A 54830-nucleotide genomic window follows, 5' to 3' on the forward strand; every position below is an offset into this window, starting at 1 on the left:
TTTTATAACACCCCCCCACCCCCCGGCGCGGCCGGGGGCGGGGGGGGCGGACGCCCCGGCTCACCGCGACGGGTGAGCCGGGGCTTCCGCCCGTCCAGGCAGCTCAGCGCTCGCAGGCCACCCCGTCGCCGTCGCGGTCCAGTTCGCTCCGGTACCCCGGATCCCCCCGGTGCAACGGTGCCTTGCCGGCGGCCTTCGCCTCGGCGCAGTTCTTGAAGTACGCGCTGCCGCCACCCGAGGTGCCACCGGAGGCGCTGCCGGAGGAAGCACCGGACGACCCGCCAGTCGTGCCGCCGGTCGTGCCGCCTGAGGCGCCGCCGGACGTGCTGCCCGAGGTGCCTCCAGTCGTCCCACCGGAGCCGCTGCCCGAAGAACTACTGCCCGAAGAACCGCTGCTCCCGGAAGCATCCTGGTGGCTCGGGTTCGACGGGTTGTTCCGCTCGTCCGCGTACAGCGCCTGCTGTCCGTCCGCAGGGCAGGACGCCCCCGGCCGGACCAGCCGCAGCGTCGCTTCGGCGCCCGGAGTCAGCGTGCTGCCCGGCGGAAGCTCGTTCGCGCAGGCCACCCAGGCCTCGTGCGCGGCCGGCAGCGGAAGGTCCTGGTACCGGCTGACCTCGTGGATCCGGTCGGCCGCGATGCCCGCCGTGACCAGCAGGGCGCGTGCCTCGACCGCCGTGTGCCGCGCGACGTCGGGCATGAGAGCCGGCTTCGGCGCTTCCGTCGCCACCGGTGTCGGAGCTGGGGCCGGCGTCTCGCTCGCGGTCGGCGTCGCCGTGGGAGTCGCCGAAGGCGTCGGGGAGCCCGTCTGGCTCGCCGTCACCGGGGCGGCGACCGGCTGCGGCTTCTTCTGTGGCCCGGCGATGACGCCGATCCAGAAGAAGGTGCCGAAAACACAACAGATGGTCAACACCACCTTGACGGCGACGTGGAGGCGGCGGGAGCGCCAGAGCCAGACCGCGGCGAGTGGCGGTAGGAACAGGAGAGCGGCGGCGCGGATGAGCCGGTTGGCCGGTGTGCGAGGCGAAAAGGCCTTCGGCACGGGCGCCTGGAACGGATGGTGCGTCAAGAGCGGCATCCTTCAGAAGGGTGGGAGGCCCCGGGGAACGGCAGCACCACGGGGCGCCGCCGAGTGTAAAGGATGTGTAAGGAGCCGGTATGCGGCGGGTAGTGAAACCGGTTCTCGCCGTTACCCCAGTCCCATCCGCCGCAGTGCCGCTCCGAAGCCGTCCTGCCAGGCCGCCGGTGTGGCGCCGGCGGACGGCGCGGGTTCGGGGCGGCCGAGTGCGGCGAGGGCGTTGCGGACGACCTCGGCCGGGTGGGCGGTGGCGACGTCGGCGTGGCCGAGTTCCAGCTCGTGCTGGAGGTTGTCGCGCCCGTGTCCCTGCACCACGTCGAGGAGCAGCAGTCGTCGGCCCAGCGCCCGGGCCTCGCTGCAGGTGTCGCCCGAGCTGGTCACCACCAGGTCGGCGGCGGCCATCAGCGCGGGGACGCCGTCGGTGTAGCCGAAGGGGTGCAGTCGGGGCTCCCGGCGCGCGGCGGCCCGCAGGCGGCGCTCCAGTTCCGGGTTGCGCCCGGCCACGGCGAGGACGTGCGGCCCCGCGGCGGCCAGCGAGGCGGCGGTGCGGGCGAGCGGGCCGAGCCCCCAGGAGCCCGACATCAGCAGCACGCACGCGGCGTCCGCCGGCACGCCCAGCTCCGCCCGCGCCGCGGCCCGGTCCGGCGGCCGGTAGAACGGCTGCCGCAGCGGTGCCGGCACGACGGCGATGTCGGCGTCCGGCCGGTAGCGCCGCACCGCGCACGCGGCGACCTCCGAGGTGACCAGGAACAGGTCCGTCCCCTCCTGCACCCAGAGCCGGTGCGGCGTCACGTCGGTGCAGAACACGAAGTGCCGGAACTCCCGTTCCGGCGCCTGCCGCAGCAGCCGGTTGACCGCCGAGGTGGCGGTGGCGAACACCGAGACCACCAGCTGCGGCCGCTGTGCCGCGATCAGCCCCCGCAGTGCCGGGACCAGCCTGCTGCGGGCCGCGGCGTCGGCGAGCAGGGCGATCCGGGCGCCGGGCCGCAGCGCCGAGAAGTGGAAGGCGTCGTACACCCCGGGCAGGTCGAGCAGCCGGCGGAACACCGCCTCCCCGGCCGCGCCCGAGCGCTGCCCGAGCAGGGCCATGGCGTCGACGGTGCGGGTGCTCCAGCCGTGTTCCCGCAGGGTGTCGGCGCAGGCCTGCGCCATCACGTCGTGGCCCTGCCCGAGGGAGCCGGAGACCAGCAGGGCGTGCGGCATCGGGCGGCCCCTTCAGGCGCCGCGGGCCGAGCCGACGGTGGCCCGGTACCAGTCCGCGTACCGCCGCACGCCGTCGGTGAAGTTGGTGCTGGGCGACCAGCCCAGCAGCCGCTTGGCCTGCGCCGAGGAGATCCGCCGCCCCGTGTAGTCGGCCTTCCGCCCGTCGATGTGCTCGATGGTGACGGGGCCCAGCAGGCCGTCCACCGTGTCGGCGATGTCCCGCACCGAGACGGCCGTCGAGCCCTCCAGCGCGAAGGTCTGGTCCTCGGCGTCGGGGGACAGGGCCCGGACGTGGGCGTCGGCGAGGTCCTCGACGTAGACGAAGTTGCGGCTCTGCCGGCCGTCCCCGGCGATGGTGATCGGCCGGCCGGCCAGTGCGGCCTGGACGAACCGGGCGACGACCAGCTCGTCCCGCATCCGGGGGCCGTACGGGATGCCGTAGCGCAGGATGGTGAAGTGCTGCCCGTAGAGCTCGCGGTAGCTGTGCACCAGCATCTCGGCGGCGAGTTTGGTGGCCACGTACAGATGTCCGCTGTGCTCCAGCTCGATCGGCACGTGCTCGTCCAACTCCTGCTCCCCGCCGTCGAGTTGCTCGTCGGTGAGGGCGGCGCCGTAGACCCAGACGGTGCTGGCCAGCACCGTGCGGCTCAGGCCGCTGCGCCGGGCGGCCTCCAGGACCGCCTCGGTGCCGTCGATGTTGGTCCGCACCGCGCGGACCGGGTCGGCACTGACCTGCTCGACGTCGGCCATGGCGGCCAGGTGGTAGACCACCTCGCTGCCGGCCAGTGCGGCGGTGAGGGCCTTGAGGTCGAGGACGTCGAGCCGCGCGTGCTCGGCGTCCGGGTTGAGGTACTTGTCGGTGGTGTCCACCGCGAGGACGTCGTGGCCGGCCGCGATCAGGTGGTCCACGACGTGTGAGCCGATGAACCCGCAGCCCCCGGTGACGGCTATCCGCACGATCTTGCTCCCTTCGCTCCGGCTACCCGGCCAGTCGCCGGTACACCGCGGAGACGGCGTCGATCACCTGCTCCGTCTCGTCCTCGGTCATGTCGGAGTGCACCGGCAGGCAGACCTGGCGGGCGCAGACGTCCTCGGCCACGTGCAGCGCCCCGCGCCGGTACGGGGCGAACACCGGCTGGAGGTGCAGCGGCAGGTCGTAGACCTCGCCGGACAGCCGCACCCCGTGCTCCTCGGCCACCGCCCGCTTGAACTCCGCGCGGTCGACCCCGGGCGGCAGCAGCGCCACGTACTTGTAGTAGTTGCCGCGGCAGCCGGGCGGTTCGGTCACCGGGTCGAGGCCGTCCAGCCCGGCCAGCGCCGCGTCGTAGTGGCGGGCGACGGCCCGGCGGGTCTCGATGAACTCCTTCAGCCGGCGCAGGTGCACCGCGCCGATCGCGGCGTGCGGCTCGCTCATCCGCCAGGAGTAGCCGAGCTTCACGTGGTGGTTGGTGGTGAAGGAGCCCTTGCCCTGGTCCCGGTAGATCCGGGCCTCGTCGCGCAGCTCCGGTGACTCGGTGAGGATCATTCCGCCCTCGCCGCTGGTGGTGACCTTGGTCGGGTAGAAGGAGAAGGCCCCGGCCAGGCCGAAGGTGCCGGCCGCGCGCCCGTCGAAGCTGCTGCCGTGGGCGTGCGCGGCGTCCTCGACCAGCGGGATGCCGCGCCGGTCGCACAGCGCGCGCAGTGCGTCGACCTGCGGGCCGACCAGTCCGCCGATGTGCACCAGGACGACGGCGGCGGTGTCCGGGGTGAGCGCGGCCTCCAGGGACTCGGGGGAGAGCGCGAGGGTGGCCGGGTCGACGTCGGCGAAGACCGGCCGCCCGCCCGCGTGCACCACCGCGCCGGCGGTCGCGTAGAACGTGACGGCGGGGACGACCACGTCGCGGCCCCGGACGTCGACGCTGCGCAGGATCACCTCCAGCGCCGCCGTGCCGCTGCTCACCGCGACGGCGTGCGAGGCGCCGTGCTCGGCGGCGAAGGCCTGCTCGAAGCGCTCGGTCCACGGACCGAGGGTCAGCGCGCCGGTGGTGAGCATCTCGGTCACCGCCTCGGCGACCGCCGCGCGGTCGCTCTCGTCGAACACGATGCGGGCGGCTGGAACGCCCATGGGGCACCTCCGGCGGCGGGCTGCGAAAGCAGCACCGATCAGGTCGGATCCTCCCGAACCGCACGTCAGCGGACGGGTCAGGCCACATCACGCTACTTCGCCCGCCGGTTCGCGGCCCGCCGTCGCCGCCCGCGCGGGTGACCTGATCGGGCTCCGCCGCAGGTCCGGGGGCTACTTCCGGTGGAGGGCGCGCGCTCCTCCGTGCGGGGGAGGGCACTACTGCGTCCGCAGTACGCAAACGGCCTGCACAGGGATGACGACGGAGCAGGGGGCGGCCATCAAGGATGGGTCATGCTGCGGCGGACCGCGTCCACCAGGACGTCCGGCCCGCCGTGGCGCGTCCCGTCCCCGAACGTTCCGACTGTTTCCGAGAACCGCATCCGAAGGAGTCCGCTCTCCCGTGGCCACGTTCCTCTACCGTCTGGGCCGATGGGCCTTCGTCCGGCGCCGGCTGGTGACCTTCCTCTGGGTCGCCGTGCTGGCAGCCGTCGGAGTCCTGGCGGCCAAGGCGCCCGCCGCACCCGACGACGGCTTCGCGATGCCCGGCACGGAAGCGCAGAAGGCGTTCGACCTGATGAACGAGCGCTTCCCCGGCGGCCACGCCGACGGGGCCTCGGCGCGCCTGGTGTTCGTCGCCCCCTCCGGCCAGAAGATCACCGCCGAGCCCAACCGGCAGGCGGTCGAGCGGACGGTCGGCGAGCTCACCGGCACCGAGCAGGTCACCGGCGCGGTCGACCCGTTCAAGATGCAGGGCGCCGTCTCCCAGGACGGCACCACCGCCTACGCCACGGTGAGCTACTCCGCCAAGGCCGGCGAGGTGTCCGAGCCCGCCACCGAGACCCTGGAGCGGGCCGCCCAGCACGCCCGGGACGCCGGGCTCAAGGTCGAGATCGGCGGCACCGCGCTGATGGCCAAGCCCGACGCGGGCGGCAGCAGCGAGGCGATCGGCATGGCGCTGTCCGCCGTCGTCCTGGTGATCACCTTCGGCTCGCTGGTCGCGGCCGGCCTGCCGCTGCTCACGGCGCTGGTCGGTGTCGGCCTCGGCATGGCGCTGATCGCCGCGCTCGGCAGCACGCTGGGGCTCTCGACCACCACGGGCACGCTCGCGATGATGCTCGGCCTCGCGGTCGGCATCGACTACGCGCTGTTCATCGTCTCCCGCTACCGCGCCGAGCTCGCCGAGGGCCGCACCCCCCAGGAGGCGGCGGGCCGGGCCGTCGGTACCGCCGGGTCCGCGGTGGTCTTCGCCGGCCTCACCGTGGTGATCGCGCTCGCCGGCCTCTCCGTGGTCGGCATCCCGATCCTGGCCAAGATGGGCATGGCCGCCGCCGGGACGGTCGTCATCGCCGTGCTGGTCGCGCTCACCCTGGTCCCCGCCCTGCTCGGCTTCATCGGCCGCAAGGTGCTGCCCCGCAAGGCCCGCAAGGCCGGCGGCGAGGCCGCCCCGGCCGCGAAGGAGAACGGCGGCGCCCGCTGGGCCCGCTTCATCCTGCGCCGCCCGCTCGCGGTGCTGCTCGGCGGTGTGATCGGCCTCGGGGTGCTCGCCGCCCCGGCGCTCGACCTGAGGCTCGGCCTGCCGGGTGACGAGGCCAAGCCCACCTCCACCACCCAGCGCCGCGCCTACGACCTGCTCTCCGAGGGCTTCGGCCCCGGTTTCAACGGCCCGCTGACGGTCATGGTGGACGCCAAGGGCGCCGCCGACCCGAAGGCCGCCGCGAACGAGGTCGCCAAGAAGGTCTCCGGCCTGCCCGGGGTCGTCGCGGTGACGCCGCCGATGTTCAACCAGGCGGGCGACACGGCGCTGCTCAACGCCGTCCCGGCGACCGGCCCGAGCGAGGCCGAGACCAAGGACATCGTGCACGCCATCCGCCACGACGCGGCCGGCCTGAAGACGGCCACCGGCGCGACGGTCCTGGTCAGTGGCACGACGGCGATGAACATCGACGTCTCGCAGAAGATGTCCGACGCGCTGCTGCCCTACCTCGCCGTGGTCGTCGGCCTCGCCGTCCTGCTGCTGATGGTGGTCTTCCGCTCGGTCCTCGTCCCGCTGAAGGCGGCCCTCGGCTTCCTGCTGTCCGTGGTCGCCGCGCTCGGCGCCGTGGTCGCGGTCTTCCAGTGGGGCTGGCTGGCCGACCTGATCGGTGTGGAGCAGACCGGCCCGGTGATGAGCATGATGCCGATCTTCATGATCGGTGTGGTCTTCGGCCTCGCCATGGACTACGAGGTGTTCCTGGTCACCCGGATCCGCGAGGGCTTCGTCCACGGTGAGGAGCCCGGCGAGGCGATCGTCACCGGCTTCCGCCACAACGCCCGGGTGGTCACCGCGGCCGCGTTCATCATGATCGCCGTCTTCGCGGGCTTCATCGGGATGAGCGAGCCGATGATCAAGATGATGGGTCTGGGCCTCGCCGCGGCGGTCGCCTTCGACGCCTTCATCGTCCGGATGACCATCGTCCCGGCCGTCCTCGCCCTGCTCGGCCGTCGCGCCTGGTGGCTGCCGCGCTGGCTCGACCGGCTGATACCGGACGTGGACGTCGAGGGCAGCAAGCTGGAGACCGGCGCGCCCGAGTCGGCCCCGGCCCGGGAGTCGGTCACGGTCTAGACCGGCGCTGCCCGGCCTGGCCCTGCCACCGCCCGGCCTGGCCCCGGCACCGCCGGAGCCAGGCCGGCACCGAACGGCTCGGACACCGGTTCGAGCCCCAACCGTTACCGTTGCTGTCGGGGGCCGCCGCGCAAGCGCAGGCCCCCGACGCGGCCCGCCGCGCCCCCGACCGGGGCTCGGCGCGGCACGAACCGAAGCTGCCCGGTTGCGGGCGTGGCCAGCGTCCCCGACCGGAGAGCACGACCATGAGCGACACCTGGCAGCGCCTGCGCCGCGACCACCCCCGGCTGCTCGACGCCGCCGGCGGGGCGGTCATGATCACCATCACCGCCCTCGGCGCCACCATCGACCAGACCGGTGGCCACCTCACCTGGTTCGACCCGATCACCTTCGGCCTCGCGATGGTCTCCGCCGTCACCGTGCTCGCCCACCGCCGCCACCCGCGCGCGGTGGTCGCCGTCACGCTGCTCTGCACGATGGTGCTCGCCATCGTCAGTCCCCGGTTGACTCCGACGCTTGCGTCCCCGCTGCTGCTCGCGCTCTACTTCCTCGCCATCCGTACGGACCGCGCCACCGCGCTGCGCGCCTCGGTCGTCACCGCCGTCCTGCTCACCGGGATCGCCCTGCTGCTCGGCCACGGCGGTCCGATCAGCGAACGGCTCGGCGTCCTCGCCTGGGCCCTGCTGCCCGGCGCCCTCGGAGACTCGATCCGCAACCGCCGCGCCCACCTCGCGGCCATCGAGGAACGCGCCGAACGGGCCGAACGCACCCGGGAGGAGGAGGCCCTCAGGCGGGTCGCCGACGAGCGGATCAGGATCGCCCGTGATCTCCACGACGTCGTCGCCCACCACATAGCCCTCGCCAACGCCCAGGCCGGCATCGCCGTCCACCTCATGGACAGCCATCCCGTCCAGGCCCGTGAGGTGCTCAGCCACATCACCGACGCCACCGGCTCGGCCCTCCAGGAGCTGCGCGCCACCGTCGGCCTGCTGCGCCGCGCCGAGGAGCCCGCCCCGCTCGAACCCGCCCCCGGTCTCGACCGGCTGCCCGAGCTGATCACCACTTTCGAACGGGCCGGCCTGCCGGTCCGGCTCACCGTCGAGGGCGAGGCCCGCCCGCTGTCGCCCGGCGTGGACCTCACCGCCTTCCGGATCGTCCAGGAGTCACTGACCAACGTGGCCAAGCACGCCCACGGCGCCGACGCCGAGATCACTCTCGCCTACAGCGGCAGCCGGGTCGCGGTCAGCGTCGCCAACGGCCGTCCGACCGCGACCGGCCGCCGTCGCGCGGTGGCCCCGCCGCAGCATCCGCCGAGCGAGGGCGGCTTCGGACTGATCGGCATGCGCGAGCGGGCCGGCGCGGTCGGCGGCCGGCTCAGCGCCGACCGGCGGTCCGACGGCGGCTTCCTGGTCACCGCCGAACTGCCGCTGCGCACCGGCGCCCGCGACGACGGCCCCGAGTCCGCGGGCGGCTTCACCGCCGCCGACGTGGCCCGGGCCGCCCGGGCCGTGCGCACCGCCCGTACCGATCGCCCGACACCAGCCGAAGGACGAGACGGCGCCACCGGTGCGGTCGACGCCGCCCGAGAGGAGAGGGACCACGCATGACCATCCGGGTACTGCTCGCCGACGACCAGGCCCTGCTGCGCGGGGCATTCCGCCTGCTGATCGACGCGGAGGAGGACATGGAGGTGGTCGGCGAGGCCGCCGACGGCCGGGAGGCCGTCGCGCTCGCCCGGGCCACCAGGCCCGACATCGTGCTGATGGACATCCGGATGCCCGGCGTCGACGGCCTCGGCGCCACCGCCGAGATCTGCGGAGACGAGGAGCTGTCCGGCACCCGGGTGCTCATCCTCACCACCTTCGAGATCGACGAGTACGTGGCCCAGGCGCTGCGCGCGGGCGCCGGCGGATTCCTCGGCAAGGGCGCCGACCCGAAGGAACTGCTCGCCGCCGTCCGCACCGTCGCGGCGGGCGAGGCGCTGCTCTCGCCGGCCGCCACCCGGGCCGTGATCGACCAGTTCCTGGCCCAGCCCGAACCGGCGCCCGGCGCCGCCACGAGCGAGCGGCTGGCCGTCCTCACCGCCCGTGAGCGGGAGGTGATGTCGATGGCCGCCACCGGCCTCACCAACGAGGAGATCGCCGAGCGGATGTTCGTCAGCCCGTTCACGGTCCGCACCCACGTCCACCGGGCGATGTCCAAGCTCGATGCCCGCGACCGCGCCCAGCTCGTCGCCATCGCCTACCAGACCGGTCTCGTCCCGCCCGGCCGCCAGGTCTGAGTGCTCCGGGGCACGGCGTCCGGCCGGCGCGCCTCACCCGTGTCGTCACCGTCAGGCGTGTCGTCACCGTCAGGCGCGTCGTTGCCGTCGGGCGCGTCGTCGCCGTCAGGGCTTGCGGGCCACCCCGCCGTACATGCTGACCCGGTCGGCGCCGGGGCCCGGCTCGGTGTCGGGGCGCCAGAGGGGGACGGTGGTCACGCCCGGGTCGAGCAGGTCGAGGCCGTCGAAGAAGGCCCGGACCTCCTCGCGGGAGCGGCCGACGAGGGGTGCGGTGGCCTTGTCGTAGACGCCGGTGACCCGGTCGCGGATCTCGGACGGGATGAAGTCGGCGGTGCCGTGCGACAGGACCAGGTGGCTGCCGGCGGGCAGGGCGTCCAGGAGTGCGGCGAGGGCCTGGTGGGGGCGGTCCTCGTCCCGCAGGAAGTGCAGGACGGCGGCGAGTACGAGTCCGACCGGGCGGGAGAAGTCGAGCAGCTCCACCGCCCGGACGGCGTCCAGCAGGGCGGCGGGCTCACGCAGGTCGGCCTGGATGACGGTGGTCCGGCCGGGGCCCGTGCCGGCCATCAGGGCGCGGGCGTGGGTGAGCACGATCGGGTCGTTGTCCACGTAGACGACCCGCGCGCCCGGCCTGGCCGCCTGGGCGATCTCGTGGGTGTTGCCGGCCGTCGGGATGCCGGTGCCGATGTCGAGGAACTGGTCGATGCCGAGGTCGGAGACGCACCGCACCGCGCGGGTGAGGAAGCCGCGGTTGGCGAGGGCGGTGGAGCGGAACTCCGGGTTGGCGGCGAGCGCCTTCTCGGCGGCGGCGCGGTCGGCGGGGAAGTTGTCCTTCCCACCGAGGTAGTAGTCGTACATCCGGGCCGGGTGCGGCACGTCGGGCCGCAGGTCGGCCGGGATCCCGGCCTCGCCGGACTCCCACATGTTCTCGTATCCCACGACTGCCGTCTCCTTCGTCCGGGCGCCACTGACGATCCACTCGCGGCCCTGCTGGCGGACAGCCTAAAGCCCAGGTCACGGCCCCCGTGCCGGTTGGTCGGGTCACCCCCGTATGTCCCTTTCGTCGGGCGGGCAGGGCTCGTCGGCCCGCCGCGCGCCCCGGCCGCCCGCGGCGCAGGATGGGAGACCGGGGCAGCGGAACAACCGGGGACGGGAGGTCGGGCCATGGTCATCGCGATGGCGGACGTCCGGGAGTGGCGCGGCCACGCCGTGGTCGACGAGAAGGGGCACCGCATCGGTCCGCTGGAGTCGGTCTACGTGGAGACGGCCAGCGACGAGCCGTTCTTCGCCACCGTCACGGTCGGTTTCGCGGGTCGGCGCCGCCTGGTGTTCGTCCCGCTGGAGGGGGCGGTGGCCGGGCCGGACTATCTCCGGGTGGCGTTCCCGCGCAACCAGGTCAAGCAGGCTCCGGCGATCGGCACCGACGACGTCCTGCCCGCCGAGGACGAGCCCGCCGTGTTCGCGCACTACGGACTCCCGTACGCGACCGGCGCGGGCGGGGAGCGGCGCCTGGCCCGCCGCTGAGCCGTGCCCGGCCCGCCGTCGACCGGCACCTGTCCCCGCCGCCGACCGGCACCCGTTCCCGCTGTCGGTCCGCACCGGGGGCGGGTGGGTCGGGCACGATGTTCGCCACCCGGGAATGAATACCCCGCCGGGTACACTTGTCCATCGACAGTCGATGTGAAAGGCGGCCCCGACATGCAGGTGGACGAGGAGGCGGTCGGCGCGGTCCTGAACCGGCTGCGTCGCGCGCAGGGCCAGTTGGCCGGAGTGATCGCGATGATCGAGGCGGGCCGGGACTGCAAGGACGTGGTCACCCAGCTCGCCGCCGTCTCGCGCGCGCTCGACCGGGCGGGTTTCAAGATCGTCGCGAGCGGCATGCGTCAGTGCATGGCCGCCGCGGACGCGGACGCCCCGCCGATGAGCGAGGCCGAGCTGGAGAAGCTCTTCCTCGCCCTGGCCTGACCGGCGGCACGCGCCTCAGGAGCACGGCCCGACGAGGGCCGCGGTGGACCGGTCCGCCGCGGCCCTCGCGCATGCCCGCGGAAACGCGCGCGCCGCGCGCCCCACACATGCCCGCACCGCATCCCTGCCACCGCCCGCGGAAGCTCCCGCGCCGGCCCGCAGAAGTGCCCGCGGAGGCGCCCGCGGAGGCACCCGCGCCGCCAGCCCGCAGACGCACCCACCGAAGTTCCCGCGCCGCCCGACACTCCGTCATGCGTCGTTCATGCGCTGGTCGCCGGCCTTCGGGTGAATGAGGCTGCCCGCAGTTGTACAGCCAACTGTGCGCACCCTCTCTTCTCCCAGCCTCCGTGACCAGCCGTACCCGGCCCCGGCGATCCGTCCCCCGGCGGACCCGGTCCCGGGCGGCGGACAGGACAACCGTGGCCGCAGGCAGCGCCCTGAAGCTCAGCTCCTCCACCAACCCCACCGAAGGCGACCGGCTCACCTTCCACTGGACCACCGACGCCCCCGACGCCAAGAACTGGGTCGGCATCTACGACGGCGGCCGCCAGCCCGGCAACGGCAGCTCGCTGCTGTGGAAGTACACCCCGGGCACCTCGGGCGACGTCCAGCTCGACACCTCCGCGCTGACCGACGGCCCGTACACCGCCTACCTGCTCGCCAAGGACGGCTACGGCATCCTCGCCCGGACCGAGCCGTTCACCTTCCGTCCCAAGCCCGCTGTCGTGCGCCCGCACGCCGCCGTCGACTCGTTCACCGCCACGCCCGTCGCCCCGGGCGCCGCCGTGACGGTCCGGCTCGGCGGCCTCTGGTCCCGCCCGGCCGGCAACCCGGCCGGCTCCGCGACCCACCGCAAGGTCGCCGGCCCGGCCTGGGCCTCCGTCAGCGCCGACGGCACGCTCACCGGCACCGCCCCCGCCACCCCCGGCAGGAACCCCGAGCCGGTGGTCGTCGGCGTCAAGGACAGCGCGGGCGCCACCGACACCGTCACCGTCCTCGTCCCGGTGGTGGACCCGGCCGCGCCGCTGCGCCTCAAGACCGCCAGCTGGAACCTGCACGACGCGGGCGCGGCCCACGCCGACGCGCTGGAGAAGCAGCTGCGGGTGGTCCTCGCCCAGGGCCTGGACGTGCTCGCCCTGCAGGAGACCGCGGGGGAGCGGGCCAGGACCCTGGCCGACGCCCTCGGCTGGTACGCCTACCAGAGCCCGGGCAGCGTCGGCATCCTCAGCCGCCACCCGCTGGCCGACATCACCGCGCCGACCGCCGAACTGCCCGCCGCCGCGGCCACCCTGCGACTGCCCGGCGGCCGCAGCGTCCGCTTCTGGGCCGCCCACCTGGACGAGGCCGGCTACGGCCCGTACGCCGTCCAGGACGGCCGGACCGCCGCCGAGGTGGAGGCCGCCGAGAACGGCTCGCTGCGGCTCAAGCAGGCCAGGGCGCTGGCCGCCGCCGTCCGCGCGGACATCGCCCGGCGCATCCCGGTGGTGCTGGCCGGCGCGCTCTCCTCGCCCTCGCACCGCGACTGGACCGCCGCCACCGCCGCCGCCCACCAGGGCGTCGGCCCGCTCGCCTGGCCGGTCACCGTGGCCCTCCAGGGCGCCGGACTGACCGACACCTTCCGCGAGGAGTGCCCCGACCCGGTCAAGGCCCCGGGTGCCACCTGGTCGCCCACCCGCAAGCGGCGCGGCGAGCGCCCCGAGCCGCAGGACCGCATCGACTACGTCCAGTACGCGGGCCCGCTGAAGCTGGTCGAGGCACACACCCTGGTCGCCGACTGGCCGCAGCCCGAGCCCGGATCCGCCGCCAACGAGTGGCCCTCCGACACCGCGGCCGCGGTCGCCACCTTCCGGCTCTGAGCTCCCCGGCTCCCCAACCCCCAGCTCCGAGAGGCCAGTTCGCCATGCCCGAGCTCTCCCGCCCCGCCCCGCTCTCCCGCCGCACCTTCGTCGGCGCCACCGCGGCCGCCGGCGCCACCGCCCTGACCGGGATGACGGCCACCCAGGCCGCCGCCGCCCCGGCCCCCGCCGCCCTGGCCCCCGCCGCCGATGCCAAGCCCGCCGCCCCGCTCACCGGCACCGTCAAGGACGTCCGGCACGTCGTCGTCCTGATGCAGGAGAACCGCTCCTTCGACCACTACTTCGGCACCCTGGCCGGCGTCCGCGGCTTCGGCGACAAGCAGGCGCTCCAGTTCCCGGACGGCACCGACGTCTTCCGCCAGCCCGACAACCGGCGCGGCGACGGCGGCGTGATGCTGCCGTACCGGATGGACACCGCCAAGTACAACGCGCAGAACGCCGGCGGCCTCCCGCACGACTGGGCCACCGGCCACCAGGCCATCAACAACGGTGCGATGAACAAGTGGATCGCCGCCAAGGGCGAGCGCACCATGGGCTACTTCACCCGCGACGACATCCCCTACCAGTACGCCCTGGCCGACGCGTTCACCGTCTGCGACGCCTACTTCACCTCGCTGGCCGGCCCGACCGACCCCAACCGCCTCTACCTGTGGACCGGCACCGCCGGCCCCGGCCGGGACGGCACCACCGGCCCGTGGATCGACAACACCCCGGTCACCGACAACCCCGTCGCCGACTGGACCACCTACGCCGAGCGCCTGCAGGCGGCCGGCGTCTCCTGGCGCGTCTACCACAACCCCAGCAAGGACGACCGCACCGGCGACTACGACGACAACGCGCTCTCCTACTTCAAGCAGTTCCACGCCTTCCCGCACGACGACCCGCGGTACGTCAACGCGATGACGAAGTTCGACCCGACCGACTTCGACCGCCACTGCAAGGACGGCACCCTGCCGACCGTCTCCTGGCTGGTCGCGCCCTACCTGTTCTCCGAGCACCCGGAGGCCGGTCCGGCCTACGGCGCGCACTGGGTCGACCAGGCCCTGCAGTCGCTGATGTCCAACCCGGAGGTCTGGCGGCACACCGTCTTCCTGGTGATGTACGACGAGAACGACGGCTACTTCGACCACATGGTCCCGCCCACCCCCGAGCCCGGCACCCCCGAGGAGTTCACCCAGGGACGGGCCATCGGCCTCGGCAACCGGGTGCCGCTCTGGGTGATCTCGCCCTGGTCGCGCGGCGGCTGGGTCAACTCCCAGGTCTTCGACCACACGTCGGTGCTGCGCTTCATGGAGCTGGTCACCGGAGTGGCCGAGCCCAACATCTCGGCCTGGCGCCGGGCCGTCTGCGGCGACCTCACCAGCTGCTTCGACTTCGCCGCCCCGGAGCACTCCATCCCGCCCCTGCCCGACACCAAGGCCCTGATGGCGCGGGCCGACGCGGGCACCAAGCTGCCCGGCGTCGCGCTGCCGGCGGTCGGCGCCCAGGCGATGCCGGTCCAGGAGCGCGGCGAGCGCCCGCACCGGCCGCTTCCGTACCAGCCGTGGGCCGACGCCGAAGTGGACCGGAAGACCGGCAAGGTCACCTGCACGATGAGCAACGACGGCTCGGTGGCCTTCCCGTACACCGTCTACCCGAACATCCTGCTCCCCTTCGCCGGCACCCCGTACACCGTCGCCCCCGGCGCCACCGCCCGGTACGTCTGGGACGCCGCCGCCACCGGCGGCCGCTACGACTTCACCGTGCACGGCCCGGACGGCTTCGTCCGCCGCTTCGCCGGCACCGTGGTCCGGGACGGGCAGGACGGCCAGAACGACGTCGGCGTGCCGATCGTCACCCCCGACCTGCGCGGCAACCGCAAGCTCATCCTCCAGGTGGCCAACGACGGGATGACCGACGTGGCCTTCACCGCCGCGCCCAACGACTTCGCGGGCACCGCGCAGACCGTCTGGGTCAAGCCCGGCAAGCAGGCCGACCTGGCCTGGCCGCTGGACAAGCAGGGCCGCTACGACGTCGTCGTGACCGCCCACACCGGTCAGCGCTTCGTCCGGCGCTACGCGGGCTGGGTGCACTGAGCCCCGCCGACCCGGCCGGGGGCGCCGATCCGGTGACCCCCGGCCGTGGCTCGGCCGCGCCGACGGACCCCGCCGATACCGTCGGGCGCATGCAGAAAATCACCACCTGCCTCTGGTTCGACGACCAGGCCGACGAGGCCGCCGCCTTCTACACCACGCTGCTCCCCGACTCCCGGGTCACCAGGACCACCCACTACGGCGAGGCCGGCCCCCGCCCGGCCGGCTCGGTGATGACCGTCGAGTTCGAACTCGCCGGCCGGGCGTACGTGGCGCTCAACGGGGGCCCCGAGTTCCACTTCACCGAGGCGATCTCGCTCCAGGTGGAGTGCGAGGACCAGCAGGAGGTCGACGACCTCTGGGCGAGACTCACCGCCGACGGCGGTCAGCCGGGCCCGTGCGGCTGGCTCAAGGACCGCTACGGCCTCTCCTGGCAGATCACCCCCCGGGTGCTGCTCGACCTGGTCGCGGGCGAGGACCGGGCCAGGGCGGACCGCGTCTTCGCGGCCATGCTACGGATGCAGAAGATCGAGATCCAGCCGCTGCTCGACGCGGCCGAGGGCTGAGCGCATGACCGCCCCGCTCAGCCACCGCGGCATCACCTACCTGCGGGCCACCCCCGAGCGGGTCTGGCACGCGCTCACCAACGCCGACGAGTCCGGCCTCTACTGGGGCCACCGCAACGTCTCCACCTGGCTGCTCGGCGCACCCTGGGAACACCAGCGGACCGACGGCTCCGGCATCGCCGACGTCATCGGCACCGTCGAGGCCGTCGACCGCCCGCACCGGCTGGTCACCACCTGGGCCGGCCCGCAGGAGGAACGCACCGGCTGGCCGTCCCGGGTCACCTTCGAGATCCAGGGCTGGCAGGACCTCACCCGGCTCACCGTCATCCACGAGAACCTCGCCGACGAGGCCCAGCGGGCGGACGCCGAACAGGGCTGGTCGGCGGTGCTCGCCAACCTCAAGACCTACCTGGAGACCGGTCACCCGCTGCCGCAGCAGCCCTGGCTGATGCCCTGACCGCGACGCCACTGGGAAGCGCCCGGTCTACCCCGCCGGGCGCTCCGCCTCGTCGGAGGCGCGTCAGCCAGGGGACCCCCCGCCCGGGGACCGCCCACCACGGGACCGCCCACCGCGGGCCCGCTCGCCGCGCAGCAGGCGGCGCAGCCAGGCGTAGCGGGAGAACCGCTCCCGGTTCGCCACCGAGGCCCGGTCCAGCTCCTCCATCAGCCTCCGGCCGCGGTGCTCCAGGTCCATCTCGTCCAGGATGCGGTCCACCTCGGCCAGTATCGAGCCGTGCAGCTGCCATGCCTCCGGATGCTCCTGGACCTTGCGCAGCAGCACCTGGGCGACGTTCTCCCGGCAGACCCAGGCCGCCGCCAGCTCGGCGGTCAGCCGTTCCTCGGCCTCCTCGGCGCTGCGGCTGACCTGGGTGGTCACCAGGACCGCGTAGCTCACCACCGCGCCGCCCACGTGCGCCAGCAGCTCCTCCAGCCCCGCCGCGATGTCCGGCGGGAAGAGCCGTTCGCCGGGGGCGCGCCGTTTGGCCAGGTCGGTCAGCGAGCGGGCCAGCACCCGGATCACCACGACGCAGATCTCCAGGGTGTCCAGCCCGGTGCGCAGCACCAGCCGGGACAGCAGCCCCTCGCTGATCCGCGGGTTGAAGCGCAGGCTGTCCTCCGCCTGGCGCAGTGCCGCGTCCACGTCGGCGATCGCCTGGTCCAGCCGTCGGGCCTCGTGCAGCCGCTCGGCGGCCCGGGCCACCGGGGTGGGGCGGCCCAGCTCCTCGGAGATGTCCAGCAGCAGCTGGCGGGCCCGCCGGGCGAGGTCCTCGATGGACTCCCCGGCGGTGTCCACCCAGACCGGCGGCGCGAACAGCAGGTTGAACAGCAGGCCGACGGCGGCGCCGATGAGCGTCTCCAGCACCCGGTCCCAGGCCTGCGAGGCCAGCTTGGTCACGCCCAGGATCAGCATCGCGCTGATCGCGACCTCCTGGACGAACTCCTCGACCCGGACGAACCGGCCGACGACCAGCGACGCCAGGATGATCAGCCCGAGGCTCCACCAGGAGAGCCCGACCACGGCGCTGAACCCGATCGCGATCAGTACCCCGACCACCACCGAGTTGACCCGGCGGATGCTGGTCTTGAGCGTCGAGTAGACGGTGACCTGGACGACCAGCAACGCGGTCAGCGGCGCCGTCAGCGGGGCGGGCTCGCTGCTCAGCTGGGTCGCCACCGCATAGGCGAGGGTGGCCGCGACGGTGGCCCGGACGGTCTGGACCACGAAGGGTTCTCGGGCGCTGCGGCGGACCAGGTCCGCGAGTCTCTCCGGGAGAAGGGCCATGTCGCCCTTCTTTCCCCGCGGCCGCCGTTCACACCGCTCCCGGGGCGCTCCGGCACCCGTACGCCCGCATCGGCCCGGGGCGGTCCGCCGCCGGAACCCGCTAGTTGTCGCGGTTGAAGCGCAGCTTCCAGGGGGCCAGCGCGGACTCGACCTGCACGCCCATGCTCATCTTGGAGGCGCCCTCGATCCGCTCCTCGAAGCGGATCGGCACCTCGCGGATCGACAGGCCCTGCTTGACGACCCGGTAGTTCATCTCGACCTGGAACGAGTAGCCGTTGCTCTGCACGGTCGGCAGGTCGATGGCGCGCAGGGTGCTCGCGCGCCAGGCCTTGAACCCGGCGGTGGCGTCCCTGACCCCGAGGCTCAGGATCGCGTTGACGTAGAAGTTCGCCCAGGCGGACAGCGCCTTGCGGTGCCAGGGCCACTCCTCGGCGGTCGAGCCGCCGGGGACGTAGCGGGAGCCCAGCACCACGGCGGTGTCGTCGGCGAGCAGCGTCTCGACCATCACGGGTATCGCCGAGGCCGGGTGGGAGAGGTCGGCGTCCATCTGCACCACCACGTCGGCGCCCTCGTCCAGGGCCTTGGCCATGCCGGCCAGGTAGGCGCGGCCGAGGCCGTCCTTCTCGGTGCGGTGCAGCACGCCCACGGTGCCGCCGGAGTCCGCGGCGAGCTTGTCGGCGATCTCGCCGGTGCCGTCGGGCGAGCTGTCGTCGACCACCAGCAGGTGCAGGTTGGGCACCGGAAGCTCCGCGAGCATGCCCGCGAGGACCGGGAGGTTCTCCCGCTCGTTGTACGTGGGGACGACCACAACGACCTTGGGGGAGGCCTCGACCATGTTCTGTTTCCCTCGTGCCTGCTCCGGATGGGACCGTGCGAGTCTAACCGGCGTGGTGGCCGCCTCCTGCCCCGCCCGGGGTGGGAAATCCGTTCGACCGCGATGGGCCGATGTGGGACGCTGCCGCCGCCCTGTCCGAACGCCGACCCGGAGCCCTCCTTGACGATCCGTCGCAGCACCGCCCTGCCCGTCACCGCCCTGGTCCTCGCGCTGGCCGCACTGACCGGCTGCGGCGCCGACGGCGCCGCTCCGCCGCCGGCCGCCGCCACGACCGGAGCGTCCACCGGGGCCACCACCGGCGCACCGGCCGAAGCAACCGGAGACCCGGCCGACGCGACCGGTGCACCCGCCGACGCGACCGGAGCCTTCGACCCCGCGGTCGCGATCGCCCACCGCTCCCGGGAGCCGTACGCCGCGACCCTCGAGATGACCGCCGAGAGGGGTGAGGGCGCCGAGAAGGAGGTGACCACCGCCACCGGCCGGTCGAACCACAACACCCCGGCCGAGGGATCCCGCCTGGAGACCAAGATGGTCCGTGGGTCCTTCGTCCTGGCCTGGGAGGAGACGGTGACCATCGACCAGGCCGTCTACCGGCGGAGCAAGGAGACGGGCGAGACCCGGTGGACGACGGACCAGAAGCCCCCGGCGAGCGTCGGCGTCGGCACGTACGACACCGACGGCTACGCCAAGGTCCTGCTGGACGCCGGGCCCGCCGCCCGCAAGGGCATGGAGACCGAGGCGGGCGTGCCGGTGTTCCACCTGGCCGCCCGGCTCTCACCGGAGCAGCTGCGCCGTGCGGACCCGGGCTACGGGGTCGGGCGGCAGAACGAGGGCACGGAGGCGGCCGACGTCCAGCTGTGGATCGACCGGCTCGGCCGGACGGTCCGCTCCGAGCGGTCGACGGTGGTCGCCGGCAAGCCGGTCGTGACGAAGGAGCGCAGCTCGGACTTCGGCCCCGTGGAGACCTACACCCCGCCGGCCGCCGGCTGAGCCGGGCCCGCTACGCGGTGCCGTAGACGGCGGCCAGGTTGTCCTGGGCCGGGCGGGCCCGCCCGGCCGGGCCGGCGGCGAAGGCGCGCAGGACGTTCTCGGTGACCTGCCGGACCAGGTCCCCGGCGTGCACGTCGATCCCGTGGTCGGCCCGGCTGCCGCCGGGGCCGCGCGCCTCCAGCGCCTCGACCCAGCGCATCGTCCCGGTGGCGAACACCCCGGCGCCGCTCGGCACGGTGTAGTAGGCGGTGTCGGAGTGGGAGCGGCGGCCGTCGCACACCACGGGGGAGTGGGCGATCACCTCGATCGGGCGCGGGGTGGGGAAGCCGGTGTGCACCCGGTCGTACTCGACCCCGACCAGGTGGGGGAACGAGGCCCCGGCGGCGACGCCCGTCCCCTCGAAGGCCCAGTGCCCGGGCGAGCTGACCACGTACGGGGCGTCCACCGGGTAGCCGTCGTAGATGACGCCGAGCATCGAGCTCTCCGGGTCGGCGCCCGGGCCGGCCCGGAAGTCGGTGGTCGCCGGGGCGCCGGACTGGTGGCCGGGGTCCTGCGCCCAGGCGTCCTTGTAGCAGACCACCGTGCGGTCCGGCCCGAGCTCGGTCGGCTCGAAGCGGACCCGGCGGAAGCAGCAGTTGGCGCCCAGGATCGCCAGGTTGGTCCCGGAGTCCCGGGCCGCGACCACGTTGGCCCGCTGCTCGGGGGACCAGTACTCGTCGTGGCCGAGCGACAGCACGGCGCTCGCCCCGGTCAGCAGGCCCGGCTCGCGGGCCACGTCGATGCCGGTGGTGTACGCGAGCGGCAGGCCGAGCCGCTCGGCGAGGGCGACCAGCGGCGCCTCGTAGACCAGGAACAGCCCGGCGCCGTGGTCGTAGTCGTACGGCCGGTCGAAGACGACCTTCAGCGAGCGGGTGGCCAGGGTGCCGGTCGGGCCGTTGTAGAGGCTGTGGCCGCCCCACTCGTTGTAGGCCTGCCAGGTCGCCGGGGCGCTCATGATCACGGTCCGGCCGGCGGTGCTCGCCGAGCGGACGGTGAGCGGGACGTAGCGGCGGCCGGAGCCGTCCTCGGCGTCCAGGCGCAGCAGGTAGGCGCCCTCGGGCCAGCCCGCGGTGTCCACCGCGAGGGTGCGCTCCCAGTCGGTCAGCACGGTGCGGGTGGCCTGGTCCACGTGCGGTGCGGGCTGCTTGGCGCCGGGGACGTGCTCGCGGCGCCAGACCAGCCGGGCGCGGGCGCCGTCGTACCAGCCCATCCGGTAGGCGGAGACGGTGAAGGCCGCGGCGGGGGTCGAGACGTGCAGGCCGAAGGACTCGCCGGGCAGGACGCTGACCCGGTCGGCGAAGCCCGCGATGGCGTCGTCGGGGCCGGGGTCGGTGATCTCCCAGTCGGGGTTGCCCGGGCGCGAGCGCTCGGTCGTCGGCCCGGTGTGCCCGTCCGCGGCCGGACCACCGGTGGCGGGGTCCCCGGGAGTGCCGGGGGCAGCGGCCGCCGCTGAGGACGGCTGCGCGGCGGCGGCAGGGTCCGGTCGGCGGGGGCCGCAGGAGGTGGCGGCGGCCGCCATCAGTCCCAGGCCCAGAATCCTCCGCCGGCTCGGCTCCGCCACCGCGACCTCCCTGTTTCCGTGTTCCCGTTCCGGGGTCCTGTCCCGGGTTCCCGGTCCGTGTTCCCGGTCCGTGTTGCCGGTCCCGTTCCGCGTTCCCGGGCGTTCCCGGACGTTTCCGGGCCCGGTCCGTGTTCGTGGGCGCGTCCGCCCGGCGTGCCGGGTGCGCGCGGACATCCTCGCGTGTTTCGCGAGGTCCGCGCAGGGCGCCGCGCCGCACCGGCCCGTGCGGTCGGGCGGTGCGGCGCGGCCGGGCGGGGCCTTCCGCCGGGGAGGGCCGTACGGGCGCACCCGGGTGTGTCGGCCCGCGCGGTTGCCCGGCCCCGGTGAGCCCGTCCCCTAGCCTGACCAGGCCCGCCGGGCGGCGGCCGCGGGGATCCGGAGCCGTGCGTGCCCGGCCGAGTCGTGGACAGGGGTGCACGTGGTTTCGTCGGGGTCGGCCGAGCCGGGGGCTGTGCCCTCCTCCCGGAGCGAGCGCTTCCGCGCCTGGATGCTGGAAGGCCTGGCCGACATGGCCAAACAGCACCCCGGTCCGCACGCCGAGGTCCCGCACGAGGAGGGCCGGCGCTGGTGGCGGGTGATGTGCCTGACCGGTCTGGACTACTTCTCCACGCTCGGCTACCAGCCCGGCATCGCCGCGCTCGCGGCCGGCCTGGTCTCGCCGCTGGCGACCATCGTGCTGGTGATCGTGACCCTGCTCGGCGCGCTGCCCGTCTACCGGAGGGTCGCCCAGGAGAGCCCGCACGGCCAGGGCTCGATCGCGATGCTGGAACGGCTGCTCTCCTTCTGGCAGGGCAAGCTCTTCGTGCTCACCCTGCTGGGCTTCGCAGCCACCGACTTCATGATCACCATCACCCTGTCCGCCGCCGACGCCAGCGCGCACCTGGTGGAGAACCCGCACCTGCACAGCGCCCTGACCGGCAAGCAGGTCCTGCTGACCATGATCATGATCGCGCTGCTCGGCGCGGTCTTCCTCAAGGGCTTCAGCGAGGCGATCGGCCTGGCCGTGGTGCTGGTCGCGGTGTACCTCTCGCTGAACGTCGTGGTGGTGGCCAACGGGCTGTGGCACGTGCTCAGCGAGCCGCACCTGTTCAGCGAATGGACGGACGCGCTGACCATGGAGCACGGCAACGCGCTCGCGATGATCGGCGTCGCGCTGATCGTCTTCCCGAAGCTGGCGCTCGGCCTGTCCGGCTTCGAGACCGGCGTGGCCGTGATGCCGCACATCGAGGGCGACCCGGACGACACCGAGGAGAAGCCCACCGGCCGGATCCGCGGCGCCCGCAAGCTGCTGACCACCGCCGCCGCGATCATGAGCGTGTTCCTGATCACCACCAGCTTCATCACCACCCTGCTCATCCCGGCCGACCAGTTCAAGGCCGGCGGCCAGGCCAACGGGCGGGCGCTGGCCTACCTCGCCCACGAGTACCTGGGCAACACCTTCGGCAGCATCTACGACCTCTCCACGATCGCCATCCTCTGGTTCGCCGGGGCCTCCGCGATGGCCGGACTGCTCAACCTGATGCCGCGCTACCTGCCCCGCTACGGCATGGCCCCGCACTGGGCCCGCGCGGTGCGGCCCACCGTCATCGTGCTCACCCTGATCGCCTTCCTGGTGACCTGGATCTTCGACGCCAGCGTGGACGCCCAGGGCGGCGCGTACGCGACCGGCGTGCTCGTGCTGATCAGCTCCGCCGCCATCGCCGTCACCATCGCCGCCCACAAGGCCGGGCAGCGCCGCTGGCGGGCCGGCTTCGCGGTGATCGCCGCGGTGTTCCTCTACACCACGGCGGTGAACATCGCCGAGCGGCCGGACGGCGTCAAGATCGGCGCCTGCTTCATCGCGGGCATCATGCTGGTCTCGTTCCTCTCCCGGCTCAAGCGCGCCTTCGAACTGCGCGTCACCGACGTGGTGCTCGACGATGTCGCGGAGCGGTTCGTCCGGGACTACACCCACCGCCCGCTGCGGCTGATCGCCAACGAGCCGAACAGCCGGGACCTCGCCGAGTACCGCGACAAGATCCACCAGATCCGGCGGGACAACGACATCCCGGCCGAGGACGACCTGGTCTTCGTCGAGGTCACCGTGCTCGACCCGTCCGACTTCGAGGCCGAACTGACCGTGCGCGGCGAGGTGCTGCACGGGCGGTACCGGGTGCTGACGCTGGAGAGCTCCAGCGTGCCGAACGCCCTGGCCGCCCTGCTGCTGCGGGTGCGCGACCTCACCGGGCAGCAGCCGCACATCTACTTCGAGTGGACCGAGGGCAACCCGTTCGCCCAGTTCCTGCGCTTCTTCCTGTTCGGGCAGGGAGAGATCGCGCCGGTCACCCGCGAGGTGCTGCGCGAGGCCGAACCGGACCGCTCACAGCGACCGGCCGTCCACGTGGGCTGAGCGCGGCCGGACGTGCACGTGGGCTGAGCGGCGCCGGCTCGCCGTGGCGGAGCGGGGCCGGCTCGCCCGTGGTGCAGAGGTCCCCGTCGGCCGGTCAGCGGTTCTGATGGGATCTGCTCCAGGCGGGGGCGACGAAGGCCACCAGGGCGACGGCGAAGGCGAGCTGCAGGATGTGGCGGATCCAGTCGATCCCCCCGGTGTGGCGGACGCCGATCCAGCCGGAGACGGCGTTGCCGAGCCAGGCCCCGGCGGCGCCGAGCAGCATGGTCAGCCACCACGGGATCGACTGCGGTCCGCGCAGGATGAGCTTGGCGATCACGCCCAGCACGAAGCCGATGAGCAGAATCCACAGGAGCTGGAACATCGCGGTCCACCTTCCGGGCGCTCCCGGGCGCGACGGCCCGGTGCGCCGAATCGCCGATGACGCGGGTTCGTCCCATGATCACCCGGATCGGGCGAACGGGCATGTCGACAGCGGACCGCGCAGGTCGGCGCCGTGCCGACGAGCCGCGCCAGGCCGGGATGGGCGAGAACGCGCCGCAGGTCGGGCCGGAAAGTCGCTGTCCGGCCTCGCGGCCGCACGGATAGGAATGGGCGGGACGCGGACGTACCGCGTCACCGAGAGGAGCCGACTCCCGTGATACGCCTTCGCAACCTCGCCCTGACCGTGGGCGGTGCCGCCGCCGCGCTGACCCTGACCATGGGGACGGCCCAGGCCGCGCCCGGTGACACCAGCACGAGCTGCTCCTCCTCGCTGACGCCGAGCGGCTTCGTGGACGTCCAGTGGTGGAACAGCGCCGGCTGCGGCTCCGGGTTCAACCCGAACACCAAGAAGATCATGCAGCTCACCGGCTACCCGGTCGGCACCGTCGTCAACGCCTGCGCCTCCACCTGGCCGCCGGCCGGCTGGACGATCGTGAGCAGCTTCTACAGCTCCGGCTGTCAGTACTCCTCGGTACCGAGCCTGGAGAAGAACTCCTGGCAACTCAAGCGCGTCTCCTGACGCCTGCGCACGATTCGGCGACCGGGCGAGATCCGGTGGCGGGGCGCGATCCGGTGGTGGGGCGTGGCTCCGCCGCCGGGTACGGCCCGCGACCGGGCCCGGCCCGGCGCCGGCGCTCGGCCCGACGGCGGCCGGGGCCTCAGCGGTCCCGGACCGCCGCGACGGCCTCGCGGACGTCCGGGTGCGGATCCTCCGCCAGGCCGGCCAGCACGTCGGCGACGCCCGGGGTGGACCAGCGGCCGACGGCCAGGACCAGGCCTTCCCGCACCGCCGGGTCCGGATGGGAGGCCAGGTGGGCGAGCCGGTCCACCGGGCCGCGTCGGCGCATGCCGAGCCAGTACAGCGCGGAGCGCAGTTCGGCGGGGTCGCCCGGTTCGCCGGCCGCCGCGATCCGCGCGAGCAGTACGGCTACGGGCGGCGGCGGGCCGTCCAGCGGGTGCGGGTTGCGCTCGCGCAGCCGGCGGCTGCCGTACTCGCCGTAGATCCGGCAGCCCTGACAGGTGCAGGGCCGGGTGCCGTGGGCGCCCGGCACATAGCGCCAGCCGGTGACCTGCGGCACGGCGCGGACCCGGTGCACCTCCCGGGCGCCCACCGCGCGCGGCAGGAACACCTCCCAGCCGCGCGGGTCGGCCAGTGCGCCGATCCGCCGGACCGCCTCGGCCGCCCGCAGCCGCCGCTGGGCGTCCAGGGCGCGGTCGCGGTAGTGGCCGACCAGGACCTCCTGTTCGTCGTCCAGCCTGAGGTGCACCGCGATCAGTGCGCCCTTGGGGCCGAACCGGGCCAGCTCGCGCAGCCACTGGTGGGTCAGCGTGTACGAGGGCAGCACGGGGAAGCAGTACACCCCGCGCGTGCCGCCCTGGCCCCGGCTGTCGGCGCGGATTCCGGCGCGGCGGATGCGCGGCGCGTTCGCCGCGGAGGTCAGATGCACGAACATCGCCATGGGGCGCGATCCTAGCGAGCGACCGGGTGGCGTTCCGAGCCGTTTTTCCGAGCCGCCCTTCCGAGCCGATTTATGAGCCGTTTTCTGAGCCGATTCTCGGGCTTTCCCCCTGGGGCGTGGCCCGCCCGGTCCGGCCTGGCCGGTTGCGGCTGCCGCGTCCGTGGTTGAAGGCCGCGGCGGGTCAGGCGGTGCCCGTGCGGCGCTCGATCAGGGCGGCCAGTCCGTCCAGGATGCGCTCCAGGCCGAACTCCAGTGCCTGGTCGCGGCCGCCCGGGTCGGCCATGGCGGCGGCGACGGCGGGGAAACGGTCGGCGTGCTCCTGGACCACGGTGCCTAGGGCGGCGAGGAGTTCGGCCTCGGGGTTGTGGGCCGGGCCGGCGGCGCGGGACTGCGCGGCGATCCCGCGCACGTGCCCGGTGAGCAGCACGGCGGCGTCCATCCGTTCGGGGCCGGTCAGTCCGTGGCCGTCGAGCGCCGCCACCACCCGTTCCAGCCAGGCGAGTTCCCTCGGTCCGATGACCCGTGCGCCGACGGTGGCGTCCAGCAGCCACGGATGCCGGGCGAAGGAGTCGGCCAAGTGGTGGGCCCAGGCGGTGAGTTGCTCCCGCCAGTCGGCGTCCTGCGGGGCGTCCGGGGGGGTGTCGACGGCCGACTCGACCATCAGGGCGATCAGTTCGGCCTTGCCGGGGACGTAGCGGTAGAGCGACATCTTGGTGAAGTCGAGCAGCCCGGCCACCTTCTGCATGGAGACCGCGCCGAGCCCCTCCGCGTCGGCGACCTCGACCCCGGCCGCGGCGATCCGCTCCAGGCTCAGGGCGGGCTTCGGCCCCCGGGTGGGCTTGGCGGGCGGCCCCCAGAGCAGCCGCACCGTGTCGTTCGCCGCCTCGGCCATCATCCGCTCCCGTCCTGCGCCGCCTCCTGGGGTTGTCCTTCCAGGCCAACTGTGTCTACCGTACACAGCAACAAACAGTGTCCGCGAGACACAGTTTCCTGATCCTCGAACGGAGTGGTTTCCATGAGCACCAAGGTCCTGATCTCGGGCGCGAGCATCGCCGGCCCCGCCCTGGCCCACTGGCTGGGCAGGTACGGCTTCGAGGTGACCGTGGTCGAGCTGGCCCCCGCACTGCGCGACGGCGGTCAGGACGTCGACTTCCGCGGCCGCACCCACCTGACCGTGCTGGAGCGGATGGGGGTCCTGGAGGAACTGCGCACGCTCGGCACCGGCGGCAGCCCGATGACCTTCGTCGGCCCCGACGGGCGCCGGCTGCTGCACCTGCCCGCCGAATTCGCCGGCGGCGACCTGGAGGTCCCGCGCGGGGAACTGGCCCAGCTGCTCCACCGGCACAGCAGCGCCCATGCCGAGTACGTCTTCGGCGACTCGATCACCGCGCTGGAGGAGACCCCGAGCGGAGTCCGGGTCGCCTTCCGGCACGCGGCACCGCGCGAGTTCGACCTGGTGGTCGGCGCCGACGGACTGCACTCCAACGTCCGCCGGCTCGCCTTCGGCCCCGAGCGGCGCTACGTCCGCCACCTCGGCTACTACGCGGCCACCTGGCAGCTGCCCAACGACCTCGGGCTGCCGCCGGGCGGGATCGGCCTCAACGTCCCCGGCCGGCTGATGTCCGTCGGCGCCGACCATCGCGACCCGAGCCGGGCCGGCGCGTTCTGCCTCTTCGCCTCGCCCGAGCTGCGCTACGACCGCCACGACCCGGCCCGGCAGAAGGCACTGGTCCGGGCCGCCTTCGCGGGCCTCGGCTGGCGGGTGCCGTACCTGCTGGAGAGCCTGGACGCCGCCCCCGAGCCGTACTTCGACTCGATCAGCCGCGCCGACGTGCCCGCCTGGTCCACCGGCCGGATCGCCCTGATCGGCGACGCCGCCTGCGGGGCGACCATCGGCGGCATGGGCACCGGCACGGCGGTGGTGGCCGCGTACGTCCTGGCGGGCGAGCTGGCCCGGGCGCGCGGCGACCACCGGGCCGCCTTCGAGCGGTACGAGCGGCTGCTGCGCGGCTACGCGCAGGGCTGCCAGAAGGGCGGGGACCGGACCGGGCCGTTCCTCGCCCCGCGGACGGCCACGGGCCTGCGGTTCCGCAACGCGCTGCTCAACCGGCGCTGGGCGCTGGATCGGATGCTGGAGCTGGGGAAGCGGGTCAGCAGCGTCGAACTGCCGGACTACGAGCGGGAGTCGATCCGTCGGAGGGAGGTCGCGGGCTGAACGGGGGCGTTTGGCGGTGCCCTGGCCGGCCCTGCCTGACCTCGCCTTGTCCTGCCTTGCTGTGTTCCGCCTGCCCGCCCGGCGGTAGGGGGCGTGTTCGCAGGTCGGGGCCCAAGGTCCCACCCGTTCGGCCCCTTGGCCCCTGGCGATCGGGGCCGCCGCGAGCGATGCTGCCGGTACCGGCCGGAACGATCCGTGTCCGGTCGGAGCAGGATCGTTGGACGAGGTGAACCGGCGTGCGGCATGCCACCGTCGAATCCGTGATGACCAGCCCCGTCGTCCTGGTCTCACCGGAGACCGGATTCCGGGAGATCGTGGCGCTACTGAGCGACTACGACATCACCGGCGTACCCGTGGTGGACCCGGAGGCGCGGCCGCTCGGCGTGGTCTCGGAGGCCGACCTGCTGCGCACCCTGGCCGCCCAGGAGGACCCGGCCAGCCTGCTGCCCGCGCCGGAGTCGGCGCAGGCGGGCCCGGACGGCGAGGTGACCGCGGCCGACCTGATGACGGCGCAGCCGGTCTGCACCACCCCGGACACCAGCATCGTCGCGGCGGCGCGGCTGATGAGCCGGCACGGCCTGAAACGGCTGCCGGTGCTGGACGAGGAGGGGCGGGTCATCGGCATGGTCAGCCGCGGCGACCTGCTGCGGGTGTTCCTGCGCGAGGACGTGGTGATCCGGCGCGAGATCGTCGAGGAGGTGCTCGGCCGGATCGACGGGGTCAGCCCGGCGCAGATCGGGGTGGAGGTCAACCAGGGGCGGGTGGTGCTGAGCGGCACCGTGCCCGAGCCGCACCTGGTACCGATCGTGCTCAACCTGTGCCGCTCGGTGGACGGGGTGGTCTCGGTGACCGACCGGCTCGGGGCCGAAGGGGCGCAGCCGGTCGGCTGACCGCCGCGAAAGCCGCCCCGGATCGCACGTTCGTCTCGGACCCGAACGATCCGCTTCGCATACTGCGGAGGGTATCGGGTAACTCACCCTGTGTGCCCGGCGGTGCGGACCTCCGGGACACCGGAGCTTCGGGGAGGCGGCCGTGGCGGTCGTGTTCGACGCGGACTTCACTTCGACCAGTCAGTGGATCGCCGGGCGCAGCAGCGCCTATCCCCGGATGGGGCCGACCAACCGGAGCGACCACAAACTCGACTACCTCAGCCGCGACTACTGCCCCGACGGGGTGTTCGCGGCGGTGCGGCGGCATAGCGGCGGGCTGTGGAGCTGCAACCTGCTGACCACCGAGGGTAGTCCGGACGGTTTCCAACTCCGTGCCGGGGACGTGCTGTCGGCGAGCGTGACGCTGCCCGTCGAGCTCGGCGCCTGGCCGGCGATCTGGAGCTGGCGGGACGGCGGCAACGAGGTGGACTTCTTCGAGTACCACCCGGACAACCCCGACCTGCTGGAGATCTCCAACCACGTCCGGGGCGGCTACCGGTACTGGCACGGCGCGAGCGCGGGGATCGGGCCGGGGGCGACCTTCGACCTGCGGGTGGTGCTCGGCGCGAACTCGGTGGACTGGTACGTGGAGGACGAGTTGGTCTACGCGGACCTGCACGGCGTCGGTGCCGGGTGGCACGCGTACCTGATCGTCAACATGTCGGTCGCGGACGGGACGTACCACCCCCGGCCGCCCTACGGGGGGCCGGACCGGCTGAGCTGGGTGTGCCACAGCCTGCAGGTCGAGCGCTGAGCGGTCGGGCGCTGTGCGGGCGGGCGCTCCTGCGTGGTGACGCGCCTACGGCTCGTGGGGGGCGAAGGCGGCGGTGATCGGGCCACGGGGGGTGTACCCGCCGCGTGGGTCGAGCGGGGTGAGTAGGGTGTGCGGGTCGCGTCGGCCGTGCGGTCCGCTCAGGCCGGGCAGGCCGTTCATGCCGGGTGAGCCGTACGAGCCGGGTGAGCCGTACGGGCCGGAACGCTGGAACCAGACCCCCCGGCGGTGCGGGCCGATGTGGGCGGGGTCGGTCACGTACAGGTCGTCGCGCGGGGCGCGCTCGTTACCCGGGGCGAGCGCCGCGTCCACGGCGCGGTCGGCGATCGCGTGCAGCAGCGCGGTGGCGGTGGACTCGGCGGCGGCCGGCGCGATGGCGAGAGCGGCGAGCTCGGCCCAGAGCGCGGTGGTGACGTAGTCGATCGGGGAGTGGCCGAGCGCCGGGTGGGGGCGCGGGTCCGGGTAGCGCCGCAGCACCCCGGCGGCGACGAGCTGCTCGGGGGAGCGGTGGTCGTCCTGCCCCTGGAAGGCCATGAATGGCGGCTGGTGAGCCGTGGGCCGCTGGGGTTGGGGCCTGGGCGGCGGGTGGTGGGTCACGAGCGGCACGCTACCCCGGTGGGCGCCGAGCGGAGTGCCGGACCGTTTTCTCAGACTTCCCTCACGCCGCTTTCACCGCTGGCGGGCGCACGATGGTGGTAGGCGCTGCTCACCTCGGCGGGCCCGACGGGGCCGGAGGAGGAGGTCCTGATGAGGTACTGGCACGGACACGGCCACGGCATGGGTGGCTGGGGCGTGGGATTCATGGCGTTCGGGACGCTGATGCTCCTGGTGATCGTCGTGCTCCTGGCCATGGCCCTGTTCCGCTACGTGTCGCGCACGCGGCAGCCGATCCCGCCCGGTCGGGCGGCTCCGGGTGCCGGTGGATCCGGGGCGGGAGGCCCGCAGGGCTGGGGCCAGGTGGGCCAGGGGAGCCAAGGAGGCCAGGGGACGCCGCCGGAGCAGTTGCTCGCGGAGCGGTTCGCACGGGGCGAGATCGATGCGGAGGAGTACCGGCACCGACTGGAGACGCTGCGTTCGGCGAACGGGCCGGGCGGCGATTGACCCCGGGGTGACACTGGGCGGGCCCGCCGCAGTTCGCGTGCGGCGGGCCCGCCCGGGTCGGCGGCGCCGGGGTGACCGGTCAGCGGGGGGTGACCGGTCTGGGGCCTCGGCGACCGGCCGATGGCCGAGCGCTTACTCGACGACCAGCTCGACCGGGATGTTGCCCCGGGTGGCGCGGGAGTACGGGCAGACCTCGTGCGCCTGCTTGACCAGCAGTTCGCCGGTCTCGCCCGCGAGGGACTCGGGCAGCTCGACGCGCAGCACGACGGCGAGGCCGAAGCCGGCCCCGTCCTTGCCGATGGACACCTCGGCGGTCACCGAGACCTCGCTGGTGTCCACCCGGGCCTGCCGGCCGACCAGGCCGAGGGCGCTGGCGAAGCAGGCGGCGTAGCCGGCGGCGAAGAGCTGCTCGGGGTTGGTCCCCTGGCCGCTGCCACCGAGCGCCGGCGGCATGGCCAGCGCGAGGTCCAGCTGCCCGTCGGAGCTGACGGCACGGCCCTCCCGGCCGTTGGCGGTGGCGGCTGCGGTGTAGAGCGCGTCCATGGTGGCGTCCCTTCAGGTCCTGGGTGTTCCTGCGGTCGGTTGTCCGGGCGGTCGTCCGCCCGGTGTGCTTCGCGGCGGCCGCTGGGGCGTCGCTGCGCTGAGATAAGTAGAGCACGCAATTCAATTGCGCACAACTCAATGGCGCGATGGCGATCGGTACCATGGGTTCATGACCACCCACCCCGGCATGGCCGATGAGGAGCTGCTCCGCCTCGACCAGCAGATCTGTTTCTCGCTCAACGCGGCCTCCCGCGCCTTCGGTGGCGTGTACCGGGTGCTGCTGCGGGACCTCGGGCTGACCTACCCGCAGTACCTGGTCATGCTGGTGCTGTGGGAGGAGGGCGAACTGCCCGTCAAGCGGATCGGCGAACGGCTGCGGCTGGACTCCGGGACGCTCTCCCCGCTGCTCAAGCGGCTGGAGGCGGCCGGGCTGGTTCGCCGCGAGCGCAGCCCGGAGGACGAGCGCTCGGTCACCGTCCGCCTGACCTCCGAGGGGTCGGCGCTGCGCGAGCGGGCCGGGCAGGTCCCGCGCAGGCTGCTCGCGGCCACCGAACTGCCGGTCGAGGATCTCGCCGCGCTGCGCGGGCTGCTGGACCGGGTGACCGCCGCGCTGGACGCGGCGGAGGTGGAGCCGGCTCCATAGGGGCTGGTGGGTCCGTGGGGGTGCGGGAGCCGGGGGTGGGTTCGTGAGGCTTGTCAAGAAGCCCTCTTGTGCCCTGTGATCTGGGTCACATTGTGGCCCCTCCGGTCAAGCCCGTGAGGGCGAAGCGGCAGGTCAGCCGTGCTGTTCAGAAGTGAACGGAAACGTTCGGCAATTGTCCGCCCGATCCGGTCAACATCCCGGAGCTCCCGGACGGTTACACCACGAGCCCCCAAGGGGCCGTCGGCGTGCCACCCGGTGGGCCGGCCAGCTGACCGACGAAAGGGGGGCCCGCGTGAGCACTCCCGGGCCGGGCGAGGAGCGGGGCCTGCGAGCCGACCCGCTCGGCGACCTGCCGAACGACTTCGAGGCCTTCTTCACCCGCGAGAACTCGGGTTACCTCCGCTACGCCCAGCAGCGCCTGCGGCACCGTGAGGACGCCCAGGACGCCGTCCAGAACGCGGGCACCACGCTCTACAAGAACTGGCGCCGGGCCCTGGCCAGTCCCGATCCGCAGGCCTTCGCCTTCAAGGTCGTCAAGGACGCGGTCCTGGACGTTCTGCGCGAGCGCCGCCGCACCGAACGCAAGCGACTGCGGGTGATCGCCCAGCGCCGTCCCGACACCAGCCAGGACGAGCTGAACGAGCTCGCCGAACTGGACGCCCTGGACTGGGCGATGGAGGAACTCGCGCGGGCCGCACCGGTCCAGGCCGACGTGGTCCGGCTGCGGCAGGCGGGACTGTCGTACCACGACATCGGACGGTCCCTCGGCATCGCGCACACCACCGCCCGGACCTACTACAGCCTCGGGCGGCGCCACCTGGAGTACCTGTTGGAGCACCCGGACGACGGCGGGGCGCGGACATGAAGGCGGACATGAAGGTCGTGGACCTGCTGCGCGTGCACGCCGTCGAGCTGACGCGGGAGCTCGACGACCACGATCCGGTGGACTTCACGCGCCGGCTGGCCGAACGGCTCGCCGCCGCCCGACGGCTCGCCCCGACGGTGCGCGAACGCCCCGCCCGGCCGCCCGCCGGTGTCCGGCCGCCGCACGCTCCGGCGGCGGGGCCGAGCCCGGGTACGGCCACGGGGGCGGGCTCAGGGCTCGGTGCGGGGGCCGGGACGGGCGCCGGCTCCGGTCCGGGGTCGGGGCCCGGTTCCGGTGCTGTCCCGGGGCAGGCCCGGTGGGCCGGAGGGCGGGCGGAGCTGCGGCGTGACCTGCGGCACCTGTGCGCGGGGGTGGCGGGCGCGGTCGAGCCGGGGGAACTGGCCCTGGACCTCGAACTCGCCGAGAAGACCGCCTTCCGCACCCTCGGCTGCCTGCTGTACGGCATGGGCCGCACGGCGGACGGCGTCTTCTGGTGGCGGATAGCCGCCCAGTACGGGGACCAGCTGGCCGTGCACTGCCTGGCGGTGCACTACACCGCCGAGGGCGAGCGGTGCGACGCGGCCCACTGGGCCGCCCAGGCCCAGGACCTCAGTGGCCCGGGCCGGCTGCCGCAGCTGGCGCCGGACGTGCGGCCCGGTGGGGCGGCGGAACTGGCGCGGTTGCTGGCGGAGCGCTACGACGGCGAGATCCTGCTGACGGTGCGGGAGGCGGTCGCGGTGCGGCCGAGGGCCGACCCCGGGCGGTTGGGGGTCCGGGCCGTGCGGGGGCGGGGGACAGTGCGGATTCGGTGACCGGTGCTGGTGCTGGTGCCGGTGCCGGTGCCGGTGCCGGTGTCGGTGCTGGGGCCCGGGTGCGGGTACCGGGCACGGGTGGGGCTGGGGAGTGGTCGGGCCGGGGATTCAGGTGAGCCCGGAGACGGCGGCGCCCAGGTACTCGGCGCCGAGCAGCAGCGGAACGACGACCATGATCGCCGCGTTGTGCGTGGCCGTCCAGGCCCGCAACTCGCCGAGCGAGTGCCGCGCGCGATCGTCGGCCCGGAGGTGGACCGCGAAGGGCACCAGGGTGCCCAGTGAGCCGAGCAGCACCAGCACGGCGGCGGCCACCACCTTCCCCCCGCCGCCGGTCGGGGCAGCAGCGATGGAGGCGGCGCCTCCGACGGCCGGGACCAGGGTCGTCGGACGGGCCATGACCAGGACGAGGGCGAGACCGGCGGACCGGGCGGTGGACAGCCGGTCGATCGAGAGCAGCCACTCCGGCGGCGCGGTGACCCGGCCGGGGCGCGGCCGCTCGCGCCACTGCCGGGCGGCCAGCAGGAGGAGCACGGCGCCGAGGGCGAGCTTCAGCCAGGACGGCCACGTCGGCGTGGTGTGGGCGGGGTTCAACGCGATTCCCGCCGCCACGACGGCGGCCACCACCGCGGTCAGGCCGAGCAGCCAGCCGATCGTGAAGGCGATCCCGTTGGCCTGGCCACGCGGGGAGGCGAGGATCAGGAGGACGGCGATCAGCGGCAGCGGGCTGAGCGCGACCGCTACCGCGGAGGCCAGCATCGGTCCGATCGCCTCACCCATCCCCGCACCTGCCTTCCCGTCGGCGGGCGCCGTCCGCCATTCAGCTACCGACGGGCGGGCGGCGCACGGCCGGCGCCGCCGTTCGGGTGAGGAGGGGGCTGGGCTGTGCGTGGGCGGCGAGCGGATGGTGAGCGGCGGAGGGCCGCCGCACCGCAGGGTGCGACGGCCCTCCGTGGGCGCGAGGTGCGTCAGTCGGTGCCGGACTCGATCGCCGCGTGGTCGAGCGCGCTCGGGTCCTCCTCGTCACCGGTGCCGGCGGCGATGGGAGCCGCGCCGCCCGGGGCGAGCTCGCCGATCAGGCCGCTCCACGGCGCCAGCTGGCCGTGCACCGCGTACTGCTCCAGCTTGCTGCGCGAGTCGGCGATGTCGAGGTTGCGCATGGTCAGCTGGCCGATGCGGTCGTCCGGGACGAACGCGGCGTCGACGCTGCGCTCCATCGACAGCTTCTCGGGGTGGTAGCTGAAGTTGGGGCCCTGGGTGTCGATGACCGAGTAGTCCTGGCCGCGCCGCAGGCGCAGGGTGACGCTGCCGGTGACCGGGTGGCCGATCCAGCGCTGGATGCTGTCCCGGAGCATCAGCGACTGCGGGTCGAACCAGCGGCCCTCGTAGAGCAGCCGGCCGAGCCGCCGGCCCTGGGTGTGGTAGGTGGCGAGGGTGTCCTCGTTGTGGATGGCGTTCAGCAGCCGCTCGTAAGCGATGTGCAGCAGCGCCATGCCCGGGGCCTCGTAGATGCCGCGGCTCTTGGCCTCGATGATGCGGTTCTCGATCTGGTCCGACATGCCCAGACCGTGCCGGCCGCCGATGGTGTTGGCCTCGTGGACCAGGTCGACGGCATTGGCGAACTCCTGGCCGTTGATCCGGACCGGGCGGCCGAACTCGAACTCGACGGTGACGTCCTCGGTCTGGATCTCGACCGCCGGGTCCCAGAAGGCCACACCCATGATCGGGCTGACGATCTCCAGGGAGGCGTCCAGGTACTCGAGCCGCTTGGCCTCGTGGGTGGCGCCCCAGATGTTGGCGTCGGTGGAGTACGCCTTCTCGGCGGAGTCCCGGTAGGGCAGGTCGCGCTCGGCGAGCCACTCCGACATCTCCTTGCGGCCGCCGAGCTGGTCGACGAACGCCTGGTCCAGCCACGGCTTGTAGATCCGCAGGTTGGGGTTGGCGAGCAGACCATAGCGGTAGAACCGCTCGATGTCGTTGCCCTTGTAGGTGGAGCCGTCGCCCCAGATGGAAACGCCGTCCTCCTGCATGGCGCGCACCAGCAGGGTGCCGGTCACGGCGCGGCCCAACGGGGTGGTGTTGAAGTAGGTCTGCCCGGCGGAGCGGATGTGGAAGGCGCCGCAGGCGAGGGCGGCCAGACCCTCCTCGACCAGTGCGGCCCGGCAGTCGACCAGCCGGGCCTGCTCCGCGCCGTACGCGCGGCCACGGGCCGGGACGTCGGCGAGGTTCGGCTCGTCGTACTGGCCGATGTCGGCCGTGTAGGCGTAGGGGAAGGCACCGTGCTCGCGCATCCACGCAACGGCGACGGAGGTGTCCAACCCACCGGAGAATGCGATGCCGATCCGTTCACCGACCGGCAGCTTGCTCAAGACCTTCGACATGGATGCACCCTTGACCCGCGTGGAGCGGGCCCCTGATCTAGCGATGTGTGACGGGATTCGGCGTAATCGATCCGATGCCCGAACTCTGGCATAGATTTGCAGAGTAATGCAAGAGCATACGAAGGCCTGGGTGGCGCCGGGAGCTTGCCCGGCCGCCGCTCGCCGCCCGGTGAATCGGCTGACTTGCTTGGATGGAACGGGAGTTGAGGCGGATCAGGAGGCCGGGGCGGGTGCCCGGGTGCGCAGCCAGGCGCTGCGGGAGGCGAGCGCGCCCAGCCCGAGGGCGACCAGGTGACCGGCGTCGGCCAGCTGCTGGTCCAGGGCCCAGGCAGTGGCCAGGGCCAGGGCGAGCGCCGGCAGACCGTAGCGGCGCAGCGCGAGCGGGCCGAGCGCGAGGAGGAAGGCGCCGGTGGCGACCAGGCCGTAACTGATGCCCACGTCCCGGGCTCGGGAGAGCGCGCCCGGGATGCGGGCCGTCAGCATCACCCACATGGCACCCTCGGTGAGCAGGGTGGCGCCCAGGTGCCCGAAGACGAAGACCGCACCCGCCCGGGCCGGACCCCAGCGCCACTCGGCCAGGCCCAGGACGACGGCGACCGCCGCGATGCCCGCCCAGGACGGGACCCCGTCGACCACGAGGCCGCTGGTGAAGAGGGTCCACCACTTGCCCACCTCCATGTGGTGGACGTTGCTGCTGTTGTGCCGCACGAACCGGGCCCGCTCGGCGTGGCCCTGGCTCGCCAGCCAGGAGGCCGTCACGGTCAGCAGCAGGACGTACGCCGTGGTGAGCCGCAGTCGGGCGGCGGCGCTCAGCGCGGGGCGCCCGGAAGCATCGGGGCCGGTCGGTGTCCTCGTGGCGAGGCGATCGCTCATCTGCCTGGTGCCCTTGTTCGGCGGTTCCCGGAACCGGCTCGCCCGGTGCGTGGCCGGGATGGCCGCGGTCGGGACGGTCCGAGCGTCAGCGTACGCGAGCGGTGGGATGGGGTCGGGGCCCGGAGGCGGGGTGGGTGGAGGCGGCGTGCGCGGAGGGCCGGGGTGGCCGGGTGCGGGTACGGCGCGGGTGGCGGTGGGGCCGGGTGGGGGTGAGGGTGAGGGGAAGGAGTGTCGAGGAGGCGTCGATGGCCGACAGCACCACCAAGGGCTCCGAGGTGCACCGGCGGCCCCGGTGGGCGCGCACCGCCCACGCGGTGTGGGTGTATGTCCGGCGCGCGCCGGGCACCTACATCTGGCTGGCGATCCTGCTCGTCACCACCCAGGTGATCCGGCACGTCGATCCGGCGACCGCCGACCGCATCCTGGCACGGCGTTCGACCAACCTCCATCACCTCCAGGTCTCGCCGCTGCGCGTCCTGGTGACCAGCGCCTTTTGGATCGCGGGCGGCGGCTGGCCGTTCTACTTCCTGCTCTACAACCTCTTCCACGTGCCCGCCGAACGGTGGCTCGGCACGTTGCGCTGGATCTCGGTGGCGGCGCTCGCGCACGTCGGCGCCACCTATCTCAGCGAGGGTGTGCTCGGCTGGGCGATCCACCGAGGGCTGGCCCCGCCGAGGGCCGTCTACACCCTGGACTACGGCGTCAGCTACGCGCTGGCCGGAGTGGTCGCGGTACTCACCTATCTGATCGTGCGGCCTTGGCGGTACCTGTACGCGGCCGGGGTGTTGCTGGTCTACGGACTGGGCGTGCTGCAGAGCCGGGACTACACCAGTGTGGGCCACTTCAGTGCGGCCCTGATTGGCTTCGCCTGCTACCCGCTGACCCGGGACCGCCCGGGCTCCTTCGACCCGGTCGCCTCGGCCCGCACGCTCTGGCGGCGGGCACGTGGACGGTGACCGACGGCGGCGCGGCGCGATGGGGTGGGCCGGGCCGGCGGGCGGATCCCGGAGGTCGCCCGCCGACCGGGCCAGGTGGCGGGACGACTACCGGCCGACCCGCTGGGACACGCAGAGGATGTTGCCCTCGCTGTCCTTGAACCAGGCCGCGCGCATGCCCTCGCCCTCGGCGACGCCGTTGACGGTCTTCAGGCCGGGGAAGTCGTACTCCTCGAAGGTGATGCCGCGGTCGCGGAGGCCGGCCATCTCGCCGTCGAGGTCGGAGACCTTGAAGCTGGCGAGGGTGTGGGCGGCCTGCCCGCCGCTGGGGGTGCGGTAGACGGTGAACTCGGTGCCGCCGGTGTCGCAGACGAATTCCTCCTCACCTTCCTCGGTGAGCTTGAGGCCGAGGGTGTCGGTGTAGAAGGCCTTGGCGCGGGCGAGATCGGTGGCGGGGATGACTGCTTGCAGCGGAGCGTCTCCAAGCATGGTGTTTCGCCTCCTCCCTGTCACCAGGCTAGGGAGGTGCGGGCCGCACCGCCCGGTGGGCGCGGAACCGCTTCGGGCTGTGCGCGGGGGGTCGCCGGGTGTCATGCCGGGGCCAGCCTCCAGAGCGAGGTGATCTCGGCGGCGCGGGCGGCGCGGAGGAGGGGGTCGGCCCGGTCGGTGGCGGTGGCGGTGGCGGTGGCCCGAGGGTGGCGGGGGACGGTGTCGAGGCGTCCGGTGACGCGCAGTCCGGCTCCGGAGACGGCGCCGAGCAGTTCGGCGCGGGACCGCAGGCCGAGGCGTTCGGCGAGGTCGGACAGGACGAGCCAGCCCTCGCCGCCGGGCAGCAGACGGTCGGCCAGGCCGTCGAGGAAGCCGCGGAGCATCCGGCTGTCCCGGTCGTAGACGCCCTCGTCGAGGGTGGAGCTCGGCCGGCCGGGCAGCCATGGGGGATTGCACACGACCAGGGCGGCCCGGTCACACCCGGGAGGGTAGAGGACGGTGCCGGCGGTCTCGATGCGGTCGGTGAGATCGAGACGGCGGGCGTTGTCGCGGGCACAGGCGAGGGCGCGCGGATTGCTGTCGGTGACCAGGACCTCGCGCAGGCCGCGCCGGGCGAGGAGCGCGGCGAGCACGCCCGTTCCGGTGCCGAGGTCGTAGGCGGTGGGGTGGATCCGGGTGGCCGGTGGCAGTGGCGCCCGGGCGACGAGGTCGACGTACTCGCCGCGGACGGGGGAGAAGACCCCGTAGTGCGGGTGGATGCGGGCGCCGAGGGCCGGAACCTCGACGCCCCTGGTGTGCCACTGGTGCGCGCCGATCGCACCGAGGAGTTCGCGTAGGGACACGATTCTGTTGTCAAGGAGCGGTCCGTAGGCCGCCAGGCAGGCCTCGCGGACGTCGGGCGCCCGGTGGAGCCGGACGCGGAGATCCGCGTCGAGCGGCACCAGCAGCGTTCCGAGGACGCGCGCGAGGCGGGCGCGCTCCCGTCGGTGCTGCTGGAAGGCCTCGGCCGGGGAACCGGGGGCGGATCGGGGTCGGCGCCGCTCGGCGCGGCGGCGCATGGCGTGCAGGAGTCGGAGTGCGCCGGGGTAGTCGCCCCGCCAGAGCAGGGCGGTGCCCTCGCAGGCCAGCCGGTAGGCGGCCTCGGCGCCCAGGGTGTCGTCGGCGGCGATCAGGCGGCGCGGTGGGGGCGTGCCGTTCTCGCTGTGCCAGGGTGCGGGCAGCGCGGAGAGGGTGGACAAGGGGACGATGCTGGGCCGGTGGGTGTCGGACACCGGGGCTCCTCGTGGTCGCACGTGCAAGGGGGCACGAAGAGCACTTCGACGAGGAGGCGAGCAGCGGGCGCGTCGGGCCGTGGCGCAGCCGGGAGGCGGGCGCGGGCGTCAGGCCGGGTGCGGCTCACGCGTCGAAGCGCGAGCCGGGATGTCACCGAGCACGAGGCCCGGCACGACGGCGAGCCGTATGCCACTGATCATCTGCGGGCCTCCTTTCCGAACCTGCTGGTCCTGCGCGGTTGTTCGTACGCTTTCACGCAGAGTGGCCGGATCGCAACCGATTTATCACCGGCTCTGCGGCCAGCCGTGCGGCACGCGTTCCAGTACTCCCGCACCGAACAGCTCGTACAGCGGCAGGGTCTCCAGGTGGACGTAGCCGATGTGGCAGTCGCAGACCGGCAACGGGCAGGCACGCGACCGTAGTTGGGTGTGGTAGCTGCCGTCGTAGAGGTTGCCGAGGACGTCCCGGACGAAGTGGCAGCGGCGGACGGTGCCGTCACCGTCCACCGACAGCACGGACTCTCCGGTGCGGCAGGGCAGCCCGGCGCTGGGATGGGCGTACCGGCTGTAGCCGAAGTGCGGGTCGAGGGCGGCCCACCGGGCGGCCTCCGCGTCGGTGTAGCCGAGCCCCTCGGCGGCGTTGACCCACAGGTAGACGTCCTCGGCGAGTTCGGCGCGCAGCCGGCGGGCCTCGTCGAGGTGCTCGGGCTGGCCGACGACGCCCACGCTGTAGCGAACACCGAGCGCGTCCAGCTCGCGGCACTTGGCGAGGAAGCGGTCGCGGGTGACCTGGCCGGGGTGGAAGGTGACCCAGAGGGCGAGGGTGTCGAGGTCCGCCTCGGCGAGCCAGCCCGTGCGGCAGCTGAGGTTGGTCTGGATCGCGACGCGGCGGACGTGCGGCAGACGGCTCAGCTCGACCAGCGCGCGGCGGTACCAGGACCGCACCAGCCCCTCGCCCCAGGGGGTGAACAGCAGCGACAGGGTGTCGCCGGTGCCCGCGCGCCCGGCGGCCCAGCCGGTGAAGCGCTCCAACGCGGCCCGGTCGGCCCGCAGTTGCCCCGGGCTGTCGCGCCGCTTGGCGAACGGGCAGTACGGGCAGTCGTAGTCGCAGGAGGAGAGCGGACCGCGGTAGAGCAGGGTGAGGTCCCGCGTGCCGTCCTCCGACGGCGGGGAGGCGGAGGGCATGCCGAGGAAGGTCATTTCGCCTCGTACGCCGCCATCAGGGCCCGGACCTCGGGCGAGAACAGCATCGGCCCGACGGCGTCCGAGTGCGCCAGCCCCTCCGGGCTCAGCCGCAGGAACGCCGCGTCCTCCTCGGCGAGCCAGCCGCGCTCGGCGAACTCCGCCAGCTCCGCCGGGAAGTCCTCGACAGGTGAACTGCCGAACCGGGCACGGTAGTCCGCCAGCGGCATGCCATCGGCCTGGAGCAGCGACTGCACCAGGTGCCGCCGGCGCGGCTCCGCCCCGCCCATCCAGTGCCCCACCTCGGCACGGTGGAAGTCCTCGGTGGCGACGTAGTCGTCGATGATGCCGCGCACCTGGGTGGCGTTCACCGCGTAGTCGAAGGAGTAGTGCAGCCGGGAGGTGTAGGAGCGGGCGCCGCAGCCCAGGCCGACCATGCCGTCGGTCTGGCAGGCGTACTCGCTCGCCCCGGCCTGCGGGGAGGCGGCACGGCGGAACATCCGCAGCGACACCTGCTGGTAGCCGTGGGCGAGCAGGTGGTCGCGGCCGGCCCGGTAGAGCGCGAGCCGCCGGGCGTCCCAGGCGGAGCCGCTCTCCTGCTCCCCGCGCCGGGCCAGGCCGGTCAGCGGGCGGACGTACAGCGGGTAGAGGTACAGCTCCTCGGGCTGCCAGGCGAGCGCGGTGTCCAGCGAGCGGAGCCAGCTCGCCTCGGTCTGGCCGTCGATGCCGTAGATGAGGTCGATGTTGAGCACCGGGAACCCGGCCGCGCGGATCCGGCCGAGGGCGGCCTCCACCTCGGCCCGCTTCTGCGGGCGGACGGCGGAGCGCGCCTCGGCGTCGTCGAAGGACTGCACACCCAGGCTCAGCCGGGTGGTGCCCCGGGCGGCCAGCACCTCCAGCCGGTCGGCGGTCGCGGTGGCGGGCGAGGCCTCCACCGAGAGCGGTATCGCCCGCAGGTCGGCGCCCATCCGCCGTTCGGCGATGTCGCACAGCCGCTCCAGCTCACCGGCCGTCAGATAGGTGGGGGTGCCGCCGCCGAACGCGGCCAGCGCGAACCCGGCCCCGTCGTCCAGCGCCGCGCGCACCGCCGTGGCCTGCCGCTCCAGGGCGTCCAGGTAGGCCGTGGTCAGGCCGTCCGGGCTGCCGATCCGGGTGAACAGGTTGCAGAAGCCGCAGCGGACCTCGCAGAACGGGATGTGCAGGTAGAGCGAGAGCGCGTGCTGCGCCTCGTCGGCCCACAGCTCGCGCAGCGGCGGACGTTCGGGCAGCGGAAGGTAGGCCGTCTTGTGCGGGTACGCGTAGACGTATGACTGGTACGGCGAGTCCGGGCGCGGGGGTGCGGTGGTCATGCGCGCTCCTCGGAGGTCGCGGTGGTGCCCGTCGTCGATCGGGCGGGGAGGGTGAAGTGGGCGTACGGGACCGTCCAGACCACCTCGTGGCCGATCCGGTGCCCGGTGTAGCCGTCCTCGCCGTAGGCGGTGCCGTGGTCGGAGCAGACGATCGCGAAGCAGGGGCGGCGGGCGCTCATCGCGGCGAACAGCCGGCCGATGTGCGCGTCCACGTACTCCAGGGCGGCGGCGTGGCTGGCCCGCGAGTCCCCGTGCTCGCGGGTGGCGCCGGGCAGGTGGAACCAGTTCGGCTGGTGCAGCGCCGAGACGTTCAGGAAGAGGAACAGCGGCTGGTCGGCGGGCTGTTCGGCGGCGACCCGCTCGGCCCGGGCGACCTGCTCCTCGAAGGACGTCGGCGAAGCCACGCCCAACTCGGTTGCCCAGTGGCTCTCCTGGAAGAGGCCGGGGAGCACCGAGCCCAGCGGGCCCTGCTTGTTGAAGAACCCGACGCCGCCGATGCACACCGTGCGGTACCCGGCTGCGGCCAGGGCCGTCGGCAGGTCGAGGGCGTCGAAGACCCAGGTGCGCGAGGCGGTGCTCTCGGAGCCGGCGAAGCGGGCCGCGAACAGGCGCGGGTGCGGGCCGTCCGGGGAGGCCGGGGTCGGCAGGAAGCCGGCCAGGATCGCCTGGTGGGAGGCGTAGGTGAAGCTGCCGGGCGCGTGCCGGCGCTCCCAGCGGCCGCCGGGGAGGACGGCGGCGAGGTTCGGGATGCGGCCGGCGGCGGCCAGTTCCTCGGCGACGTCGAAGCGGAGCGTGTCGAGCGTGACGAGCAGCAGGTCGTGGCTGCCGACGACGGCGTTCATGTTGGGAGCAGGAGCAGGAGCGGGAGCGGGAGCGGGAGCCAGGGCGGAGGCGGTGGCGGTGGTCAGGTGGTTCATCGGGCGGGTTCCGTGATCTGGTGGTCCGTCGTCGCGGGCGACGACGGGGAGGGGGCGGTGAGCGCGGCCAGCTGGGCGCCGTAGGTGTCGAGGCCCTCGGCGGGGCCGCCGGGCAAGCCGGTGAGGTTGGGGAGTAGGTCGCCGAAGGCGTTCACCTCGCCGACCAGGGCGCGCCGCCAGCCGGCCGTGGGCAGCACGTCGACGCCGACCATCGGCGAGCCGGGGAAGCAGGCCGCCGCGCGCTCGGCCGTCTCCAGCAGGGCCGGCCAGCCCGGGCCGGCGGCCTCCCGGACCTGCTCGATGCTGCCCCGGGTGCCGCCGAGGTGCAGGTTGGTCATCGGCTGGGCGCTGGTGCGCACCACAGCGTGGGTGGCCCGGCCGGCGACCACCACGACCCGTAGGTCCGCCGAGCGCCCCGCCTGCGAGGCCTTCGGGATCCACTGTTCGACGTGCAGCCCGTCCGGCGCCAGGCCGTCGACGATCGCGGCGACCTCCCGCTCGGTTCGGTAGCGGCGCACCCGTAGCGAGTTGTGCAGGCCGCCGTCGGCGAGCTCCACCGAGGTGGTGGCCTGCAACTGCCCGCGCGGCCCGAACTCCAGGGCCATCACCCCGGAGGCGGAGGAGCCGTGCGCAGGCTTGACGAAGACCCGGTGCAGGCCGGCCTCGGCGAGGCGCTCGCGCAGGTGTTCCCAGCCGGTGACCTCGCCGCCGAGCGCCCTGGGCACCGGCACCCCCGCCGCGGTGAGCCGCGCGTGCGCCCGGCGCTTGTCGAACATCACGGCGATCTCCTCCGGATCGCCGAGCAGCCGTACGCCGGGCCGGGTGGCCAGCCCGCGCAGCGCGGCCATGACCCCCGTGTACCAGACGGCCGTGCCCTCGACCCTGGTCGGCGCGTAGCCGGGGCCGAGCGCCGGGCCGCGCAGCAGCCGATCGACCTCCGGCTCCTCGCCGGGCGACTCGATGCGCAGTAGCCCGCCCTCGGGCAGCCGGTACCGGCCGCGCAGCACGTCCAGCCAGGGCAGGACGGCGGGCTCGGGCAGCCCGGCGGCCCGGGCGGCGGCCGCGAACAGCGTCACCCGTCGGTGCCCCGGGTTGCCGAGGACGGTCAGTCGCACAGTCATCGCCTCCGCGCCGCCTACTCGGCGACCGAGACGTAGCGGTCGTCCTCGTCGTCCATCTCGTCCGCCTCGGCGTCACTGAGGTCGATCTCGACCCCGGGCAGGGCCTCGCGCAGACGTTCCTGCATCGCGTCGCTCAGGTAGTGGTGGTGCAGGTCGAGGGAGCGCAGGTGGGTGAGCGGCTGGCCCTCCAGCAGGGCGGTGGCGCCCTCGTCGGAGAGCACGCCCATGGAGAGGTCGAGCGACTCCAGCCGGGCCACCACCGGGGCGTGGGCGACGGCGGCGGCGATCTCGTCCTGGATCTCGCTGTTGGCCAGCCCGAGGTGGCGCAGCCCCGGCAGCCGGGAACCGTCCAGGAACGGAGCCAGGTCGTCGATCCCCGCGTCACCGCCGTACTCGTCCACGCCGAGCCAGAGGTTCAGCCGCTCCAGCGCGGGCAGTTCGGAGCCGGCCACCGCGCGCACCACGGTGGCCGGAAGGCCGCCGGACTCGAAGCGCAGGCTGGTCAGCCGGTCGTGCCGCACCGGCTCCAGGGCGAGGTCCGTGCCGCCGCGCACGGCCAGCGACCTCAGCCCGGGGAAGGCGTTCAGCAAGGGGGTGACGTCGTCCATCTCCAGCCAGGAGATCTCGCACTCGTCGAAGGTCACCTCGCCGAGGAACAGCGCCTCCAGGGCGGGCAGGCGCCGGGCCTCGGCGGTGATGGCCTCGATCGCGGGGCGCACGGAGGTGTAGCCGTCCTGCCACCAGGGGCCGATCACCACGGCGCGGACGCCGGACGGGTCGACCTTCTCCAGGAAGGACCGCCAGAGCTGGACGAAGTCCTGCTGGGAGCCGTACTCGAGGGACAGCCGCCAGGCGACGCTGCCCGCGGCGGGCAGAGGCCGGGCGTCGTCGGGCGTGAACTCGTGGATCGGCAGCTCGTGGAAGCGTTCGATGTGGCGGGAGACGGCCATGGCGGATCCTGGTGGGTCGAGTGGTCGGACAGGGCGGGCGGACGGATGGGCGGTCGGGCGGGTGCGGGTGGTGACGGTTACTCGGCCACGGCCACGTAGCGCCACTGGTCGTCGGGCTTGCCGGGCTCGGAGAGGTCGACCTCGACCCCGGTCAGGGCCTGGCGCAGGCGCTGCTGCATCTCCTCGGTGAGGTAGTGGTGGTGGAGGTCGAGGGAGCGCAGGTGGGTGAGCGGCTGGCCCTCCAGCAGGGCGGTGGCGCCCTGATCGGTCAGCACGCCCATGGAGAGGCTGAGCGACTCCAGCCGGGCGACGACGGGCGCGTGCGCCACGGCGGCCGCGATGTCGTCCTGGAACTCGCTGTTCTGGAGGCCGAGATGGCGCAGCGCGGGGAAGCGGGTGCCGTCCAGGAACGGCGCGAGGTCGGCCATCGTCGCGTCGCCGCCGTAGTTGTCCACCCCCAGCCAGAGATCCAGCCGCTCCAGGGCCGGGAAGTCGCAGCCGGCCACCGAACGCACGACCGAGCCCGGCAGACCGCCGGCCTCGAAGCGCAGCGCCTTGAGCGCCTCGTGCCGCAGCGGCTCCAGGGCCAGGCCGCCCTTGCCGTCCCAGTCCTGCGACGCGCCGCGCACCACCAGCTCGGCCAACTGCGGGAAGGCCTTCACCAGCGGCGTGATGTCGCACTGCTGGATCCAGGAGATCTCGCACTCCTCGTAGGTGATGTCGCCGACGAACAGCGCGCGCAGGGCGGGCAGCCGGTCGGCGGCGGCGAGGATCGCCTCCATCGGTTCGTGGAAGCTCTCCGGCTCCTCCGGCGCCCACTGGCCGATCACCAGGGCGGTGACCCGCGCGGTGTCGACGGCGCCGAGGAACTGCTCCCAGCGCTCGACGAACGTCGCCTCGGACTCGTAGTCGATCCGGATCCTCCAGGCGGCCGCGTCCGCCTCCGGCAGCCGGGCGGCACCGGATCCGCCCTGCTCCTCGGCCTCCTCCAGGGCTGCCACGAAGTCGAAGACGGGAAGACCGTGGAACCGCTCGATGTGGTCGTTGACAGTCATGCGCTGCTCCTCTGGGGTCTGGGCCGAACAACTGTCTACCAGCCGGGACTGACAATCCGGTGCCCGGGTCGCCGCCCGGGCGCGTTGTCAGACCCTTGCTCTATGTTCGGGTCCTGGCTCCGGAGAGTGACCGCGGCGGACGCGGCGGAGCCGTGGATTCCGGCGTCCGTCGGGGTCCGGCCGTACGGCGAGGGAGGACTGATGTACCGCCAGGGTGATGTGCTGATCGTGCCGGTCGAGGAGAGCGGGGTGCCGCCGCGGGTGGCCGAGCTGGCCGTGCAGCCCCGGGACGCCCGGGGCCGGATGGTGCTGGCGCTCGGTGAGGTCACCGGGCACGCGCACGCCGTGGTCGGCCCCGGCGAGCTGCGCCGCGAGACCGGGCCGTTCGGCGCGGGCTGGCTGCACCTGCCCGAGGGCGGTCGGGTGGTGCACGAGGAGCACGCGGCGATACCGCTGCCCAAGAGCTGGTACCGGGTGATCCGCCAACGCGAGTACGTGCCCGGCGCGGTGCGGGTGGTCGCGGACTGACGACCGCTCCGCCGGCCGTACGGGGGCGGCGGGTGAGGGCATGGCACGGCACGGTGCGGACGGGCCGGGGCACGGAACGGGAACGGGAACGGACGGCCGGGTGGGAGCCCGGCCGGGAACGGAGCAGGGATGGAGACGGTGATCCACGACGCGGTCCACGGCGACCGGGCGCAGGCACAGGCGCGGGTGCTGCCCGGGCCGGCCGAGGCGACGGCCCGTTGGCGGGCGGCCGCGGCGGCCACCGGGCCGGGCGACAGGGCGGCGGCCGAGCACGCCGTCCGGGCCGCCTACCGGGCGGCCGGACTGCCCGAGCCCGCGGCCGTCCGCTGGTTCGGCTCGCCGCTCGCCGCGACCGAGGCGGCTCTGGAGCTGCGGGCCTCCGGCGCGGAGAGTGTGCGGGAGGCCGTGCGCACCCGGCCGTGGGAACAGGCCCGGCGAGGGGCCGTCGAGCAGCTCGGCACCGCCGGGTGGGCGGGCCACTGGGCGCTCACCGGCGGCGAGCTCGGGCCGGTCACCACCCCGCTCGCCGACCGACTGCGCAACGCCGTGCTCGACCGGCTCGCCCCCGAGGCCGACCAGGAGGCCGACGTCGCCGTGGCCGAGGAGGCACGGGACCGCCGCACCAGCGTCCGGCTCGCCCTGCTGGACGCCGTGCGCGGCCAGCACGACGCGCCGTGGTTCGCCGCCTTCGAGTCCGCCGGGGCGAGCGCCGACGCCGTCGCACCGCTCGCCGAACTGGCCCGGGAGGCCGGCTGGTGGTGGCCCTACCGGGACGTGGCCCTGCTCAGCGAGCGGCCGGCCGCCCTTCACCGCGACGAGGCCGGACGGCTCGACCGGGCGGACGGGCCCGCCCTGGAGTACGCCGACGGCTTCGCCCTGTACGCCTGGCGCGGCATGCCCGTCCCGCCCGAGTTCCTGGCCGGCCTGACCGAGGTGACCGTCGAGCGGATCCGCACCGAGGAGAACGCCGAACTGCGCCGGGTCCTGCTGGAGCACTACGGCTACGAGCGGTACCTGGCCGACTCCGGGGCCGAGCCCATCCACCGGGACGAGACCGGGGTGCTCTGGCGGATCGTCCTGCCCGACGACGAGCCGGTGGTGATGGTCGAGGTGGTCAACTCCACCCCCGAGCCGGACGGCACCCACCGCACCTACTGGCTGCGCGTCCCCCCGAGCACCCGCACCGCGCGCGCCGGGGTCGCCTGGACCTTCGGCATACCCGAGAGCGCCTACCACCCGCAGCGCGAGACCTGAGCCCAGGTGCCTCCAGGCATCCGGAGCAGGCCCCTGAGCTGCGCGTGTTGACCCTTACCCCACGTCAGGCCGCACGGTGGGGCGCAGCGGACGAACGGATGATCGGAGGGACGCATGAGCTGGACGGTGGGCCAGGTCTCCGGCTTCGCCGGGGTCACGATCCGGACCCTGCACTACTATGACCGGTCCGGGCTGCTCTCACCCAGTGAGCGCAGCCCGGCCGGCTACCGGCTCTACAACGGCGCGGACCTCGCCAGGCTCCAGCAGATCCTCTTCTACCGGGAGCTCGGATTCCCGCTCGACGAGATCGCGGACATCCTGGCGGACCCGCAGGCCAACGCGCTCGACCACCTGCTGGCGAGGCGACAGGCCCTCACCGGGCAGATCGCCCGCCTGCAGAAGCTGGTCGACGTCGCCGAACGGGCCATCGAGGTCCAGCGCACCGGGGTCGATCTGACACCGGAGGAACGCTTCGAGGTCTTCGGGGACGTGGTCTTCGACCTCAGCTACGCGGCCGACGCCCACCTCAAGTGGGGCGAGCGGGACAGCCACCAGGAGGCCCTGGCCCGCGCCGCCACCCACTCCAAGGAGGACTGGCGGCAGCTGATGGCGGAGGCCGCCGAATGGCGCGGCCGACTGCTGGAGGCCTTCGACGCGGGGCTGCCGGTCGACGACCCGACGGTGCTGGACCTCGCGGAGCAGCACCGGCAGCACATCACCCGGTGGTTCACACCCTGCCCGCCGGAGATGCACTGCCGGATCGCCGACGACTACGAGGCGGACGCCCGCGCCTTCGCCCTGGTCGTCCCGCCGGCCGAGCAGCGCCCGGGCCTGGCCGGCTACCTCCGTGCGGCCATCGGCGCCAACGCCGGGCAGCGCGACGGGAACGACCGCGGCAGGGCGGCCCGATGAGGATCCTCGTCATTGCCGCCGGATCGCACGGCGACGTCGCCCCCTACACCGGGCTCGGGGCGCACCTGCGCGGTGCGGGGCACGAGGTCGCGCTCGCGGCGCCCGAGGCCTTCCGCGAGCTGGTGGCCGGCAGCGGCCTCGACTTCCGGCCGCTCCCGGTCGATCCACGCGGGGCGGGCACCGCGTCGACGGGCGGGCACTCCGAACTGCTCGCGCGGGCCGCGGCGTTCATCGGACGCCTGGGCGACGGGCTCGTGGAGGCGGCCGAACCCGGAGCCGATCTGCTCCTGCTGAGCACCACCACCGCGCCGCTGGGCTGGCACCTCGCGGAGGCGATGGACGTCCCCAGCCTGGGGGTCTACCTGCAACCCACGCTGCCGACACGGGAGTTCCCTCCGGTCGTCGGGGGCGGTCGCTCGTTGGGGAGCTGGGGCAACCGGGCAGCGGGGACGCTCGGCCAGCGGGTCGTCGACCGGCTGCACGCCGGGGCCGCACGCCGGATGAGGTTGCGGCTCGGCCTCCCGGCGCTCTCCCAGACCGCGCGTCGGCGGGCCGTGGAGCGGGCGCACTGGCCGGTGCTGCACGGCTTCAGCCCGACCGTCGTACCGCGGCTGGCCGACTGGCGGCAGGGCCTGCGGGTGGTCGGCAACTGGTGGCCGTACGTGCCGGACGACCACCGTCTCCCGGCCGGGGTCGAGGACTTCCTGCGGGAGGGGCCGCCGCCGGTGTTCATCGGCTTCGGCAGCATGGCCGCGGGGCAGGGCGAGCGGCTGAGCACCCTCGCGGTGGAGGCCCTGCGCCGGGCGGGCGTCCGGGGCGTGGTGCAGGCCGGCTGGGCCGGGATCACGGGGGAGGGCGACGACGTGCTGACCGTCGGCGAACTCCCGCACGCCCTGCTGTTCCCTCACATGGCGGCCGTCGTGCACCACGCGGGCGCGGGTACGTCGGCCGCGGCACTGCGCGCGGGCGTGCCGAGCGTCCCGGTCCCGGTGACGGCGGACCAGCCGTTCTGGGCCGGCCGGCTCACCCGGCTCGGTGCCGCCACCACTCCGGTGCGGTTCGCCGACCTGACCGCCGACCGGATGGCGCAGGCCATCCGTCAGGCCGTCGAGGACCAGCGGCTGAGGGAGCGGGCGCGGGAGGCGGCCCGCGCGATGGCGGGGGAGGACGGCGCGGCCCGGGTCGCGGAGGCGGTGGTGGCCTTGGGCGGGTAGGGAAGGCGGAGCGCTGCGGGGCTCGGGTCAGGGGGCGTGCTCCGGCCGGTCGGGCACCACGGCGGTGAGACGGGGCCCGAGGCCGCGGCATGGATGGCCAGGATGCCACTCGTGCTCCGAGCGGTCATGGCGATCCGGTCGGGGAGTGAGGAGGTGGTGGGACGAGCGGAGAGTAGAGGCGGTGATCGCGGGAAACCGTGCCGGGCCCCTCGGGAGGTCAGGACGCCCGGGCGATCAGGACGGGCTGGAAGAAGCCGGTGTCGACGGGCTGCTCCCAGCGGATGCCGACCAGGCCCGCCTCGGCGGCGAAGCCACTCAACTGGTCCTGGGTGAGCGCCCAGTAGGTGGCGCGGTCGACGGCGACCTGCCACTGGCCGGCGTCGACCGCCAGGAGCCGGAATAGCTCCAGGTCGTACCGCTCACCGTCCTCGTGCCACTTCCAGAGCTGAAAGACGACCGACCGCCGGCCGCCGTGCTCGGCGGTCTGCGGCGGCGTGGAGGCGGGCCGGGTGCGGCGCAGCTCGTCGTACGGACGGGTGGTGACCAGCAGCAGTCCGCCCGGGCGCAGGACCCGCCGTAGCTCACCGAGCGCGGCGCGCACGTCCTCGGCCGTGAGGAGGTGGGGCAGCGCGTTGTCGGCGCAGATGACGACATCGAACCACCCGTCCGGGAAGGGGAGTTCCCGCATGTCGGCGGCGGCGGTGGGCAGTCGGAGGCCGCGCTCGGCGGCCTCGGCGGTGGCGCGGGCGGCGGAGACCCGGCTGAGGTCGGTGCCGGTGACGCGGTGGCCGAGCGCGGCCAGGCCGAGGGCCTGGGTGCCGATGCCGCAGGCGCAGTCCAGCACCTCGGCCGGGCGGTCACCGAGGTCCGCGCGGATCAGGGCGTCCAGCGCGGCGCCCTGGCGGGCGATCGAGGAGTTCCAGTCGGTGTAAAGGAGGTGGTAGTCGTCGGCGAACGCGTCGTAGAAGTGGCCGAGGGAGGACTGGGTCATGGCGTCGGGCTCTCCACAGGACGTCGGCGGGGGCATCGGGCGGGCGAAGCGCGGCACGGCGGGGCGGGGGCAAGGCAGGGCGGGGCGTCGAGCGGAACGCGATGACCGGTCCGTCCGTCACGGCGCTATCCTCGCCCGGGCGCACCGGCGCGGGGTACCGGTTTTCGCGGCCACGGGGAGGGCGGGCAGATGGCATGGACGCCGGACGATGACGACCGGTCGGACAGCCCGTCGCCACGCCGTGACGGGGCCCCTCCGCTACGCGGCGGCGACAGCAGGGACAGCAGGGACAGCAGGGACAGCGGCGACCGGCAGGGGCCGGCCGGGCCGGTCGCCGGAGTGATCACGCTGCCGGCGGGAAGCTGGTGGGACTGGGACGTGTGGTCCTGGCGTCCCGGCGAGCTGCGGTTGGCGGCCGGGTACGACCTCGGCTACCACCACGGCTTGGAGCTGGTCTTCGCCGACCCGCTGTACGTCCGCTGTCCGGGCTCCTTCCAGGACCCGGTCTTCCGCCCGCCCACGCCCGAGGAGCGGTGGCTGGTGGAGCGGCAGTGCGGGGAGGAACCGGGCGTGCTGGTCGCCTTCGAGGCGGACGGCGGTGGCGCGGAGCCGGTGAGCGGGCTGATCGCCGCCGGGGGCGTGGAGGTACGGGTCGGCACCGTTCTCCGGCACCTGCCGGCTCCTCGACCCGCGGACGACCCGAACGGGAAATCCGCTGGCCGGACGGCATCGTCGCCGCGATGATGCGCACATGCGCACCTTCGAAGAGCTGATCGCCGAGGCCGAGGCCGTGTCCGTGGACGGCTGGGACTTCTCCTGGCTGGAGGGCCGGGCCACCGAGGAACGGCCCTCCTGGGGCTACCAGCGGCTGCTGGCCGGTCGGTTGGGCACGGCGACCGCGGCCCTGGACATCCAGACCGGTGGCGGCGAGGTGCTCGCGGGCGCCATGCGGCTGGGCGGGCGCCCGCCCGTGCTCGCGGCCACCGAGTCGTGGCCGCCCAACGTGGCCCGCGCCACCCACCTGCTGCACCCGCTGGGCGCGGTGGTGGTCGCCGACCCCGACGAGCCGCCGCTGCCGTTCGCCGACGGGGCCTTCGACCTGGTCAGCAGCCGGCACCCGGTACGGGCCTGGTGGACGGAGATCGCCCGGGTGCTGAGCCCCGGCGGCACGTACTTCGCCCAACACGTCGGCCCGGCGTCGGCCTTCGAGCTGGTCGAGTACTTCCTCGGGCCGCAGCCGGAGGCGCGCGAGGGCCGCCGCCCCGAACGGGAGAGCGCCGAGGCCCGGGAGGCCGGGTTGGACTTGGTGGACCTGCGGTCCGAGCGGCTGCGGATGGAGTTCCGGGACATCGGCGCGGTGGTGTACTTCCTCCGCAAGGTGATCTGGATGGTCCCGGGCTTCACCGTCGACGCCTACCGGGACCGGCTGCGCGAACTGGACGCCCGGATCCGGGCCGAGGGCCCGTTCGTGGCCCATTCGGCGCGCTTCCTGATCGAGGCGCGCAAGCAGGTCGACTGATCCGGTGCCCGCATTGCACAGATGTGGAAGAGCTGAGGGAAGTCCGGGAGGTTCGGCCGACTGCCCCCGGCCAGCCAGCAGGACACCGCGATGGCGGCCTGAACCACTGGCTGACCCCCGCGCTCGCGGGGAGGACCGAACGCCGCCCACGACGGCCTGGGCAGCGCCCCGGTCACCGACCTACTGGCCGCCGCGAGCCGGACACCGGAGCCGTCCAGGGGCTGCCTCGCTCTCGCCGACGCCGCCTTCCGCCTCGCCCGGCAGGTGTACTCGCGTCAGCAGAACCCCCTGGACCCCGCCGTGCTGACGGCCCTGGCCAACCTGGACGGTCTCGGTGGGGAAAGCAGGCCGGCGAGCTTCTGGCGGGCCATCAGCACCACCGCCAGGCCCGGCGAAGTGATCGAGCTGCCGGCGTTGCCCGCCCCGGCACCCGCCCCGGCACCCGCCCCGGCACCCGACCCGCAGCCGCAGCCGCAAGCGGTCGCCTGGCTGCACAACGGACACCTCTTCCACTACCAACCTCCGTGTACGGGCTACCCGAGAGGCGGGGCTGCTGGGCGAGCGCATTCCCGAGATCCTGGCTGACGCTGCCCGCGCACCCCAGTAGATGCCTCGGGTTGTTCTGAGTAACTTCAGCTCCTCGTTTTCCACGGGTTTCAATCGGAGTCGACCGTGCCGGTTCCGGTTCTTCCGGGGAGTTTTGATTCCGGCCATTGATCGGCTTCTTTCGGCAGGCCGATCGGTGGGTGGTCGGACTGTTCGACGGGAAACGTCCGAAAAGTGGGACTTCGGCGCGGTCGGTATTTTCCGGTATTCCGCCCCTCGTGGAGCCTCATGAGTGCACCGGTCTCCAATTCAGGCACAGGAGTCACACCGGAAGGTGCCTACGTTCGTAGGCGACTGGGGAGCCTTGAACGCGCGGAGCTTTTCTGCAAGGATCTTCGAAGCGGAGCCCGATCACCGCGGGAAAGTCGGAACGAATTCCCGCGGCGGTCGGACCGCCCAGTTCCTCGGTAAGCACGGCGCGGGGTCCGTATCCTGCATGCGAGACGCCCGTGGGTACCGTTTGCAATTCCGGTCGCCGGTTGTCCGGTCCTCCCCCTTGAAACATTCGTCGGCGGGTGCACCCGCGCCCGCCGACGGCTGCGGAATTCCGGTCGAGCCATGCGGCCGATCCGCCGGAGGTGGTTCGGGGCCCGTGGCGGCACGGCCACGGGGGTGTCCCGTTCCGGCACGCGCCGGCCGTCGGATTCCTCGTGCTCCGCACGCTCCCCTCGCCGGCAGCACCACCGCACCCGCTCCTTGTCGTCCAACGAAAGGTTCGGTCATGACATCCGTCGGGATCCTGTCCCTGGCGACGTACCTACCCCAAGGCCTGCGAACGAACGACTGGTGGGGGCTTCCGCCCACCACGCCCTCGGGGGACAGCGGGGGCCCCACGCCTCGCAACCACTTCGACGCGGCCATGCAGCCCTACATCGACGACCCCTTCTTCGGGAGCGTGGAACGCCGTGTCGCGGCCCAGGGCGAGACCTCCCTGTCGCTCGGCGCGCAGGCGGCCACCCGCGCGCTGACCGCGGCGGGACTCGAACCGGGCGACATCGACGGGCTCATCGCGGTCTCCATGTTCCCCGACCGGGTGGGGTCCGGTGACGCCGGTTACCTCGCGAAGGAACTGGGAACGGGAGGCGGCGCCTTCAACGTCGAGGCCACCTGCTCGGGATCCCTCTCCGCGCTGCTGACCGCGTGCGCGCTGGTCCGCTCGGGGCTGAAGAAGCGCGTCCTGGTCGTGGCCACCTCGATGCTGGCGAGGGCCATCGACGCCGACGACGTCACCCTCCGGCTGTGCGGCGACGCCGCGGGGGCCATCGTCGTGGGCGAGGTCGAGGAGGGCTTCGGGCTCCTGGGCGCCAAGACGCTCAACACCAGCGAGACCTGCGGCACCTGGATGATGGACACGGTCGAGGACGGTTCGGGCACCACGGCCGGCGGCCGGCGTATCCGTCTCCGGGTGGACCCGTCGATCGCGCACGTCTTGCGCTACACCGCAGAACCGTTTCTTCTCAAGACCGTCGACGGCGCCCTTGAGGCAGCCGGCGCCACCCGGGACGACGTGGCCGCCTTCATCGTGAACACCCCGACCGCCTGGCACGCCGACTTCTCCGCACGCGCGCTCAAGGTCGCCTCCGAGAGGGTCGTCGACACGTTCCCGCGGGTCGCGAACATCGGGCCGGTCCTGATGCCGTTCAACGCCTTCACCGCCGCCTCGCAGGGCCTCATCAAGCCGGGGGACCTGACCGTCCTCTACACCTTCGGCGGCCAGGCGGAGGCCGGAGCCGCGGTGTTCCGCTGGTCCGACACGGCCCTCGCGCCCGAGCCGGAGCAGGCCACAGTCCTCAACGCGCCGCGCCTCTGACCCCCTGCGGCTCCTCTGACCTCCGCGCCATCCCCGGTGCGGCAGCACGGACACCCCGACACCCCGACACGCCATCGCGCCAACACGCCAACACGCCCTAGCGTCAGCACACACCGACACACGGAGACCACTGTGAGCGACATCCGCGACAGCATCCACGCCTACATCCTGGCGAACATCGTCAAGGACACCGACCCGAGCGCGCTGCCTGACGACCTCGAACTCGTGGAGAGCGGCGTCCTGGACTCCATAGGCATCATGAAGCTGGTCACGTTCCTGGAGACCACCTTCGACATCGAGGTCGGCGTCAGCCACCCGCGCGAGTACTTCAAGAC

53 protein-coding genes (1 of these 53 running past the window's edge) are annotated in these 54830 nt (G+C 73.7%); 28 read left to right on the plus strand and 25 right to left on the minus strand.

All coding sequences use genetic code 11. The features are described 5' to 3' along the window. Positions 1-103: 103 nt before the first annotated feature. The 4 genes from ACFWP2_RS09540 to ACFWP2_RS09555 all read right to left on the minus strand — a co-directional run bounded on the left by ACFWP2_RS09540 (position 104) and on the right by ACFWP2_RS09555 (position 4382). Positions 104-697: an excalibur calcium-binding domain-containing protein gene (locus ACFWP2_RS09540; protein ID WP_380449713.1), complete on the minus strand. Its 594-nt coding sequence runs from the start codon at positions 695-697 to the stop codon at positions 104-106. 489 nt (positions 698-1186) lie between these two features. Continuing rightward, a complete protein-coding gene (locus ACFWP2_RS09545) occupies positions 1187-2278 on the minus strand; it encodes a hypothetical protein (RefSeq protein WP_380449715.1) in 1092 nt (363 codons plus the stop codon). A 12-nt stretch (positions 2279-2290) separates the two neighbouring features. Beyond that, positions 2291-3235, minus strand: a complete 945-nt coding sequence (locus ACFWP2_RS09550) for an NAD-dependent epimerase/dehydratase family protein (RefSeq protein ID WP_380449717.1) — start codon at positions 3233-3235, stop codon at positions 2291-2293. Positions 3236-3257: 22 nt separating this feature from the next. Continuing rightward, entirely contained in the window at positions 3258-4382 is a 1125-nt protein-coding gene (locus ACFWP2_RS09555) for a DegT/DnrJ/EryC1/StrS family aminotransferase (RefSeq protein ID WP_380449718.1), read from the minus strand. A gap of 400 nt (positions 4383-4782) precedes the next feature. On the opposite strand from ACFWP2_RS09555, the gene ACFWP2_RS09560 reads away from it, so the two are divergent. From ACFWP2_RS09560 to ACFWP2_RS09570, 3 genes are all read left to right on the plus strand, one after another. Continuing rightward, a complete protein-coding gene (locus ACFWP2_RS09560) occupies positions 4783-6984 on the plus strand; it encodes an MMPL family transporter (RefSeq protein ID WP_380449720.1) in 2202 nt (733 codons plus the stop codon). A gap of 245 nt (positions 6985-7229) precedes the next feature. Continuing rightward, positions 7230-8591, plus strand: a complete 1362-nt coding sequence (locus ACFWP2_RS09565) for a sensor histidine kinase (protein ID WP_380449722.1) — start codon at positions 7230-7232, stop codon at positions 8589-8591. After that, a complete protein-coding gene (locus ACFWP2_RS09570; RefSeq protein ID WP_380449723.1) occupies positions 8588-9265 on the plus strand; it encodes a response regulator in 678 nt (225 codons plus the stop codon). The genes ACFWP2_RS09565 and ACFWP2_RS09570 overlap by 4 nt, the downstream gene beginning before the upstream one ends. 105 nt (positions 9266-9370) lie before the next feature. Here ACFWP2_RS09570 and ACFWP2_RS09575 read toward each other — a convergent pair whose 3' ends face one another. After that, a complete protein-coding gene (locus ACFWP2_RS09575; RefSeq protein WP_380449930.1) occupies positions 9371-10186 on the minus strand; it encodes an SAM-dependent methyltransferase in 816 nt (271 codons plus the stop codon). A 240-nt stretch (positions 10187-10426) separates the two neighbouring features. On the opposite strand from ACFWP2_RS09575, the gene ACFWP2_RS09580 reads away from it, so the two are divergent. From ACFWP2_RS09580 to ACFWP2_RS09605, 6 genes are all read left to right on the plus strand, one after another. After that, positions 10427-10786: a PRC-barrel domain-containing protein gene (locus ACFWP2_RS09580; RefSeq protein WP_380449725.1), complete on the plus strand. Its 360-nt coding sequence runs from the start codon at positions 10427-10429 to the stop codon at positions 10784-10786. A gap of 174 nt (positions 10787-10960) precedes the next feature. Further along, the gene (locus ACFWP2_RS09585) at positions 10961-11227 is read left to right on the plus strand and encodes a metal-sensitive transcriptional regulator (RefSeq protein ID WP_380449727.1); all 267 of its coding nucleotides are present in this window, start codon (positions 10961-10963) and stop codon (positions 11225-11227) included. Between the two features lie 419 nt (positions 11228-11646). Further along, entirely contained in the window at positions 11647-13083 is a 1437-nt protein-coding gene (locus ACFWP2_RS09590; protein ID WP_380449728.1) for an endonuclease/exonuclease/phosphatase family protein, read from the plus strand. Between the two features lie 44 nt (positions 13084-13127). After that, positions 13128-15158 (plus strand): phosphocholine-specific phospholipase C, encoded by a 2031-nt coding sequence (locus tag ACFWP2_RS09595; RefSeq protein WP_380449729.1) that lies wholly within the window; start codon positions 13128-13130, stop codon positions 15156-15158. Between the two features lie 89 nt (positions 15159-15247). Further along, complete coding sequence (locus tag ACFWP2_RS09600; protein ID WP_380449731.1) at positions 15248-15721, plus strand: VOC family protein; 474 nt, start codon at positions 15248-15250, stop codon at positions 15719-15721. A 4-nt stretch (positions 15722-15725) separates the two neighbouring features. Continuing rightward, positions 15726-16178, plus strand: a complete 453-nt coding sequence (locus ACFWP2_RS09605; protein ID WP_380449733.1) for an SRPBCC domain-containing protein — start codon at positions 15726-15728, stop codon at positions 16176-16178. Positions 16179-16241: 63 nt separating this feature from the next. On the opposite strand, the gene ACFWP2_RS09610 is transcribed toward ACFWP2_RS09605, so the two are convergent. Continuing rightward, on the minus strand, positions 16242-17504 hold the full coding sequence (locus tag ACFWP2_RS09610; protein WP_380449735.1) for an aromatic acid exporter family protein: 1263 nt from the start codon (positions 17502-17504) through the stop codon (positions 16242-16244). A gap of 100 nt (positions 17505-17604) precedes the next feature. Continuing rightward, the gene (locus tag ACFWP2_RS09615) at positions 17605-18339 is read right to left on the minus strand and encodes a polyprenol monophosphomannose synthase (RefSeq protein ID WP_380449737.1); all 735 of its coding nucleotides are present in this window, start codon (positions 18337-18339) and stop codon (positions 17605-17607) included. Positions 18340-18498: 159 nt separating this feature from the next. On the opposite strand from ACFWP2_RS09615, the gene ACFWP2_RS09620 reads away from it, so the two are divergent. After that, positions 18499-19329 carry a hypothetical protein gene (locus ACFWP2_RS09620; protein WP_380449739.1) on the plus strand — a complete coding sequence of 277 codons (831 nt, stop codon included), beginning with the start codon at positions 18499-18501 and terminating at the stop codon, positions 19327-19329. Positions 19330-19339: 10 nt separating this feature from the next. Here ACFWP2_RS09620 and ACFWP2_RS09625 read toward each other — a convergent pair whose 3' ends face one another. Continuing rightward, on the minus strand, positions 19340-20887 hold the full coding sequence (locus ACFWP2_RS09625) for a N,N-dimethylformamidase beta subunit family domain-containing protein (RefSeq protein WP_380449931.1): 1548 nt from the start codon (positions 20885-20887) through the stop codon (positions 19340-19342). 529 nt (positions 20888-21416) lie between these two features. Here ACFWP2_RS09625 and ACFWP2_RS09630 point away from each other — a divergent pair. Further along, the gene (locus ACFWP2_RS09630) at positions 21417-23318 is read left to right on the plus strand and encodes an amino acid transporter (protein WP_380449932.1); all 1902 of its coding nucleotides are present in this window, start codon (positions 21417-21419) and stop codon (positions 23316-23318) included. A 94-nt stretch (positions 23319-23412) separates the two neighbouring features. On the opposite strand, the gene ACFWP2_RS09635 is transcribed toward ACFWP2_RS09630, so the two are convergent. Beyond that, a complete protein-coding gene (locus tag ACFWP2_RS09635) occupies positions 23413-23682 on the minus strand; it encodes a GlsB/YeaQ/YmgE family stress response membrane protein (RefSeq protein WP_380449740.1) in 270 nt (89 codons plus the stop codon). 273 nt (positions 23683-23955) lie between these two features. On the opposite strand from ACFWP2_RS09635, the gene ACFWP2_RS09640 reads away from it, so the two are divergent. Then, complete coding sequence (locus ACFWP2_RS09640) at positions 23956-24321, plus strand: hypothetical protein (RefSeq protein WP_380449741.1); 366 nt, start codon at positions 23956-23958, stop codon at positions 24319-24321. A gap of 139 nt (positions 24322-24460) precedes the next feature. On the opposite strand, the gene ACFWP2_RS09645 is transcribed toward ACFWP2_RS09640, so the two are convergent. Both ACFWP2_RS09645 and ACFWP2_RS09650 read right to left on the minus strand, forming a co-directional pair. Continuing rightward, entirely contained in the window at positions 24461-25261 is an 801-nt protein-coding gene (locus tag ACFWP2_RS09645) for a HEAT repeat domain-containing protein (protein WP_380449743.1), read from the minus strand. Positions 25262-25442: 181 nt separating this feature from the next. Beyond that, a complete protein-coding gene (locus ACFWP2_RS09650; protein WP_380449745.1) occupies positions 25443-26156 on the minus strand; it encodes a TetR/AcrR family transcriptional regulator in 714 nt (237 codons plus the stop codon). Positions 26157-26276: 120 nt separating this feature from the next. Here ACFWP2_RS09650 and ACFWP2_RS09655 point away from each other — a divergent pair, with 120 nt between their 5' ends. The 3 genes from ACFWP2_RS09655 to ACFWP2_RS09665 all read left to right on the plus strand — a co-directional run bounded on the left by ACFWP2_RS09655 (position 26277) and on the right by ACFWP2_RS09665 (position 29159). Further along, on the plus strand, positions 26277-27476 hold the full coding sequence (locus ACFWP2_RS09655; RefSeq protein WP_380449747.1) for an FAD-dependent monooxygenase: 1200 nt from the start codon (positions 26277-26279) through the stop codon (positions 27474-27476). Between the two features lie 263 nt (positions 27477-27739). After that, on the plus strand, positions 27740-28366 hold the full coding sequence (locus ACFWP2_RS09660; RefSeq protein WP_380449933.1) for a CBS domain-containing protein: 627 nt from the start codon (positions 27740-27742) through the stop codon (positions 28364-28366). Between the two features lie 142 nt (positions 28367-28508). Then, positions 28509-29159 carry a beta-glucanase gene (locus ACFWP2_RS09665; RefSeq protein WP_380449749.1) on the plus strand — a complete coding sequence of 217 codons (651 nt, stop codon included), beginning with the start codon at positions 28509-28511 and terminating at the stop codon, positions 29157-29159. A 45-nt stretch (positions 29160-29204) separates the two neighbouring features. Here the strand turns inward: ACFWP2_RS09665 and ACFWP2_RS09670 are convergent, their stop codons facing one another. After that, positions 29205-29711 carry a hypothetical protein gene (locus ACFWP2_RS09670; RefSeq protein ID WP_380449750.1) on the minus strand — a complete coding sequence of 169 codons (507 nt, stop codon included), beginning with the start codon at positions 29709-29711 and terminating at the stop codon, positions 29205-29207. Positions 29712-29924: 213 nt separating this feature from the next. On the opposite strand from ACFWP2_RS09670, the gene ACFWP2_RS09675 reads away from it, so the two are divergent. After that, positions 29925-30278 carry a hypothetical protein gene (locus ACFWP2_RS09675; RefSeq protein WP_380449751.1) on the plus strand — a complete coding sequence of 118 codons (354 nt, stop codon included), beginning with the start codon at positions 29925-29927 and terminating at the stop codon, positions 30276-30278. A 132-nt stretch (positions 30279-30410) separates the two neighbouring features. Here ACFWP2_RS09675 and ACFWP2_RS09680 read toward each other — a convergent pair whose 3' ends face one another. After that, positions 30411-30821, minus strand: a complete 411-nt coding sequence (locus ACFWP2_RS09680) for an organic hydroperoxide resistance protein (protein ID WP_355266881.1) — start codon at positions 30819-30821, stop codon at positions 30411-30413. Between the two features lie 169 nt (positions 30822-30990). On the opposite strand from ACFWP2_RS09680, the gene ACFWP2_RS09685 reads away from it, so the two are divergent. The 3 genes from ACFWP2_RS09685 (at position 30991) to ACFWP2_RS09695 (ending at position 33141) form a co-directional block, all read left to right on the plus strand. Continuing rightward, positions 30991-31464 carry a MarR family winged helix-turn-helix transcriptional regulator gene (locus ACFWP2_RS09685; RefSeq protein WP_380449752.1) on the plus strand — a complete coding sequence of 158 codons (474 nt, stop codon included), beginning with the start codon at positions 30991-30993 and terminating at the stop codon, positions 31462-31464. A 292-nt stretch (positions 31465-31756) separates the two neighbouring features. Next, entirely contained in the window at positions 31757-32329 is a 573-nt protein-coding gene (locus ACFWP2_RS09690) for an RNA polymerase sigma factor (RefSeq protein WP_380449754.1), read from the plus strand. Positions 32330-32337: 8 nt separating this feature from the next. Continuing rightward, complete coding sequence (locus ACFWP2_RS09695) at positions 32338-33141, plus strand: hypothetical protein (RefSeq protein ID WP_380449756.1); 804 nt, start codon at positions 32338-32340, stop codon at positions 33139-33141. Between the two features lie 108 nt (positions 33142-33249). Here ACFWP2_RS09695 and ACFWP2_RS09700 read toward each other — a convergent pair whose 3' ends face one another. The 3 genes from ACFWP2_RS09700 to ACFWP2_RS09710 all read right to left on the minus strand — a co-directional run bounded on the left by ACFWP2_RS09700 (position 33250) and on the right by ACFWP2_RS09710 (position 36392). After that, positions 33250-33918: a GAP family protein gene (locus ACFWP2_RS09700; RefSeq protein ID WP_380449757.1), complete on the minus strand. Its 669-nt coding sequence runs from the start codon at positions 33916-33918 to the stop codon at positions 33250-33252. 188 nt (positions 33919-34106) lie between these two features. Next, the gene (gene argG / locus ACFWP2_RS09705; RefSeq protein ID WP_380449759.1) at positions 34107-35519 is read right to left on the minus strand and encodes an argininosuccinate synthase; all 1413 of its coding nucleotides are present in this window, start codon (positions 35517-35519) and stop codon (positions 34107-34109) included. A gap of 213 nt (positions 35520-35732) precedes the next feature. Then, positions 35733-36392 carry a rhomboid-like protein gene (locus ACFWP2_RS09710; RefSeq protein ID WP_380449760.1) on the minus strand — a complete coding sequence of 220 codons (660 nt, stop codon included), beginning with the start codon at positions 36390-36392 and terminating at the stop codon, positions 35733-35735. 245 nt (positions 36393-36637) lie between these two features. Here ACFWP2_RS09710 and ACFWP2_RS09715 point away from each other — a divergent pair, with 245 nt between their 5' ends. Then, entirely contained in the window at positions 36638-37348 is a 711-nt protein-coding gene (locus ACFWP2_RS09715; protein WP_380449761.1) for a rhomboid-like protein, read from the plus strand. A gap of 87 nt (positions 37349-37435) precedes the next feature. Here the strand turns inward: ACFWP2_RS09715 and ACFWP2_RS09720 are convergent, their stop codons facing one another. The 8 genes from ACFWP2_RS09720 to ACFWP2_RS09755 form a co-directional block, all read right to left on the minus strand. Next, positions 37436-37816: a VOC family protein gene (locus ACFWP2_RS09720; protein ID WP_380449763.1), complete on the minus strand. Its 381-nt coding sequence runs from the start codon at positions 37814-37816 to the stop codon at positions 37436-37438. Positions 37817-37917: 101 nt separating this feature from the next. Continuing rightward, positions 37918-39087: a methyltransferase gene (locus tag ACFWP2_RS09725; protein ID WP_380449765.1), complete on the minus strand. Its 1170-nt coding sequence runs from the start codon at positions 39085-39087 to the stop codon at positions 37918-37920. Positions 39088-39372: 285 nt separating this feature from the next. Then, positions 39373-40272 (minus strand): STM4011 family radical SAM protein, encoded by a 900-nt coding sequence (locus tag ACFWP2_RS09730; protein ID WP_380449766.1) that lies wholly within the window; start codon positions 40270-40272, stop codon positions 39373-39375. A gap of 11 nt (positions 40273-40283) precedes the next feature. Next, positions 40284-41618 (minus strand): STM4012 family radical SAM protein, encoded by a 1335-nt coding sequence (locus ACFWP2_RS09735; RefSeq protein ID WP_380449768.1) that lies wholly within the window; start codon positions 41616-41618, stop codon positions 40284-40286. Next, entirely contained in the window at positions 41615-42460 is an 846-nt protein-coding gene (locus ACFWP2_RS09740; protein WP_380449934.1) for an STM4013/SEN3800 family hydrolase, read from the minus strand. The genes ACFWP2_RS09735 and ACFWP2_RS09740 overlap by 4 nt, the downstream gene beginning before the upstream one ends. Before the next feature lie 71 nt (positions 42461-42531). Continuing rightward, on the minus strand, positions 42532-43656 hold the full coding sequence (locus ACFWP2_RS09745; protein WP_380449769.1) for an STM4014 family protein: 1125 nt from the start codon (positions 43654-43656) through the stop codon (positions 42532-42534). 14 nt (positions 43657-43670) lie between these two features. After that, positions 43671-44606 (minus strand): STM4015 family protein, encoded by a 936-nt coding sequence (locus ACFWP2_RS09750; protein ID WP_380449771.1) that lies wholly within the window; start codon positions 44604-44606, stop codon positions 43671-43673. Between the two features lie 77 nt (positions 44607-44683). Continuing rightward, positions 44684-45661: an STM4015 family protein gene (locus ACFWP2_RS09755; RefSeq protein ID WP_380449772.1), complete on the minus strand. Its 978-nt coding sequence runs from the start codon at positions 45659-45661 to the stop codon at positions 44684-44686. 201 nt (positions 45662-45862) lie between these two features. Here ACFWP2_RS09755 and ACFWP2_RS09760 point away from each other — a divergent pair, with 201 nt between their 5' ends. The 4 genes from ACFWP2_RS09760 (at position 45863) to ACFWP2_RS09775 (ending at position 49569) form a co-directional block, all read left to right on the plus strand. After that, positions 45863-46189 (plus strand): hypothetical protein, encoded by a 327-nt coding sequence (locus tag ACFWP2_RS09760; RefSeq protein ID WP_380449774.1) that lies wholly within the window; start codon positions 45863-45865, stop codon positions 46187-46189. A gap of 129 nt (positions 46190-46318) precedes the next feature. Then, positions 46319-47443 carry a DUF6745 domain-containing protein gene (locus ACFWP2_RS09765; RefSeq protein ID WP_380449775.1) on the plus strand — a complete coding sequence of 375 codons (1125 nt, stop codon included), beginning with the start codon at positions 46319-46321 and terminating at the stop codon, positions 47441-47443. Between the two features lie 114 nt (positions 47444-47557). Continuing rightward, the gene (locus ACFWP2_RS09770) at positions 47558-48355 is read left to right on the plus strand and encodes a MerR family transcriptional regulator (protein WP_380449777.1); all 798 of its coding nucleotides are present in this window, start codon (positions 47558-47560) and stop codon (positions 48353-48355) included. After that, complete coding sequence (locus ACFWP2_RS09775) at positions 48352-49569, plus strand: glycosyltransferase (protein WP_380449778.1); 1218 nt, start codon at positions 48352-48354, stop codon at positions 49567-49569. The genes ACFWP2_RS09770 and ACFWP2_RS09775 overlap by 4 nt, the downstream gene beginning before the upstream one ends. Before the next feature lie 217 nt (positions 49570-49786). Here ACFWP2_RS09775 and ACFWP2_RS09780 read toward each other — a convergent pair whose 3' ends face one another. Further along, positions 49787-50560: a class I SAM-dependent methyltransferase gene (locus ACFWP2_RS09780; protein WP_380449780.1), complete on the minus strand. Its 774-nt coding sequence runs from the start codon at positions 50558-50560 to the stop codon at positions 49787-49789. Between the two features lie 339 nt (positions 50561-50899). Between ACFWP2_RS09780 and ACFWP2_RS09785 the strand changes: the two genes are divergently transcribed. The 4 genes from ACFWP2_RS09785 to ACFWP2_RS09800 all read left to right on the plus strand — a co-directional run. Next, positions 50900-51304 carry a hypothetical protein gene (locus ACFWP2_RS09785; protein WP_380449782.1) on the plus strand — a complete coding sequence of 135 codons (405 nt, stop codon included), beginning with the start codon at positions 50900-50902 and terminating at the stop codon, positions 51302-51304. 7 nt (positions 51305-51311) lie between these two features. After that, positions 51312-52079, plus strand: a complete 768-nt coding sequence (locus tag ACFWP2_RS09790) for a class I SAM-dependent methyltransferase (RefSeq protein WP_380449783.1) — start codon at positions 51312-51314, stop codon at positions 52077-52079. Positions 52080-53406: 1327 nt separating this feature from the next. Further along, on the plus strand, positions 53407-54495 hold the full coding sequence (locus ACFWP2_RS09795; protein WP_380449784.1) for a 3-oxoacyl-ACP synthase III family protein: 1089 nt from the start codon (positions 53407-53409) through the stop codon (positions 54493-54495). 132 nt (positions 54496-54627) lie between these two features. Next, positions 54628-54830: the 5' portion of a hypothetical protein gene (locus ACFWP2_RS09800; protein ID WP_380449786.1), read on the plus strand. It continues 61 nt past the right edge of the window; only the first 203 of its 264 coding nucleotides appear in the window; its start codon is at positions 54628-54630; its stop codon lies beyond the right edge, outside the window.

Origin of the sequence: Kitasatospora sp. NPDC058444, assembly GCF_042721415.1 — a bacterium.
Classification (GTDB): Bacteria; Actinomycetota; Actinomycetes; order Streptomycetales; family Streptomycetaceae; genus Kitasatospora.

What these genes read in the sequence shown, in the direction of transcription:
- ACFWP2_RS09540 (WP_380449713.1), bottom strand. Translation starts at nt 697, where the DNA reads ATGCCCGACGTCGCGCGGCACACGGCGGTCGAGGCACGCGCCCTGCTG.
- ACFWP2_RS09545 (WP_380449715.1), bottom strand. Translation starts at nt 2,278, where the DNA reads ATGCCGCACGCCCTGCTGGTCTCCGGCTCCCTCGGGCAGGGCCACGAC.
- ACFWP2_RS09555 (WP_380449718.1), bottom strand. Translation starts at nt 4,382, where the DNA reads ATGGGCGTTCCAGCCGCCCGCATCGTGTTCGACGAGAGCGACCGCGCG.
- ACFWP2_RS09565 (WP_380449722.1), top strand. Translation starts at nt 7,230, where the DNA reads ATGAGCGACACCTGGCAGCGCCTGCGCCGCGACCACCCCCGGCTGCTC.
- ACFWP2_RS09570 (WP_380449723.1), top strand. Translation starts at nt 8,588, where the DNA reads ATGACCATCCGGGTACTGCTCGCCGACGACCAGGCCCTGCTGCGCGGG.
- ACFWP2_RS09575 (WP_380449930.1), bottom strand. Translation starts at nt 10,186, where the DNA reads ATGTGGGAGTCCGGCGAGGCCGGGATCCCGGCCGACCTGCGGCCCGAC.
- ACFWP2_RS09580 (WP_380449725.1), top strand. Translation starts at nt 10,427, where the DNA reads ATGGTCATCGCGATGGCGGACGTCCGGGAGTGGCGCGGCCACGCCGTG.
- ACFWP2_RS09585 (WP_380449727.1), top strand. Translation starts at nt 10,961, where the DNA reads ATGCAGGTGGACGAGGAGGCGGTCGGCGCGGTCCTGAACCGGCTGCGT.
- ACFWP2_RS09595 (WP_380449729.1), top strand. Translation starts at nt 13,128, where the DNA reads ATGCCCGAGCTCTCCCGCCCCGCCCCGCTCTCCCGCCGCACCTTCGTC.
- ACFWP2_RS09600 (WP_380449731.1), top strand. Translation starts at nt 15,248, where the DNA reads ATGCAGAAAATCACCACCTGCCTCTGGTTCGACGACCAGGCCGACGAG.
- ACFWP2_RS09605 (WP_380449733.1), top strand. Translation starts at nt 15,726, where the DNA reads ATGACCGCCCCGCTCAGCCACCGCGGCATCACCTACCTGCGGGCCACC.
- ACFWP2_RS09610 (WP_380449735.1), bottom strand. Translation starts at nt 17,504, where the DNA reads ATGGCCCTTCTCCCGGAGAGACTCGCGGACCTGGTCCGCCGCAGCGCC.
- ACFWP2_RS09615 (WP_380449737.1), bottom strand. Translation starts at nt 18,339, where the DNA reads ATGGTCGAGGCCTCCCCCAAGGTCGTTGTGGTCGTCCCCACGTACAAC.
- ACFWP2_RS09625 (WP_380449931.1), bottom strand. Translation starts at nt 20,887, where the DNA reads ATGGCGGCCGCCGCCACCTCCTGCGGCCCCCGCCGACCGGACCCTGCC.
- ACFWP2_RS09630 (WP_380449932.1), top strand. Translation starts at nt 21,417, where the DNA reads ATGCTGGAAGGCCTGGCCGACATGGCCAAACAGCACCCCGGTCCGCAC.
- ACFWP2_RS09635 (WP_380449740.1), bottom strand. Translation starts at nt 23,682, where the DNA reads ATGTTCCAGCTCCTGTGGATTCTGCTCATCGGCTTCGTGCTGGGCGTG.
- ACFWP2_RS09645 (WP_380449743.1), bottom strand. Translation starts at nt 25,261, where the DNA reads ATGGCGATGTTCGTGCATCTGACCTCCGCGGCGAACGCGCCGCGCATC.
- ACFWP2_RS09650 (WP_380449745.1), bottom strand. Translation starts at nt 26,156, where the DNA reads ATGATGGCCGAGGCGGCGAACGACACGGTGCGGCTGCTCTGGGGGCCG.
- ACFWP2_RS09655 (WP_380449747.1), top strand. Translation starts at nt 26,277, where the DNA reads ATGAGCACCAAGGTCCTGATCTCGGGCGCGAGCATCGCCGGCCCCGCC.
- ACFWP2_RS09660 (WP_380449933.1), top strand. Translation starts at nt 27,740, where the DNA reads ATGACCAGCCCCGTCGTCCTGGTCTCACCGGAGACCGGATTCCGGGAG.
- ACFWP2_RS09670 (WP_380449750.1), bottom strand. Translation starts at nt 29,711, where the DNA reads ATGGCCTTCCAGGGGCAGGACGACCACCGCTCCCCCGAGCAGCTCGTC.
- ACFWP2_RS09675 (WP_380449751.1), top strand. Translation starts at nt 29,925, where the DNA reads ATGAGGTACTGGCACGGACACGGCCACGGCATGGGTGGCTGGGGCGTG.
- ACFWP2_RS09680 (WP_355266881.1), bottom strand. Translation starts at nt 30,821, where the DNA reads ATGGACGCGCTCTACACCGCAGCCGCCACCGCCAACGGCCGGGAGGGC.
- ACFWP2_RS09685 (WP_380449752.1), top strand. Translation starts at nt 30,991, where the DNA reads ATGACCACCCACCCCGGCATGGCCGATGAGGAGCTGCTCCGCCTCGAC.
- ACFWP2_RS09695 (WP_380449756.1), top strand. Translation starts at nt 32,338, where the DNA reads ATGAAGGTCGTGGACCTGCTGCGCGTGCACGCCGTCGAGCTGACGCGG.
- ACFWP2_RS09700 (WP_380449757.1), bottom strand. Translation starts at nt 33,918, where the DNA reads ATGGGTGAGGCGATCGGACCGATGCTGGCCTCCGCGGTAGCGGTCGCG.
- argG (WP_380449759.1), bottom strand. Translation starts at nt 35,519, where the DNA reads ATGTCGAAGGTCTTGAGCAAGCTGCCGGTCGGTGAACGGATCGGCATC.
- ACFWP2_RS09710 (WP_380449760.1), bottom strand. Translation starts at nt 36,392, where the DNA reads ATGAGCGATCGCCTCGCCACGAGGACACCGACCGGCCCCGATGCTTCC.
- ACFWP2_RS09715 (WP_380449761.1), top strand. Translation starts at nt 36,638, where the DNA reads ATGGCCGACAGCACCACCAAGGGCTCCGAGGTGCACCGGCGGCCCCGG.
- ACFWP2_RS09720 (WP_380449763.1), bottom strand. Translation starts at nt 37,816, where the DNA reads ATGCTTGGAGACGCTCCGCTGCAAGCAGTCATCCCCGCCACCGATCTC.
- ACFWP2_RS09730 (WP_380449766.1), bottom strand. Translation starts at nt 40,272, where the DNA reads ATGCCCTCCGCCTCCCCGCCGTCGGAGGACGGCACGCGGGACCTCACC.
- ACFWP2_RS09735 (WP_380449768.1), bottom strand. Translation starts at nt 41,618, where the DNA reads ATGACCACCGCACCCCCGCGCCCGGACTCGCCGTACCAGTCATACGTC.
- ACFWP2_RS09740 (WP_380449934.1), bottom strand. Translation starts at nt 42,460, where the DNA reads ATGAACGCCGTCGTCGGCAGCCACGACCTGCTGCTCGTCACGCTCGAC.
- ACFWP2_RS09745 (WP_380449769.1), bottom strand. Translation starts at nt 43,656, where the DNA reads ATGACTGTGCGACTGACCGTCCTCGGCAACCCGGGGCACCGACGGGTG.
- ACFWP2_RS09750 (WP_380449771.1), bottom strand. Translation starts at nt 44,606, where the DNA reads ATGGCCGTCTCCCGCCACATCGAACGCTTCCACGAGCTGCCGATCCAC.
- ACFWP2_RS09755 (WP_380449772.1), bottom strand. Translation starts at nt 45,661, where the DNA reads ATGACTGTCAACGACCACATCGAGCGGTTCCACGGTCTTCCCGTCTTC.
- ACFWP2_RS09760 (WP_380449774.1), top strand. Translation starts at nt 45,863, where the DNA reads ATGTACCGCCAGGGTGATGTGCTGATCGTGCCGGTCGAGGAGAGCGGG.
- ACFWP2_RS09765 (WP_380449775.1), top strand. Translation starts at nt 46,319, where the DNA reads ATGGAGACGGTGATCCACGACGCGGTCCACGGCGACCGGGCGCAGGCA.
- ACFWP2_RS09770 (WP_380449777.1), top strand. Translation starts at nt 47,558, where the DNA reads ATGAGCTGGACGGTGGGCCAGGTCTCCGGCTTCGCCGGGGTCACGATC.
- ACFWP2_RS09775 (WP_380449778.1), top strand. Translation starts at nt 48,352, where the DNA reads ATGAGGATCCTCGTCATTGCCGCCGGATCGCACGGCGACGTCGCCCCC.
- ACFWP2_RS09780 (WP_380449780.1), bottom strand. Translation starts at nt 50,560, where the DNA reads ATGACCCAGTCCTCCCTCGGCCACTTCTACGACGCGTTCGCCGACGAC.
- ACFWP2_RS09790 (WP_380449783.1), top strand. Translation starts at nt 51,312, where the DNA reads ATGCGCACCTTCGAAGAGCTGATCGCCGAGGCCGAGGCCGTGTCCGTG.
- ACFWP2_RS09795 (WP_380449784.1), top strand. Translation starts at nt 53,407, where the DNA reads ATGACATCCGTCGGGATCCTGTCCCTGGCGACGTACCTACCCCAAGGC.